This window comes from Nocardioides caeni (assembly GCF_004912195.1).
In the GTDB taxonomy this organism is placed as follows: domain Bacteria; phylum Actinomycetota; class Actinomycetes; order Propionibacteriales; family Nocardioidaceae; genus Nocardioides; species Nocardioides caeni.
This window is the reverse complement of the sequence record NZ_STGW01000001.1, coordinates 241,073-294,907: the sequence shown is the minus strand read 5'-3', so window position 1 is coordinate 294,907 and position 53,835 is coordinate 241,073. Positions and strand designations below refer to the sequence as shown.

The 53,835-nt window shown below is 71.0% G+C and carries 62 protein-coding genes, 1 tRNA gene and 1 pseudogene (1 of these 64 running past the window's edge); 23 read left to right on the top strand and 41 right to left on the bottom strand.

Translation table 11 applies throughout. The features are described from left to right. From E9934_RS01460 to E9934_RS01445, 4 genes are all read right to left on the bottom strand, one after another. On the bottom strand, window positions 1-537 hold the beginning of the coding sequence (locus E9934_RS01460) for a GspE/PulE family protein (protein WP_238694686.1). Its footprint begins 1,173 nt before the window's first position; only the first 537 of its 1,710 coding nucleotides appear in the window; its start codon is at window positions 535-537; the stop codon falls past the left edge of the window. Between the two features lie 51 nt (window positions 538-588). Continuing rightward, window positions 589-1,689 (bottom strand): type IV pilus twitching motility protein PilT, encoded by a 1,101-nt coding sequence (locus E9934_RS01455; RefSeq protein ID WP_238694685.1) that lies wholly within the window; start codon window positions 1,687-1,689, stop codon window positions 589-591. 63 nt (window positions 1,690-1,752) lie between these two features. Then, entirely contained in the window at window positions 1,753-2,118 is a 366-nt protein-coding gene (locus E9934_RS20405; protein WP_136561044.1) for a competence type IV pilus major pilin ComGC, read from the bottom strand. Window positions 2,119-2,455: 337 nt separating this feature from the next. Beyond that, window positions 2,456-2,887: an Lrp/AsnC family transcriptional regulator gene (locus tag E9934_RS01445; protein ID WP_202977148.1), complete on the bottom strand. Its 432-nt coding sequence runs from the start codon at window positions 2,885-2,887 to the stop codon at window positions 2,456-2,458. Window positions 2,888-2,976: 89 nt separating this feature from the next. Between E9934_RS01445 and E9934_RS01440 the strand changes: the two genes are divergently transcribed. Then, the gene (locus E9934_RS01440; RefSeq protein ID WP_136561042.1) at window positions 2,977-3,873 is read left to right on the top strand and encodes a phenylalanine 4-monooxygenase; all 897 of its coding nucleotides are present in this window, start codon (window positions 2,977-2,979) and stop codon (window positions 3,871-3,873) included. Between the two features lie 55 nt (window positions 3,874-3,928). On the opposite strand, the gene E9934_RS01435 is transcribed toward E9934_RS01440, so the two are convergent. Continuing rightward, on the bottom strand, window positions 3,929-4,852 hold the full coding sequence (locus E9934_RS01435; RefSeq protein WP_202977147.1) for a LysR family transcriptional regulator: 924 nt from the start codon (window positions 4,850-4,852) through the stop codon (window positions 3,929-3,931). 76 nt (window positions 4,853-4,928) lie between these two features. Here E9934_RS01435 and E9934_RS01430 point away from each other — a divergent pair, with 76 nt between their 5' ends. Continuing rightward, the gene (locus E9934_RS01430; RefSeq protein WP_136561040.1) at window positions 4,929-6,275 is read left to right on the top strand and encodes an FAD-dependent oxidoreductase; all 1,347 of its coding nucleotides are present in this window, start codon (window positions 4,929-4,931) and stop codon (window positions 6,273-6,275) included. Window positions 6,276-6,285: 10 nt separating this feature from the next. Then, a complete protein-coding gene (locus E9934_RS01425; protein ID WP_193556851.1) occupies window positions 6,286-7,242 on the top strand; it encodes a 2-hydroxyacid dehydrogenase in 957 nt (318 codons plus the stop codon). On the opposite strand, the gene E9934_RS01420 is transcribed toward E9934_RS01425, so the two are convergent. After that, window positions 7,232-7,597, bottom strand: coding sequence for a DsrE family protein (locus tag E9934_RS01420; protein WP_136561038.1), 366 nt, complete (start codon window positions 7,595-7,597; stop codon window positions 7,232-7,234). The genes E9934_RS01425 and E9934_RS01420 overlap by 11 nt on opposite strands. A 148-nt stretch (window positions 7,598-7,745) precedes the next feature. After that, a complete protein-coding gene (locus E9934_RS20110) occupies window positions 7,746-8,792 on the bottom strand; it encodes an alpha/beta fold hydrolase (RefSeq protein ID WP_136561037.1) in 1,047 nt (348 codons plus the stop codon). An 88-nt stretch (window positions 8,793-8,880) separates the two neighbouring features. Between E9934_RS20110 and E9934_RS01410 the strand changes: the two genes are divergently transcribed. Next, window positions 8,881-10,074 carry a glycoside hydrolase family 6 protein gene (locus tag E9934_RS01410; protein ID WP_136561036.1) on the top strand — a complete coding sequence of 398 codons (1,194 nt, stop codon included), beginning with the start codon at window positions 8,881-8,883 and terminating at the stop codon, window positions 10,072-10,074. Between the two features lie 16 nt (window positions 10,075-10,090). Here E9934_RS01410 and pruA read toward each other — a convergent pair whose 3' ends face one another. Both pruA and E9934_RS01400 read right to left on the bottom strand, forming a co-directional pair. Continuing rightward, window positions 10,091-11,728: an L-glutamate gamma-semialdehyde dehydrogenase gene (gene pruA, locus E9934_RS01405; RefSeq protein ID WP_136561035.1), complete on the bottom strand. Its 1,638-nt coding sequence runs from the start codon at window positions 11,726-11,728 to the stop codon at window positions 10,091-10,093. A 4-nt stretch (window positions 11,729-11,732) separates the two neighbouring features. Beyond that, window positions 11,733-12,746 carry an AraC family transcriptional regulator gene (locus tag E9934_RS01400; RefSeq protein ID WP_136561034.1) on the bottom strand — a complete coding sequence of 338 codons (1,014 nt, stop codon included), beginning with the start codon at window positions 12,744-12,746 and terminating at the stop codon, window positions 11,733-11,735. Between the two features lie 106 nt (window positions 12,747-12,852). On the opposite strand from E9934_RS01400, the gene E9934_RS01395 reads away from it, so the two are divergent. The 3 genes and pseudogenes from E9934_RS01395 to E9934_RS01385 all read left to right on the top strand — a co-directional run. Further along, window positions 12,853-13,443: a hypothetical protein gene (locus E9934_RS01395; RefSeq protein ID WP_136561033.1), complete on the top strand. Its 591-nt coding sequence runs from the start codon at window positions 12,853-12,855 to the stop codon at window positions 13,441-13,443. Window positions 13,444-13,507: 64 nt separating this feature from the next. Further along, the gene (locus E9934_RS01390; protein WP_136561032.1) at window positions 13,508-14,200 is read left to right on the top strand and encodes a lysoplasmalogenase family protein; all 693 of its coding nucleotides are present in this window, start codon (window positions 13,508-13,510) and stop codon (window positions 14,198-14,200) included. A gap of 9 nt (window positions 14,201-14,209) precedes the next feature. Beyond that, a pseudogene (locus tag E9934_RS01385) lies at window positions 14,210-14,665 on the top strand (GNAT family N-acetyltransferase); the annotation flags it as partial. On the opposite strand, the gene E9934_RS01380 reads toward E9934_RS01385, so the two are convergent. The 3 genes from E9934_RS01380 to E9934_RS01370 all read right to left on the bottom strand — a co-directional run bounded on the left by E9934_RS01380 (window position 14,659) and on the right by E9934_RS01370 (window position 18,218). Further along, the gene (locus E9934_RS01380) at window positions 14,659-16,296 is read right to left on the bottom strand and encodes a cation:proton antiporter family protein (protein ID WP_238694684.1); all 1,638 of its coding nucleotides are present in this window, start codon (window positions 16,294-16,296) and stop codon (window positions 14,659-14,661) included. The pseudogene E9934_RS01385 and the gene E9934_RS01380 sit on opposite strands and share 7 nt — an antisense overlap. Before the next feature lie 93 nt (window positions 16,297-16,389). Then, window positions 16,390-17,580 (bottom strand): sulfotransferase family protein, encoded by a 1,191-nt coding sequence (locus tag E9934_RS01375; RefSeq protein WP_136561029.1) that lies wholly within the window; start codon window positions 17,578-17,580, stop codon window positions 16,390-16,392. A 17-nt stretch (window positions 17,581-17,597) separates the two neighbouring features. Beyond that, window positions 17,598-18,218, bottom strand: a complete 621-nt coding sequence (locus E9934_RS01370; RefSeq protein WP_158294889.1) for a TetR/AcrR family transcriptional regulator — start codon at window positions 18,216-18,218, stop codon at window positions 17,598-17,600. Window positions 18,219-18,272: 54 nt separating this feature from the next. Between E9934_RS01370 and E9934_RS01365 the strand changes: the two genes are divergently transcribed. Beyond that, window positions 18,273-19,313, top strand: coding sequence for an NADPH:quinone oxidoreductase family protein (locus E9934_RS01365; protein ID WP_136561027.1), 1,041 nt, complete (start codon window positions 18,273-18,275; stop codon window positions 19,311-19,313). 108 nt (window positions 19,314-19,421) lie between these two features. Then, window positions 19,422-20,054 (top strand): flavodoxin family protein, encoded by a 633-nt coding sequence (locus E9934_RS01360; protein ID WP_136561026.1) that lies wholly within the window; start codon window positions 19,422-19,424, stop codon window positions 20,052-20,054. Between the two features lies 1 nt (window position 20,055). On the opposite strand, the gene E9934_RS01355 is transcribed toward E9934_RS01360, so the two are convergent. After that, window positions 20,056-20,577 carry a hypothetical protein gene (locus E9934_RS01355; protein ID WP_136561025.1) on the bottom strand — a complete coding sequence of 174 codons (522 nt, stop codon included), beginning with the start codon at window positions 20,575-20,577 and terminating at the stop codon, window positions 20,056-20,058. A 113-nt stretch (window positions 20,578-20,690) separates the two neighbouring features. After that, a complete protein-coding gene (locus E9934_RS01350; protein WP_136561024.1) occupies window positions 20,691-21,338 on the bottom strand; it encodes a hypothetical protein in 648 nt (215 codons plus the stop codon). A 222-nt stretch (window positions 21,339-21,560) separates the two neighbouring features. On the opposite strand from E9934_RS01350, the gene egtB reads away from it, so the two are divergent. Both egtB and egtD read left to right on the top strand, forming a co-directional pair. After that, entirely contained in the window at window positions 21,561-22,886 is a 1,326-nt protein-coding gene (gene egtB / locus E9934_RS01345; protein WP_238694683.1) for an ergothioneine biosynthesis protein EgtB, read from the top strand. After that, window positions 22,883-23,857 carry an L-histidine N(alpha)-methyltransferase gene (gene egtD, locus E9934_RS01340; RefSeq protein WP_136561023.1) on the top strand — a complete coding sequence of 325 codons (975 nt, stop codon included), beginning with the start codon at window positions 22,883-22,885 and terminating at the stop codon, window positions 23,855-23,857. Before egtB ends, egtD begins: the two co-directional genes overlap by 4 nt. Window positions 23,858-23,890: 33 nt before the next feature. Here the strand turns inward: egtD and E9934_RS01335 are convergent, their stop codons facing one another. Next, window positions 23,891-24,112 carry a CDGSH iron-sulfur domain-containing protein gene (locus E9934_RS01335; protein WP_136561022.1) on the bottom strand — a complete coding sequence of 74 codons (222 nt, stop codon included), beginning with the start codon at window positions 24,110-24,112 and terminating at the stop codon, window positions 23,891-23,893. Beyond that, entirely contained in the window at window positions 24,109-25,098 is a 990-nt protein-coding gene (locus E9934_RS01330; protein ID WP_136561021.1) for an iron-containing redox enzyme family protein, read from the bottom strand. Before E9934_RS01330 ends, E9934_RS01335 begins: the two co-directional genes overlap by 4 nt. 96 nt (window positions 25,099-25,194) lie before the next feature. On the opposite strand from E9934_RS01330, the gene E9934_RS19450 reads away from it, so the two are divergent. Both E9934_RS19450 and E9934_RS19445 read left to right on the top strand, forming a co-directional pair. Further along, complete coding sequence (locus tag E9934_RS19450; RefSeq protein ID WP_158294888.1) at window positions 25,195-25,341, top strand: hypothetical protein; 147 nt, start codon at window positions 25,195-25,197, stop codon at window positions 25,339-25,341. Between the two features lie 60 nt (window positions 25,342-25,401). Next, window positions 25,402-25,542, top strand: coding sequence for a hypothetical protein (locus E9934_RS19445; protein WP_158294887.1), 141 nt, complete (start codon window positions 25,402-25,404; stop codon window positions 25,540-25,542). A 36-nt stretch (window positions 25,543-25,578) separates the two neighbouring features. Here E9934_RS19445 and E9934_RS01325 read toward each other — a convergent pair whose 3' ends face one another. From E9934_RS01325 to E9934_RS01290, 8 genes are all read right to left on the bottom strand, one after another. Next, on the bottom strand, window positions 25,579-26,433 hold the full coding sequence (locus tag E9934_RS01325) for an oxygenase MpaB family protein (RefSeq protein ID WP_275106601.1): 855 nt from the start codon (window positions 26,431-26,433) through the stop codon (window positions 25,579-25,581). Beyond that, window positions 26,430-26,726, bottom strand: coding sequence for a DUF427 domain-containing protein (locus E9934_RS01320; protein ID WP_136561020.1), 297 nt, complete (start codon window positions 26,724-26,726; stop codon window positions 26,430-26,432). Before E9934_RS01320 ends, E9934_RS01325 begins: the two co-directional genes overlap by 4 nt. 112 nt (window positions 26,727-26,838) lie before the next feature. Further along, on the bottom strand, window positions 26,839-27,084 hold the full coding sequence (locus E9934_RS01315; RefSeq protein ID WP_136561019.1) for a hypothetical protein: 246 nt from the start codon (window positions 27,082-27,084) through the stop codon (window positions 26,839-26,841). 392 nt (window positions 27,085-27,476) lie between these two features. Further along, entirely contained in the window at window positions 27,477-27,956 is a 480-nt protein-coding gene (locus E9934_RS01310; protein WP_158294886.1) for a DUF4383 domain-containing protein, read from the bottom strand. 29 nt (window positions 27,957-27,985) lie between these two features. Further along, a complete protein-coding gene (locus E9934_RS01305; protein WP_136561017.1) occupies window positions 27,986-28,543 on the bottom strand; it encodes a carboxymuconolactone decarboxylase family protein in 558 nt (185 codons plus the stop codon). Continuing rightward, the gene (locus E9934_RS01300) at window positions 28,536-28,976 is read right to left on the bottom strand and encodes a tautomerase family protein (protein WP_136561016.1); all 441 of its coding nucleotides are present in this window, start codon (window positions 28,974-28,976) and stop codon (window positions 28,536-28,538) included. The genes E9934_RS01305 and E9934_RS01300 overlap by 8 nt, the downstream gene beginning before the upstream one ends. Before the next feature lie 35 nt (window positions 28,977-29,011). Further along, window positions 29,012-29,476 (bottom strand): hypothetical protein, encoded by a 465-nt coding sequence (locus E9934_RS01295; protein WP_202977145.1) that lies wholly within the window; start codon window positions 29,474-29,476, stop codon window positions 29,012-29,014. 11 nt (window positions 29,477-29,487) lie between these two features. Continuing rightward, window positions 29,488-30,654: a zinc-dependent alcohol dehydrogenase gene (locus E9934_RS01290; protein WP_136561014.1), complete on the bottom strand. Its 1,167-nt coding sequence runs from the start codon at window positions 30,652-30,654 to the stop codon at window positions 29,488-29,490. A 63-nt stretch (window positions 30,655-30,717) separates the two neighbouring features. On the opposite strand from E9934_RS01290, the gene E9934_RS01285 reads away from it, so the two are divergent. Next, window positions 30,718-31,290 carry a TetR/AcrR family transcriptional regulator gene (locus E9934_RS01285; RefSeq protein WP_136561013.1) on the top strand — a complete coding sequence of 191 codons (573 nt, stop codon included), beginning with the start codon at window positions 30,718-30,720 and terminating at the stop codon, window positions 31,288-31,290. After that, the gene (locus tag E9934_RS01280; RefSeq protein ID WP_136561012.1) at window positions 31,287-31,757 is read left to right on the top strand and encodes a hypothetical protein; all 471 of its coding nucleotides are present in this window, start codon (window positions 31,287-31,289) and stop codon (window positions 31,755-31,757) included. The genes E9934_RS01285 and E9934_RS01280 overlap by 4 nt, the downstream gene beginning before the upstream one ends. A gap of 25 nt (window positions 31,758-31,782) precedes the next feature. Here E9934_RS01280 and E9934_RS01275 read toward each other — a convergent pair whose 3' ends face one another. Further along, window positions 31,783-32,775, bottom strand: a complete 993-nt coding sequence (locus E9934_RS01275) for a tyrosine-type recombinase/integrase (RefSeq protein ID WP_136561011.1) — start codon at window positions 32,773-32,775, stop codon at window positions 31,783-31,785. Window positions 32,776-32,924: 149 nt separating this feature from the next. Next, a tRNA-Met gene (locus tag E9934_RS01270) sits at window positions 32,925-32,998 on the bottom strand. A gap of 154 nt (window positions 32,999-33,152) precedes the next feature. Between E9934_RS01270 and E9934_RS01265 the strand changes: the two genes are divergently transcribed. The 4 genes from E9934_RS01265 (at window position 33,153) to E9934_RS01250 (ending at window position 38,437) form a co-directional block, all read left to right on the top strand. Continuing rightward, the gene (locus E9934_RS01265) at window positions 33,153-33,752 is read left to right on the top strand and encodes a DUF4956 domain-containing protein (protein WP_136561010.1); all 600 of its coding nucleotides are present in this window, start codon (window positions 33,153-33,155) and stop codon (window positions 33,750-33,752) included. Continuing rightward, a complete protein-coding gene (locus E9934_RS01260; protein ID WP_136561009.1) occupies window positions 33,749-34,519 on the top strand; it encodes a polyphosphate polymerase domain-containing protein in 771 nt (256 codons plus the stop codon). The genes E9934_RS01265 and E9934_RS01260 overlap by 4 nt, the downstream gene beginning before the upstream one ends. Window positions 34,520-34,565: 46 nt before the next feature. Continuing rightward, window positions 34,566-36,074 (top strand): carbohydrate-binding domain-containing protein, encoded by a 1,509-nt coding sequence (locus tag E9934_RS01255; RefSeq protein WP_136561008.1) that lies wholly within the window; start codon window positions 34,566-34,568, stop codon window positions 36,072-36,074. A gap of 71 nt (window positions 36,075-36,145) precedes the next feature. Beyond that, window positions 36,146-38,437 (top strand): arylsulfatase, encoded by a 2,292-nt coding sequence (locus E9934_RS01250; RefSeq protein ID WP_136561007.1) that lies wholly within the window; start codon window positions 36,146-36,148, stop codon window positions 38,435-38,437. Here E9934_RS01250 and E9934_RS01245 read toward each other — a convergent pair whose 3' ends face one another. Genes E9934_RS01245 through E9934_RS01215 form a run of 7 tightly spaced genes read right to left on the bottom strand, consistent with a single transcriptional unit; the run spans window position 38,438 to window position 45,069 of the window. Then, complete coding sequence (locus tag E9934_RS01245; protein WP_136561006.1) at window positions 38,438-39,052, bottom strand: trimeric intracellular cation channel family protein; 615 nt, start codon at window positions 39,050-39,052, stop codon at window positions 38,438-38,440. It lies immediately after the preceding gene. A gap of 34 nt (window positions 39,053-39,086) precedes the next feature. Next, window positions 39,087-39,515: a limonene-1,2-epoxide hydrolase family protein gene (locus tag E9934_RS01240; RefSeq protein WP_238694681.1), complete on the bottom strand. Its 429-nt coding sequence runs from the start codon at window positions 39,513-39,515 to the stop codon at window positions 39,087-39,089. Next, window positions 39,512-42,502: a UPF0182 family membrane protein gene (locus E9934_RS01235; RefSeq protein WP_136561005.1), complete on the bottom strand. Its 2,991-nt coding sequence runs from the start codon at window positions 42,500-42,502 to the stop codon at window positions 39,512-39,514. Before E9934_RS01235 ends, E9934_RS01240 begins: the two co-directional genes overlap by 4 nt. Continuing rightward, the gene (locus E9934_RS01230; RefSeq protein WP_136561004.1) at window positions 42,499-43,095 is read right to left on the bottom strand and encodes a PPA1309 family protein; all 597 of its coding nucleotides are present in this window, start codon (window positions 43,093-43,095) and stop codon (window positions 42,499-42,501) included. The genes E9934_RS01235 and E9934_RS01230 overlap by 4 nt, the downstream gene beginning before the upstream one ends. A gap of 45 nt (window positions 43,096-43,140) precedes the next feature. Continuing rightward, a complete protein-coding gene (locus tag E9934_RS01225) occupies window positions 43,141-44,178 on the bottom strand; it encodes a YlbL family protein (RefSeq protein WP_136561003.1) in 1,038 nt (345 codons plus the stop codon). A 59-nt stretch (window positions 44,179-44,237) separates the two neighbouring features. Further along, window positions 44,238-44,582: a hypothetical protein gene (locus E9934_RS19885; protein WP_193556850.1), complete on the bottom strand. Its 345-nt coding sequence runs from the start codon at window positions 44,580-44,582 to the stop codon at window positions 44,238-44,240. Between the two features lie 58 nt (window positions 44,583-44,640). Then, the gene (locus tag E9934_RS01215; protein ID WP_136561002.1) at window positions 44,641-45,069 is read right to left on the bottom strand and encodes a molybdenum cofactor biosynthesis protein MoaE; all 429 of its coding nucleotides are present in this window, start codon (window positions 45,067-45,069) and stop codon (window positions 44,641-44,643) included. Window positions 45,070-45,148: 79 nt separating this feature from the next. Here E9934_RS01215 and E9934_RS01210 point away from each other — a divergent pair, with 79 nt between their 5' ends. Beyond that, entirely contained in the window at window positions 45,149-46,528 is a 1,380-nt protein-coding gene (locus E9934_RS01210) for a zinc-dependent metalloprotease (RefSeq protein WP_136561001.1), read from the top strand. Then, window positions 46,525-47,067, top strand: a complete 543-nt coding sequence (locus E9934_RS01205) for an NUDIX hydrolase (protein WP_136561000.1) — start codon at window positions 46,525-46,527, stop codon at window positions 47,065-47,067. Before E9934_RS01210 ends, E9934_RS01205 begins: the two co-directional genes overlap by 4 nt. A gap of 10 nt (window positions 47,068-47,077) precedes the next feature. Here the strand turns inward: E9934_RS01205 and E9934_RS01200 are convergent, their stop codons facing one another. The 3 genes from E9934_RS01200 to E9934_RS01190 form a co-directional block, all read right to left on the bottom strand. After that, complete coding sequence (locus E9934_RS01200) at window positions 47,078-47,638, bottom strand: M48 metallopeptidase family protein (RefSeq protein WP_136560999.1); 561 nt, start codon at window positions 47,636-47,638, stop codon at window positions 47,078-47,080. A 134-nt stretch (window positions 47,639-47,772) separates the two neighbouring features. Continuing rightward, the gene (locus tag E9934_RS01195; protein ID WP_136560998.1) at window positions 47,773-48,822 is read right to left on the bottom strand and encodes a PHP domain-containing protein; all 1,050 of its coding nucleotides are present in this window, start codon (window positions 48,820-48,822) and stop codon (window positions 47,773-47,775) included. 372 nt (window positions 48,823-49,194) lie between these two features. Next, the gene (locus E9934_RS01190; RefSeq protein ID WP_136560997.1) at window positions 49,195-50,016 is read right to left on the bottom strand and encodes an enoyl-CoA hydratase/isomerase family protein; all 822 of its coding nucleotides are present in this window, start codon (window positions 50,014-50,016) and stop codon (window positions 49,195-49,197) included. A 138-nt stretch (window positions 50,017-50,154) separates the two neighbouring features. On the opposite strand from E9934_RS01190, the gene E9934_RS19810 reads away from it, so the two are divergent. Next, a complete protein-coding gene (locus E9934_RS19810; protein WP_162851524.1) occupies window positions 50,155-50,313 on the top strand; it encodes a DUF5679 domain-containing protein in 159 nt (52 codons plus the stop codon). A gap of 128 nt (window positions 50,314-50,441) precedes the next feature. Continuing rightward, entirely contained in the window at window positions 50,442-51,341 is a 900-nt protein-coding gene (locus tag E9934_RS01185) for a hypothetical protein (RefSeq protein WP_136560996.1), read from the top strand. Window positions 51,342-51,362: 21 nt separating this feature from the next. Here the strand turns inward: E9934_RS01185 and E9934_RS19805 are convergent, their stop codons facing one another. The 5 genes from E9934_RS19805 to E9934_RS01170 form a co-directional block, all read right to left on the bottom strand. Then, on the bottom strand, window positions 51,363-51,527 hold the full coding sequence (locus E9934_RS19805; protein WP_162851523.1) for a hypothetical protein: 165 nt from the start codon (window positions 51,525-51,527) through the stop codon (window positions 51,363-51,365). 162 nt (window positions 51,528-51,689) lie between these two features. Then, a complete protein-coding gene (locus tag E9934_RS19800; RefSeq protein WP_162851522.1) occupies window positions 51,690-51,848 on the bottom strand; it encodes a hypothetical protein in 159 nt (52 codons plus the stop codon). A 61-nt stretch (window positions 51,849-51,909) separates the two neighbouring features. After that, window positions 51,910-52,176 (bottom strand): WhiB family transcriptional regulator, encoded by a 267-nt coding sequence (locus E9934_RS01180; RefSeq protein ID WP_136560995.1) that lies wholly within the window; start codon window positions 52,174-52,176, stop codon window positions 51,910-51,912. Window positions 52,177-52,326: 150 nt separating this feature from the next. After that, the gene (locus E9934_RS01175) at window positions 52,327-52,602 is read right to left on the bottom strand and encodes a hypothetical protein (RefSeq protein WP_136560994.1); all 276 of its coding nucleotides are present in this window, start codon (window positions 52,600-52,602) and stop codon (window positions 52,327-52,329) included. A gap of 124 nt (window positions 52,603-52,726) precedes the next feature. After that, a partial coding sequence (locus E9934_RS01170; protein WP_158294884.1) for a 3'-5' exonuclease occupies window positions 52,727-53,835 on the bottom strand: 1,109 nt, incomplete at its 5' end.

The window sequence follows — 53,835 nt, the reverse complement described above, 5'->3', positions numbered from 1 at the left end:
GCTCGCACTGATGACGTCAAGGTCCGCGGCGTCGCGCCGCAAGGCATCTCGGGCCTCGTACGCCCGGACCTGACTGTCGACTTCCTTGGTCGCCCGGTAGGAAGTCGCGATGCCCCGCTCCAAGTCGCGCTGCGTGGCAACGACCGCGATGACAGACCGCTCGAGCACCGCCACCACGGATGACAGCCGCTCTGGGGCGGGGTCGAGCACCGCGACCGTGACGGTCTCCTCCGAGACAACGATCGGAAGCGCCTGCAAGGTCACCGCCTGCTCACGGGTCAGGAGGCCCACCGCTTCGGGGGCCGGAGACGCGCTGCGGAAGTCGGCGAGGCCTACGCCGTAGTGCTCGGCGAGCGTCCGGGCGAGTACATCCTCGGTAATCGCACCGGTGGCGACCAAGCGTTCACCGAGTGAGCCTCCGCCCGCATTGCGGGCGGCGTCGAGGTGGAAGGGCTGGATGCGGCCGGCGCCCACGAGAACGCGCCCGAGCCGGTCGTCGTCGCCCCCGGTCGGTGCGGCGACGACCGGAGCCTCCACCTTCTGGTGCCTGCCACGGAGTCTCATCCTGTGCTCGATCTCCTGTTGGTGTCAGCGCATCGCCGGTGCGGTCATCCGCGGCCGGGTCTCGATGTCCTTGGGGTAGAGGCTGCGCGCCGCTGCCTCTTCTTCGGTGACGACGCCATTGTGGATGAGGTGTGAGAGCGATTGCTCCAGAGTGATCATCCCGTCCCGGGCGCCGGTGACAAGGGAGTTGCGCAGCTGATGTGTCTTGCCCTCCTTGATCAGGTTCCGCACGGCGGGCGTCGCGACGAGAACCTCGTAGGCAGCCGTCATTCCGCCGCCGATCTTCGGCACGAGCCGTTGGTACACCACGCACGACAGCGCAGCGGCAAGCTGGACCCGGATCTGGGCCTGCTGCTCGGCAGGGAACACGTCGATCATTCGGCCGAGGGACTGCGCCGTGTCATTGGTGTGCAGCGTCGCGAAGACGAGGTGGCCGGTCTCGGCGACGGTGAGGGCGAACTGGATGGACTCCAGGTCGCGCATCTCGCCGACCAGCAGCACGTCGGGGTCCTCACGCAGGACGCTGCGCAGCGCATTGTGGAAGGAGCCGGTGTCGGTGCCGACCTCGCGCTGATTGACGGCCGACATCTTGTGGTCGTGGACGTATTCGATCGGGTCCTCGACGGTGATGATGTGGCAACCGCGGTTGGAGTTGATGAGGTCGATGAGCGAGGCCAGGGTCGTCGACTTGCCGGACCCGGTCGGGCCGGTCATCAGGATGAGGCCCTGGTGGCGCATCGCCAGGTCGCGCAGCGCCGGCGGCAGCCCGAGCTGGTCGGGCGTCGGCACGGTGCGCGGGATCATTCGCAGCGCCACCGCCGTCATCCCGCGCTGGGTGAAGGCGTTGCCACGGATCCGGGCGTGCTCGCGCCAGGAGAAGGAGAAGTCGTACTCGTGCTGGTTGCCCCAGACGTCGGTCTGCTCGGGGCTCAGCACCTCCCGCAGAAGCGAGTCCGTGTCGTCGGTCGTGAGGACCGACGCCCCCGGCACCGGCGAGAGGGAGCCGTCCACCCGCAGCATCGGCGGCAGGCCGACGGTCAGCAGCAGGTCGGTGCCGCGGACCTCCCACAGAGCCTGGAGCAGGCGGTCGATCCGGTCGCCGATCTTATGCAGGTGGTGATACACGGGCTCTCCCTCAAGAAACATCGAGGGACCGCCGCCGCGCGGCGGCCCCTCGACGTGGATGGCTCAGTCGCAGGAGGTACCGGGCGTGACAACGCCCGTGGCCGCGGTGTAGCCAACTCGAACCTTGGCGTCCACAGCTCCAGGATCAACGGAGTCGCTGGGGTCTGACTTCAGGTAGTCCGGCACCAATACCGCGAGGCTCGCCGGGTTGGAACCCACCTTGGCGTAGTACGCCTCGACGGCTGTCTCGGCCGTCTTGAGGTTCGCCTTACAGGCCGACTCATCGCCCCGGTCGGTGATACCACGGACAGAGAAGACGACGACCGCGGCAAGCACGCCGAGGATGACGATGACGATCAGGAGCTCGATCAGGGTGAAGCCGGCGTCGTCACGGCGACGAGCCTGGAGTCGGTCGAGAGTGTTGCGCATGCGATTACCCCACATTTGGAAAGAGAGAGTCAGAGAGTCAATGAGCCCCGAGCGGCCACGTCTCAGCCAACGGCACCCGTGACACACCGTCCCGCGATTCGCCATTTCTTTACTTTCTAATGGCGACTTTTGCGGCTATCTTTCCGCCGCAGCATTTTGGTGACCCATCGTTTCCGATGGTTGTCCTGCGCGACGGAATCAGCAACGCCATACTTCGCGGCCAGGGCGTCTCGAGACGGTTGCTGCGCAACCTCCTCGACGACCGGTCGACTTCGCTGCGCAACCTCCTCGACGACCGGGCGACTTCGCTGCGCAACCTCCTCGACGACCGGGCCGGTCACGCAGGGCCGACGTGCTCCTCGAAGACCAGGACGGTCTGCGTCGCCACGACCTCGGGGAGCGACTGGATCCGCTCCAGCACCAACTCCCGCAGATGGGCAGCGTCGCGAGCACGCAGCAGGATCACGCAGTCGAAGTCACCGGCGACCAGGGCCACGTGGGCGGCCTCCTCGAGCTCCCAGACCTTGGTGCGGAAGGACTTCCAAGAGTTCTGCTTGATCCGCACGTGCACATAGGCGGGGAGGCCGAGCCCGAGCGCCGCGTGGTCCACGTCGATGGTGAACGACCGGATCACCCGGTCGTCGACCAACCGCTTCACCCGGGCATAGGCGCTGGCGCGGCTGATGCCGACCCGGCTGGCCACCTCGCTCATCGAGGTGCGGGCATCGCGGCGCAGCTCGTCCAGGATCGCGCGATCGGTCTCGTCCATGGTGGACATTCTGCCGCCAAAGAGTGGCCGCGGGAACGGATCGTCTAACAGATGTCGCCACGAGGTGGACGAAGACCGAGACTGGACGGATGTTCGAGGAAGCGCAGTACTTCGCGCCGGTCACCACCGATGAGGACGGATCCCTCAAGGTGCACCTGGGCGCCGACCACCCCGGCTTCGCCGACGCCGACTACCGTGCGCGTCGCGATGCCCTGGCCACGCTCGCCAGCAACTGGCGGCCGGGCGCACCATGCCCCACCGCGTCGTACACCGATGACGAGCACCGGGTCTGGCAGGTCGTCAGCGAGGCACTGGTCACCAAGCACCGCACCTATGCCTGCCGGGAGTTCCTCGACGGCAAGGAGGACCTCGCCCTCCCCCTCGACCACATCCCCCAGCTCGCCGAGGTCAGCGACTGGCTGGCCCCGCTCACGGGCTACCGCTACCAGCCGGCCGCGGGCCTCGTGCCGCTGCGGGACTTCTACGGCTCGCTGGCCGACAAGGCGTTCTGGTCGACGCAATACGTCCGCCACCACTCGGTCCCGCTCTACACGCCCGAGCCCGACGTCCTGCACGAGGTCGTCGGCCACGGCAACACCCTCGCCAACCCGCGCTTCACCGCCCTCTACGAGCTCGCGGGCAAGGCATCGCGCCGCGTGCGCACCACCGAGGCCCTGGAGTTCGTCAGCAAGGTCTTCTGGTTCACCCTCGAGTTCGGGATCCTCTGGGAGGGCCGCGACATGAAGGCCTACGGCGCCGGCATCCTCTCCTCCCCCGGCGAGATCGAGGCCTTCCGCGGGATGACCATCCGCCCCCTCGACATCACCGAGATGGGCACCCAGCTCTACGACATCACCGACTACCAGAACGTGCTCTATGCCGCCGAGTCGTTCAGCCAGGTCGAGGACGTCGTCGGCACCTTCTGGGCCACCTGCACCGACGACTCCATCGCGGCCGTCCTCGAGCGGCACCCCGCGCACGCCTGACGCCCGACCGGTCGTCGTACCTGACCTTTCTGCTGCCGATCCACGGGCAGATTCGTCAGGTGGGTCGCCGCGCGGCCCAGGCGATCAGCTCGCGCGCCGGCCCCTCGGGTGGCTGCGGCCCGCCCTTCCAGACGGCGTGGAGGCGACGGGTGAGGTCGAGGCCGGAGACGGTGACCCGCACCAGGCGCCCGGTCGCGAGGTCGTCGCGGACCGCGTGGGCGCCGAGGGCTGCGGGGCCGGCGCCGGCGGCGACGGCCGCCCGCACCGCCGCGGTGCTGGAGAGCTCCAGGGCAGGAGCGGGAGCCGGCAGGCCCGCCAGGGCCCGCTCGAGGACGGTCCGGGTCCCCGACCCTGCCTCGCGTACGACGAGGGGGGTGGACGCCAGCGTCGCGGCGCTCAGGCGGCGGCGGGACCGGGCGGCCCACGGGTGTGCGGGACCGACCACCACGACCAGCTCGTCGGTGCCGACCAGCCGGTGCCGCAGCCGTCGGGGGGCGTCCGGGCCCTCGACGAAGCCCAGGGCAACGTCGCCCGCCTCGACGAGCGCGACGACCCGCGCGGTGTTGGTCGCGGTCATCGTGATGTCGGTCGGCTCCAGGCCGCGCTGGACCTGCTGGGCCCGCAGGCCGACGAGCCAACCGGGCAACAGGTGCTCGGCGATGGTGAGGCTGGCGGCGATGTCGAGGTGGCCACGTCGGTCGGCCCGCACGGCGCTGATGCCGGCGTCCAGCTCACGCGCGGCATCGAGGACCCGGGCCGCCCACTGCACGACGAGCTCCCCGGTCGGAGTGAGGTCCGAGCCACGCGCGCTCCGGGCGATCAGCGGCTCCCCCACGAGGGACTCCATCGTCCGCACCCGCGACGACGCGGCCTGCTGGGTGATGCCCAGCTCCGTCGCCGCGGCGCCGATGCTGCCCGTGCGCGCGACGACGACCAACAGCTCGAGGGCTCGCAGCTCCGGCACGTGAGGACCCAACACGCCCACAAGGCTACCTTGTGAGCACCCAACCACAACCTCGTTCTGTGAGAGCCCGACGATCCGCAGACTCGTGGACATGACTCTTCGCGTTGCGATCGTGGGCGGTGGCCCCGCCGGCATCTACGCCGCTGACATCCTCACCAAGGCCCAGGAGACGACGGGCACCCCGGTCTCCGTCGACATCCTCGAGCGCCTGCCCGCGCCCTTCGGCCTGGTGCGCTACGGCGTCGCGCCGGACCACCCGCGGATCAAGGAGATCATCAAGGCGCTCCAGCGCGTGCTCGCCAAGCCGGAGGTCCGCTTCCTCGGCAACGTCGAGTACGGCGTGGACGTGAAGCTCGAGGACCTGCGCGAGTTCTACGACGCCGTCGTCATCTCGACCGGCGCCATGGCCGACCGCGACCTGGGCATCCCCGGTGAGGAGGCGTCGCTCGGCGCCGCCGACTTCGTCTCGTGGTACGACGCCCACCCCGACGTCCCGCAGACCTGGCCCCTCGAGGCCACGAGTGTCGCGGTGCTCGGCGTCGGCAACGTCGCCCTCGACGTGGCCCGCGTGCTGGCCAAGACCGGCGACGAGATGCTCGTCACCGACATCCCTTCGCACGTCCACGCCGGCCTGCTGGCCAAGACGATCACCGACGTGCACGTCTTCGCGCGCCGCGGCCCGGCATACGCCAAGTTCTCCCCGCTCGAGCTGCGCGAGCTCAACCACTCCCCCAACGTCGAGGTGATCGTGCACCCCGAGGGCTTCGACGTGGACGCGCACGGCATGGAGCACATCGCCCAGCACAAGGCGCAGAAGATGGTGCTCAACACCCTGACCAGTTGGGTCGGCGCGGACCCGGTCGGCAAGCCCCACCGGATCCACCTGCACTTCGCCGAGGCGCCGACCGAGATCCTTACCGACGCCGACGGCAACGTGACCACCCTGCGCACCGAGCGCACCCACTCGCCCGACGAGGACGGCTCGGTCGTCGGCACCGGCCAGGTGACCAACTGGGACGTCCAGCAGGTCTATCGCGCGATCGGCTACCGCAGCACCCCGCTGCCCGGCCTGCCCTTCGACGAGCGCGCCGCCGTCATCCCCAACGACGGCGGCCGCGTCCTCGACCTCGACGGCAACCCGATCCCCGGCACGTTCGTGACCGGCTGGATCAAGCGTGGTCCGGTCGGCCTGATCGGCCACACCAAGAGCGACGCCGCCGAGACCGTCGGCCATCTCCTCGAGTCGACGACCGAGACCGCCACCGCGCGCCGGCCGGAGGACGTGGACGCCTACTTCGCCGAGCGCGACGTGCAGGTGATCACCCACGAGGGCTGGGAGCGGATCGACGCGCACGAGATCGCCCTCGGCCAGGCCGAGGACCGGCTCCGCGTGAAGCTCGGCGAGCGCGCGCAGATGATGGCGGCCGCACGCAGCTAGCGTGGACCTCGTGACCGGATCGATCCTGTGCGTCCCGCCGCTCAGTCCGCTGCTGCGCGACGAGGTCGGACGGCGCTACGACGTGCTCGACCTGCCCGTCCCGGACCGCGATGCCTTCCTCGCTGAGAATGTCGAGGCGCTCTCGGAGGTCGTGGGCATCGTCTGCACCAATGCCGGCCCGGTCGATGCCGCTCTCGTCGCCGCGCTGCCGCGCCTCGGCGTCATCGCCAACCACGGCGTGGGCTACGACAACATCGACCTCGACGCCTGCCGCGAGCGGGGCGTCGTCGTCAGCAACACCCCCGACGTGCTCGATGCGGCCGTCGCAGAGACGGCGCTGGGTCTGCTGCTCGCCACCCGGCGCCGGCTCGTCGAGGCGGACCGGTTCGTCCGTGCGGGGCGCTGGGCCGACGGCGAGTTCCCCCTGACGCCGCAGCTCTCGGGCAGCCGCGTCGGGATCCTGGGGCTGGGCCGGATCGGCCGCACGATCGCCGACCTGCTGGCCGCCATGGGGTGCGTGGTCTCCTACCACTCACGCCACGAGGTGCCCGGCACGCCGTACGCCTATGCGCGGAGTGCGACCGAGCTCGCCGCTGGTGTCGACAACCTCGTCGTCGTCGTGCCCGGCGGTCCCGCCACCGAGGCGCTCGTCGACAGGCCGGTCCTCGACGCCCTCGGTCCCGGAGGTGTGCTCGTCAACGTCGCCCGGGGCTCGGTGGTCGACCAGACCGCTCTGGTCGAGGCGCTCGAGCAGGGACGCCTCGGGGCTGCCGGCCTCGACGTCCTCGCCGACGAGCCGCACGTGCCGGCCTCGCTGCGCGAGCTCGAGCAGGTCGTCCTGCTCCCCCATGTCGGCTCAGCCACCGAGGAGACCCGCGCCGCCATGCGCCGCCTCACCCTCGACAACCTCGCGTCGTGGCTCGACTCCGGCCGCCTGCTCACCCCGGTGCCGGAGCTCAGTAGCTGAACGACGTCGCGCCCTCGTCCCCGATCCACTCCCACATCGGCACGGTCCCGCCGATCGTGGCGGCGCCGATGAGGTTCTCCGGGTCGAGGGCCTTGGCGTTGAAGCACAGCGGGCAGACCAGGTAGGTGCCGCCCGCGGCCTCGTAGCGGGCCAGCAGCTCGGGCAGCGAGGGGCATCCGCCGCACGGCGTTCCCACGGCGGTGCCGGGGACGGCGAGCCGCACCGCCTCCTTGGTCAGGAACATCAGCGTGGGGCGGCCGTGCTCGGCTGCGCCCAGCGCGACGAGGAAGGCGACGGCCACCTTCTCGGGGTCCTCCATGCCGGTGCAGAGACTGACGACTGCCTTGTTGCCCATGACTTCTCCTCGGGTCCTGCGGAGGCCGCTCCTCCGATGACCCGACGCTAGGGATCCGCACACCCCTGTCGCGTCCGCGCCGACGCGTAGCCGGGCGCTGTCGTCGGGCAGCCGGTGGCGGCCGACGCGTAGGCGTGGACCCGCTCGGTCAGCCGGCGATGACCCGCGCGACGGCGGCGGCGCGCGCCGTACGACCTGTCAGCCCGAGCTTGAGGTAGACGTTCTGGAAGTGCCGCTCGACCGTCCGCACGCTCAATGTCAGCCGCTCCGCGATCGCTGTATTGTCGAGGCCCTCGCCCGCCAGCGCGACGATCTGCCGTTCGCGCTCCGACAGGTGCGACGCAGGTACGACGGCCCCGTCCTCCGCAACAAAACGCGCCACCTCGTCGCGGAAGACCGCCCACGCCGGCTCGTCGGCGAGCAGCACGTGGTTGGCGGAGTCGAGCTGCACCAGCCGCGCGTCGGGGATCTCGGCGGCCAACCGCGGTCCCCAACCCGGCGCGACCCGGTCGTCGTCGGCGTGCAGCACCAGCGTGGGCGCGGAGATCTGCGGCAGCAGCGCGGTGACGTCGACGGCGTGCCGGGCGATGCGGCTGCAGACGGCGTTGTCGGTGTTGGTCGAGGTGCGCTGCAGCTCGTCCATCCACACCATCTGCTGCTCCGTCGCGCCCGGGATGAAGGCGTGGGTGAACACCCGGCGGAACACGGGGTCGGGGCGCGCCCAGCCGGCGCGGATCATCGCGAGGAAGGCCTGCTCGGCCTCGTCGTCGGACTGGACGATCCCCCCGCCCGCCATGCCGCCATAGAGCACCATCCGGGTGACCCGCTCCGGGTGGGCGTGGGCGTAGGCCAGCGCGACCGGCGCGCCGCCCGACATGCCCATCACCGCGAAGCGGTCCAGCCCGGCAGCGTCGACGAGCGTCTCGAGATCGGCGAGGCGCCGCTCGAGGGAGAAGTCGGCGACGTCCCACTCCGAGAGGCCGAACCCGCGCTCGTCATAGCGCACCACCGTCGCGACGTCTCCGAGGTCGTCGAGGAAGTGCCGCCACACCGGGCTCTGCCAGTCGTGCTGCAGATGACTGAGCCAGCAGGACACGATCAGCAGCGGCGGTCCCGAGCCGTGGCGCGCCCAAGCCAGTCGCACGCCGTCGTCGGCGCGGCAGAACCTGACCTGCTGGCCCCCTGCCTGGCTCACGCGCCCAGCGTACGACGCGGACGACGACGGGGCGGGCCGCCTGCGCGAATCCCCTCAGGGCCGGCGCGCGCTCGCCGATACTGGACGAATGCACCGAGCGGACCGACGTCACCGACGACTCCCCGTGCGTGCCCTGGCGGCGGCGACGGCCCTGCTGGCCGCGCTGACCCTGGCTCCGGCGTACGCGGGCGACCTCAACCCGTCGAACCCGCTCGCCGACAGCGGGCCGTGGCCACACTCGACGATCACGACGGCGGCGAACCCCGAATACAACAACTACCTCGCGGCCCAGCGTCCGCAGCGCAAGGCGGCGATGGCGGAGATCGCGCTGACGCCGCGGATGCGGTGGTTCGCCAACTGCTCGACGTGCAACGTCGAGCGGATCCGCGACACGGTCACGAAGTACGTGGCGGACACGCGGCGAAAGGACCCGGGTGCGCTGGTGCAGCTGGCGATCTTCGGCCTGTGGCCGCGCGGCGAGCACGTCAACGGTCGCCGTCCGGCGATGACCCGCAACGACCTGATCGCCTACAAGCGCTGGATCAAGCAGCTCGCAGCCGGACTCGGCAATGCGCGGACCGCCATCGTTCTCGAGCCCGACCTCGCCATCTCCGCCAACCACGGCGGCCTGTCCGACCCGACGCCCGCCCGCCGGATGGCCGCGACGGCGTGGTCGGCGAACTACCTCGCCACCACCCTGCGCGGCGAGGCGATCTATCTCGACGCCGGCTCCGCCGACTGGCTCACGATCGACAACGCGGTCCGGCTGCTCAGCCGCAGCGGCATCCAGCACGTGCGCGGCTTCGCGCTCGGCGCCACCCACTACGACTCGGTGCCCGACAACGTCGACTACGCGGCTCGGCTCAGCGCCGCTCTCGCGCGGGCCGGCCACCGTGCGAAGCGCGGCGTCATCGACACCGCCGACAACGGCACCCCGTTCACCTGGCCGCAGTGGAATGCGCGGTGGGGCGCGCTCTATCGCCGCACCGGCAACAAGGCCTACGCCTTCGACAACACCCCCACCTGCGGCTCGTCGACCGAGCAGGTGTGCCAGACGATCGGCCACCAGCCGACCTGGGACGTCGTCGGCCCCGAGGCGGGCAAGCTCGGCCTCGGCGAGCAGCAGACGGCGCTGCGCACGCAGGCCGAGCGCTATGTCGACGCCTACCTGTGGTTCGGCCGCGGGTGGCGCTGGATGCAGCAGGGCGGCAACGACAGCCAGACCCCCACCCGCATGGTCCGGATGGCGCTCCACAGCCGCTTCGACCACCCGACCGGCTGACACGCCCCGGGAGCGGTCAGCCCATGTGTGGGTAGCGGTGGTCGGTCGACGGCACCAGCGTCTCCTTGATCGAGCGCGGCGAGGTCCAGCGCAGCAGGTTGAGCGCGCTGCCGGCCTTGTCGTTGGTGCCGGATGCCCGGCCGCCTCCGAACGGCTGCTGCCCCACGACCGCCCCGGTGGGCTTGTCGTTGACATAGAAGTTGCCGGCCGCGAAGCGCAGCGTCTCGCTCGCCCGGGCGATGGCCGCGCGGTCGGTGGCGAGCACCGCGCCGGTCAGGGCGTACGGCGCCGCGGACTCCGCCACGCGGACGATCTCATCGAAAGCACCCGGCCGGCTGTCGTCGTAGACGTGCAGCGCGAGGATCGGGCCGAAGTACTCGGTGGAGAACATCTCGTCGCCGGGATCGTCGGCCAGCACGATCGTGGGGCGGACGAACCAGCCGACACTGTCGTCGACGCTGCCGCCGGCCACCACGGTCAGGCCGTCGGTGGCGTGGGCGCGCTCGATCGCGGCCCGGTGCTTGGCGAGGGCCCGGGCGTCGATGACGGCGCCGGTGAAGTGGGAGAAGTCGGTCGGGTCGCCGATCGACAGGCCTTCGGTGGCGGCGACGAGGTCGTCGCCCATGCGCTCCCACAGCGAGCGGGGCACGTAGGCGCGGGAGGCTGCGGAGCACTTCTGTCCCGCGTACTCGAAGGCGCCGCGGATCAGCGCGGTGCGCAGCACGTCGGGATCGGCCGACGGGTGCGCGATCACGAAGTCCTTGCCGCCGGTCTCCCCGACGAGCCGCGGATAGGTCCGGTAGGTCGGGAGGTGGGCGCCGACGGTCGCCCACAGTCGCTGGAAGGTCGGGGTCGAGCCCGTGAAGTGGATGCCGGCGAGGTGCGGGTCTGCGAGCGCGACCTCGGACACCGCGAGCCCGTCACCGGGCAGCATGTTGATGACCCCGGGCGGCAGGCCCGCCTCGATCAGCAGCTCCATGGTCAGGGTCGCGGCGAGCTGCTGGGTCGGTGACGGCTTCCAGATCACGGTGTTGCCCATCAGCGCGGGAGCCGTCGGCAGGTTGCCGGCGATCGCGGTGAAGTTGAACGGCGTGATCGCATAGACGAAGCCCTCCAGCGGGCGGTGGTCGGTGCGGTTCCACACCCCCGGGGCGTTGCGGATCGGCTGCTCGGTGAGGATCTCCCGGCCGAAGTGGACGTTGAAGCGCCAGAAGTCGATGAGCTCGCAGGCGGCGTCGATCTCGGCCTGGAAGGCGGTCTTGGACTGCCCGAGCACCGTCGCTGCGTTGAGCCGCTGGCGCCACGGGCCGGCCAGCAGCTCGGCCGCCCTCAGGAAGACCGCTGCCCGGTCGTCGTACGACAGGGACCGCCAGGCCGGCGCCGCCTCCCGGGCAGCGGCGATCGCGGCGACGGTGTCGTCGGTCGAGCTGTTGCGCAGCACGCCGAGCACGGACTGGTGCGCGTGCGGCTGCACGACGGGGATGTCGGGTCCCGTGCCCGTGACCCAGTCGTCGCCGATCCGGGCGTCGAGGCTGTGCGTGGTCGAGGCGAGCTCGACGAGGGCGGCCGTCAGCTGCTCGCGCTCGGGATTGCCGGGCGCGTAGGCGAGGTTGGGCTCGTTGACTGGGGCCGGCGGGGTGGTGATGGCGTCCATGATCTCAACGTACGTCGCCCTCGCGGCCGGATCGTCGTACCTCGCGCGGGGACATCCCGAACCAGCGTCGGCAGGCGCGGGAGAGCACGCTCTGCTCGCTGAAGCCGAGGTTGCCCGACAGCTGGCCGAGCGGCAGGTCGCTCTCGCGCAGGTAGCGGGCCGCCTCCTCGCGCCGGACGTCGTCGACGATCTGGGCGAAGGTGGTGCCCGTCGACGCGAGGCGGCGCTGGAGGGTGCGCGGGTGCTGCGCCAGCTGCTCGGCGACCAGCTCCAGGCTCAGCCCTCCGGTGGGCAGCATGCGGCGCACGAGGCGGGCCACGGCGTCGCGGTCGCCGGCGCCCGTGTGCACGGCGATGGTGTCGAGATAGTCGCGGACGACGGCGTGGACCGCGTGGTCGGCACCGAGCCGGCGCTGGAGCACGTCGGCCCGGAAGCGGAAGCCGTAGCGGTCCGCGCCGTGGTCGACGCGACATCCGAAGAAGTGCTCGTAGTCCTCGGGCGGGCCGAGGGGCTGGTGGCGCAGCTGCGCGGTGGTGGGGTGGAAGCCCGTCCCGGCCAGGAGCTGCAGGACGCGCAGCGCGACGCCCAGGGCCAGCTCGGCTGCCTGCCGGTGCGGCGGGGGTCGGTCCACGACGAGCCGCCATTCGAGCTGCACCAGACCGGGGTCCCGGGCAGGACCCACGGTGACGGCGATGGCGGGGCTGTAGACCGCCATGAACTGCTCGATCGCCTGCAGGGCAGCACCGACGGTGGCCGCGGTGCGCGCCGCGACGCCCAGCGGTCCCAGGATCTCCAGGCCCTGGCGCTGGGACAGGCGCCGGCCGAAGTCGGCACAGCTCGTGGCGGTGGCGGTGGTCTCGAGGAGCGTCGCGACGGCCCGGTAGTCGACGAAGGTGTCGTGGTCGCCGACGACGTCGGGCGCGAGCCCGACGACCGCGAGCAGTGCCGCGGGATCGCCGCCCAGCTCGGCGGTCAGTGCGGAGTAACCCTGCAGGGAGGTCCCGCGGATCAGCGTCATGTCGCTCAGCGTCAAGAACGAGTCGCCCGGTGTCAAGGAACGCGGGCCGTCGCTTGCGAGCGTTGGCGGGTCAGATCCCACTCATCCCACTCATCGAGGAGAGCCCATGAGCCGCTTCGACATCACCCGGACCAATATCGCCGTCGAGCGCCTGCTCGAGACGACCGACAACCCGCGCCACCGCTACCTGCTCGAGGCCTACAACCGCCACCGCTACCTGGAGATGGCGGGCCGTTGGAAGGAGATCTTCGCCCCGGAGATGACCGTCGAGCACCCGATCTATCACTTCAACGTCTTCGGCATCAACACCGTCCTGGAGGGCGCTGAGGCGGTGCAGGCCGTCTACGCCGAGTGGTCGGAGACAGCACAGTGCGTCTTCTACACCGACGACGAGGTGCTGGCGGTGGGCGACAACATGATCTGCTCCACCGCGACGATCTATCAGCAGACGCCGGGCGCCGTCCTCGTCGCCGCGGGTGCGCCGGTCGACCCGGAGGCGCACTACCTCGTCGCCAACGTCGAGCACATGATCTGGCCCTACGACGACGAGGGTCGCCTCATCGGCGAGGACGTCTGGGAGATCGACGAGTCCAAGCGCCAGGTCATTCCGCTCGATCCGAGCCAGGTGCTCACCGTCGCACAGTCGGCGGTCCTCCTGGACCCGCTCATCAAGCCGCTGCCCGTGCGCCCCTTCTGACGGCGGCCCTGCCCGACGAGAAGGATCAGCCCGCCGCTCGGGCGGCAGGCCCTACATTCGGCTCGTGACCACGCCCGCCCGCCTCCGTCTCGCCTACGTCGCCCTCGCCGCCGTCGACACGGTGCTGGCCGGGTCGGCGCGACCGGCCGCGCACCGCTGGCGCCGGATCACCAAGCCGATGCTGATGCCGGTGCTCGCCGCGCGCCTCGCGACCGACCAGGAGGCGGCGGGATCCCCGCTGCGACGCAGCACCCTGGCCGCGCAGGGGTGGGGGTGGGGCGGCGACGTGGTGCTGCTCGAGGAGGGGCCCCGGCGATTCGCGGCCGGCGCCGCGTCGTTCGGCGTCGGACATGTCGCCTACCTGACCGGACTCCTCGCCCGGCGCGGTCGCGGTGGCCCGCGGCCGCGATCGGTCGCGACGGTGGTCGCCTGGTCCCTCACCGCTCCCGTGATGGCCCGTGCGGCGGCTCGGACCTGGCGTCCGCTGGGTCCGGCAGTGCTGGCCTACTCCGCGCTGCTCACCTCCGTGGCAGCAGCGACGCACCACCTCGACGACTCGGTCCCCGCCGACGCGCGCCACCTCAGCGCCGCCGGGGCCACCCTGTTCCTGCTGTCCGACAGCGCCTTGGGCACCCGCACCTTCCTGTTGCGCGATCCCTCACCGCGCTGGGAGGCACTGGTGATGGCCACCTACACCGCCGGGCAACTGCTCCTCGCCGAGGGCGCGGCCCGGGCCACGCCGCGGCCCGCGACGTAGCGTGGCGGCATGACCGCCCCCGCCGTACGTCGCTGCGGAGTCGCCGACGCCGAGGTGCTCGGCCGCCTCCTGTTCGACTTCAACACCGAGTTCGAGACCGAGACCGACAGCGCCGCCGTGCTGGCCGAGCGCTTCGGACGCCTGCTGCCCCGCGAGGAAGTGGTGGCCGTGGTGGCCGAGTCGGCGGGATCGGCCCAGGGCTTCGCGTTCCTGACCCTGCGCCCGGCGATCTGGTTCGACGGGCCGGTGGCGCAGCTCGAGGAGCTCTATGTCGTGCCGCCGCTGCGCGACGGCGGCATCGGCACCGCCCTGCTCGACGAGGCCCGACGGCTCGTCCGGCAGGCGGGCGCGCCGGAGATGCACATCAACGTCGACGAGGTCGACACCGACACCCGTCGCTTCTATGAGCGGCACGGCTTCCGCAACATCGAGGACGGCGTCGATTACCGGATGCTCTGCTACATCGGCTCCACGACCTGGCCGACCTCGTCGACCTCGTCGCCCTCGTCGACCTCGTCGACGTCGCCGACCTGAGCCGCGATGACGGCGCGATCCGCCAGCTCGGCTCCCGCGCCGTCATAGAGCTGGAAGCCCGTGTCCGCGCCCTGCGTCATGGCCTGCTCGAGGTCGTCGTCGAACTGGGCGACCACCGCGACGGCACCGGGGTAGCCACTGTCCCGCAACCGCTCGAGCACGTGCAGGTTGCTGCCGTGGAACGGCATGGCGAGCAGCACCAGCGAGGTGTGCTGGAAGGACTCGGCCGTCCACATCTCCGGATCGGTCGCGTCGCCCTCCACGACGTCGTAGCCGTCGGCGCACAGCCGCTCGCAGCGGTCCCGGTCGGCCTCGATGCCGAGGGCACGCAGGTGGTAGGTGTCGCGCAGCCGCTCGTAGGCGGCGCGACCGACGCGTCCCATGCCGAGGACGACGGCGTCGTGGCCGCTGGCGTCGAGCGGCCGGTCCTCCGGGTGCACCTGCTCCAGCTCGCGGTCGGGCAGCACGCGACGCAGGAGCCGCACCAGGCGCTCGCCGCGGTCGATGGGCAGGGCCGAGATCACCATGCTCGCGGCCACGGCCGTGCCGAGGATCGCCGTCCACTCCGCGCCGACCATGCCCTCGGGGGCCGCGACGACGACGATCAGGCCGAACTCCGAGAAGTTCGTCAGCACGGTGGCGGTCAGCACGGCGCTGCGGCGGCGGAAGCGGCACCACCAGAAGAGGAGCGAGAAGCCGAGGGCCTGGACCGGCAGCAGGAGCAGCAGGAGGGCGGCGATCAGCAGCTCCGAGGGCGAGGGCAGGCCACCGAGCCCGATCGAGACGAAGAAGCCGACCAGCAGCAGGTCCTTGATCGTGAAGAGGCTCTTCGCCAGCTCCCCTGCCCGCGGCGAGGACGCGAGGAGCATGCCGACGACCAGCGCCCCGAGGTCGCCCTTGACGTCGAGGCTGTCGAACAGCCAGTAGCCGGGGACGAGCGCGAGCACGACGCCATAGAGCGGCAGCAGCTCGTCGTGGCCGAGGCGGGCGAGCACGAACCGCAGCCCGACTGCCGTCGGCAGCAGGAGCACCAGCGCGGCGGCCCAGGGGCTCGGCGCGTGCCCCTCGGCGACGGCGAGGAAGGTGACGGCGGCCAGGTCCTGGATGACGAGCACGCCGATCGCCGTCCGGCCGCCGAGGGAGCGGGTGGCGTTGCGCTCCTCGAGCACCTTGACGACGAGCACCGTGCTGGAGAACGACAGGGCGAAGCCGATGAGGGCCCACCCGGCCGGGTCGAGCCGGGCCGCGGCACCGAGGCCGGCGACCGCCAGCACCCCGACGAGCGCCGCGCCGAGCACCGCGCTGCCGGCCGTGTGGATCGTGGTGCTCAGCAGGACCTCGCGCCGAGCCAGTGAACGCAGGTCGACCTTCAGCCCGACGCCGAAGAGCAGCACCGTGACGCCGAGGCCCGCGATGGCGTCGACCGTCGGGGTGACCTCGACACCCAGGGGCACCAGCGCGAAGCCGGCTGCGAGGAAGCCCACGAGTGGCGGGAGCCGGATCGCGGTGGCGATCGCGCCGCCGACGAGCGCGGCCAGGAGGATCGCTTCGGTGTCGCCCAAGGCTGGAGTTCCGTTCGGTGGAAGGGGGGTGCCCGTCGCAACGCTGCGATCGGGTCCCATTCTTCCAGCAGACGGAACCGAACCGCGCTGGTGTCAGTCGAGTCGCTCGGACTCCACGTCGAAGTGGTCCTGGTAGTCGCGGACCCGCTCACGCAGCGCCGCCTCGTCGAGGCCGGTCTCGGCGAACCGATAGCGCTTGAGACTGCCGTCCTGGTCGCCGGGATGTGCGGCGAGGAAGGCCCGCATCCGCGCCTCGGTCTCCGCAGTCAGCTCCCAACCGAGTCGGTCATAGATGCGGCCCACCGCGGTGACGAGGTCGTGGCGGATGTCCTGATAGCGGATGTCGATGACCTGGCCGTCGGCGAAGACGCCGTCGCGCCGGGCCTGGAGTGCGCGGTCGAGGCCGACGCAGATGTCCTCGCCGTACTGCGCGGCGAGGCGGGTGACCTCGAAGTGGTCGGTGGTCATCTCGCGCAGGCTCGCACCCAGGGCGCTGATCGAGGCAATCACCTTGAGGGGATCGCGGTGGTTCTGGATCACGATCGCGTCGGGATACTGCGCCATCAGCTGCGGCAGCGACCACAGGTGCGCCGGGGACTTCAGGAGCCAGCGCTCCGCATGGTGCTCGGACTGCAGGTGCTGCAGGAAACGGTGGTGATAGCCGTAGGCCTCCCCCAGGGCCGCCTCGTGCAGGACCCAGCGGTTGTAGTCCGGCACCTCGAACTGCAGGGCGTGCTGCATCGACTTGAAGTCGCCGGTGAAGATCCGCACGTCCTCCTGGGCGAGCTCGGCGCCGAGCTCGTGGAAGGCGGCGAAGCCGGGGATGAAGGAGTCGACGAGGTCGAACTGTGCCTGGCACTGCGCGATCCGCGGATCCGTGCGGTAGGTCGAGGTGCGCGGCGCCGGCACCGGTCGCTCGACCTCCCAGCTCAGCGGGGCGCGGTGGGCAGGGTCCTGGGCGAGGAGGTCGAGCAGGATCGTCGTGCCGGTGCGGGGCTGGCCCACGATGATGACCGGCTGCCGGATCTCCTGCTCCGCGACGGTCGGGTGCTCGATCCGCCACTGCTGCAGCCGCAGACGGGTGGCGAGATCGCCCACGATGCCGTCCTCGGCGACGCCGACGCCGAGCTCGGTCAGCTGCGCGGTCGCGGCCAGCGCGTCCAGGTAGCGCTCCAGGCCCTCCTGCCAGGTGTCGGGACCGAAGTCGTCGCAGCCGGCGGCGTCGATCGCTGCCGCGACCAGCCGGTCGCGGCGTTGGGTGGTGCTCTCCGCAGTGAGGGTCACGGTCGTCGTACTCCTGCTCAGGTGTGGGTGGGCAGGTGCGCAGGCACCTCGATGACCCCGAGATAGCGCTGCATGAGCGCGGGCAGGTCGCCGGTGCAGTCCCCCGCGACCCACTCGTCGACCGCGAGCCGGGCGGCTGCCATCGTCATCGCGCCGATCATGCGCGGGCGCGGGTCGCCGGGCCGGAGACCGGGGAGGCGTGAGGCGACGGCCTCTCCGATGCCGATCTCCCAGTCGACATAGAGGTGCAGCGTCCACGCGACCATCGCCGGCGACCAGCGGCACAGCAGCGCCTGCTCGGCGAACATCGACCGCAGTGCCTCGAAGTCGACCCCGAGCTGGGCGTAGGCCCAGCGGATGGCACCGACCGCGTCGAGTGCGTCGTCGGCCTGGCGGATCAGGTCGACCATGACGAAGGCGCCGGCCCCGGAGAGGCCGGTCGCCACCGCCAGCTCCTTGCTCTCGAAGTGCCGGAAGAAGGTGGCCCGGCCGACGCCCGCGGCGGCGACGATGTCGTCGACGGTGATCCCCACATGCCCACCGTCGACAGCGAGTCGCGCCGCCGCGTCGGCGATCCGCTGCCTCGTCTCCTGCCGGTTGCGCTCACGGCGACCGACCGGAGGGTGGACAGCGATCACGGACAACATGATACTAAGTCTCACTTTTCTGTCCACTGTCGCTCCGGAGGACCGATGCGCGCACTGCAGGTGACCGGCCACGGCGAGCCGGCAGAGGTCCTGGCCGTGCGCGAGGTCGACGTACCGCAGCCCGGGGACGGCGAGGTACAGATCCGGGTCGCCACCGGCGCGTTGAACTTCAACGACATCCTGCGCTGCCGCGGCGGCCTCGTCTCCGTCCCGCAGAACCCGCCGTTCACCCTCGGCATGGAGGTCTGCGGGACCGTGACCGCCGCCGGGTCGGGCGCGGAGGCCTGGGTCGGCCGACGCGTGGTGGCCGTGTCGAAGGACGCGTTCGGAGGGCTGGCCGAGGTCACGACGGCTCCCCTCGCGGGGGTGTTCGAGGCGCCGCCGACCCTCGACGACGTCGCCGCCGCGGCGTTCCTGCTCCCCTTCCACACCACCTGGCTCGCGCTGGCCACCCGCGCCCGGCTCACATCCGGTGAGACCCTGCTCGTCCACGCAGGTGCGAGCGGCCTGGGCACGGCCGCCATCCAGCTCGGCGTCGCCCTCGGCGCCCGGGTCATCGCGACCGTCAGCTCCCCGGAGAAGGCCGAGGTCGCCCGCGCGCTGGGTGCCGAGCTCGTCGTCGACCACACCCGGGAGGACTTCGTCGAGGCGGTCCTCGGCGCCACCGACGACGTCGGGGCCCAGGTCGTCTGCGACCTCGCCGGCGGGGAGTTCGTCGGGAAGTCGTGGCAGTGCGTGGCCCGCGAGGGCCGCTACGTCCCCGTCGGCTTCACCGACGACGACCAGAACGGCATGACCGGCCGGCCCCTGCGTCTGGCCTCGATCGGCAACTTCTCGATCGTCGGGGTCCTCGGCGCGTTCGTCGACGTCGTCGACCCCGGCCTGCGTCGCTTCGGCTTCAACCCCTTCACCCGCGCCGAGGGCGACCAGGTGCACGCAGGCCTCCTCGACCTGCTCTCCTCCGGCCGGATCACGCCGTACGTCGGATCGGTGGTGGACCTCGACGGTGCCGCCGAGGCACTGGTGGCCCACCAGGAGCGACGGGCGATCGGTCGCACCGTCGTGCGGGTCGGTGCCGGCACCTGAGCCTCCCAGCTGCCTGGCTGTCTCGGTGACGACCGGGTAACGCAGGGGCATGGCCTCTGCGACGACCTGTCCTGCCCCGGCTGTCCACGACAGCACGGAGGTGGCGCGATGACGCGCCTGCGTGCCCTCGTCCTGAGCTGCAGCCTGCGGCCCTCGCCGTCACCGTCCAGCTCGGAGCAGCTGGGCCGGGAGTTCCTCGACGCACTCGGGGAGCACGACGTCGACGGCACCGTGGTGCGAGTCGTCGACCACGACGTGGCCTTCGGGGTCTCGGTCGACGAGGGCGACGGTGACGCCTGGCCCGCGATCCGGCGCGAGATGCTCGAGTCCGAGATCCTCGTCATCGCGACGCCGATCTGGATGGGCCAGCCGAGCTCGGTCTGCAAGATGGTGCTCGAGCGGCTCGACGCCGAGCTGGCCGAGACCGACGACCGCGGCCGGATGCTGACCTGGGGCAAGGTCGCCGCCATCGCCGTCGTCGGCAACGAGGACGGTGCCCACCACGTGGTCGCCGAGTGCGCCCAGGCCCTGTCGGACGTCGGCTTCACGATCGCGGCCAACGGATCGACGTACTGGGTCGGCGAGGCGATGCAGGGCGTCGACTACCAAGACCTCGACGGGGGCGCGGAGAAGACCCACGACGCCACGAGAACCGCCGCCCGCACGACCGCGCACCTCGCCCGTCTGCTGCGGGCCCACCCCTATCCGAGCGGCGACGTCGGGCAGGCCGACGCGGACTGAGTCAGCTCGTCTGCCGTCCGGCGGGACTGCCGGTCAGCCTCGTGTGACCGACGATCAGCCGCAGTCGCGCCAGCTCGGTCCGGTGTCGCTCGGTGCGGGCGATGAGGCGATCCAGCAGGCCCACGTCCAGACGGTGGTCGGTGTCCGCGACCGAGCGCAGCAGCTCGAAGCCGGCCAGCTTGCCGGTGACCGCGAGAAACAAGGCCTCGAGCTCGATGACGTCGGTGAGTGGCGGGCGGGTCAGGATCCGTCCGTTGGGCTTCAGCCGCCCCAGCTCGGCGCCGACCCTCGCGGCGACCGTGCCGATCCGGCTGGGTCGCGCGCCGACCGCCTTCATGATGCTCGCCAGCGACTCGCGGTCCTCGCTGACCTCATCGGCAAGACGGGCCAGGGTGGCGGCGGTCTCGGGGTCGCGATGGCTCCCTGCCACACGGCGGAAGAGGGACGTGCCGGCCCCGGCGCCCGCCCAGTGGTGCTGGAGATACCCGTGCAGTGCCTCGTCGTCCATCGTGTCCTCGCTCATCCCACCCCGGTACCCGTCGGCGCCGCGACGATCCGCGCCGGGCACGCAAAGAGGACCCCGGTCCGTCGCGTCCCCACTGACGCGACGGACCGGGGTCCGGGGGTGTCCGGCGATCAGCGCCGGACCAGTCGCCGCCGGGCGGCGAAGGCGCCCGCGGCGGTGACGATGCCGCCACCGGCCAGCAGCCAGGCCAGCTCCATGGAGCCGTCCTCGGCACCGGCGCCGGCGTCGATGCGGTTCGGGACCTCGTAGGAGACGGCCTCGACCTCACCGGAGCCGCCTGCCTCGTCGGTCGGCTCGAGGCCGCCGCCGTTGGCGACCTGCTCGTCGGCCGGCGTGTCCTCGGGGGTCTCCTCCGGCGTCTCCTCGGGCTGGCCGCCGTCACCGTCGGTGAAGTCGTCGGGGCGGGGCTCCTCGCCGCCGTCACCGTCGGTGATCTCGTCGGGGCCGTCGGGCTGCGGGTTGGGGTGCGGCTCGGGGTCGACCGGGTCGTGGTCCTTGATGTCGCCGGGGCCCTCGGGCTGGGGGTTCGGGTTCGGGTGCGGCTCGGGGTCGACGGGACCGTTGTCCTTGATCTCGCCCGGGCCCTGCGGCAGCGGGTTCGGCTGCGGCTCCGGGTCCGGCGTCGGGTTCACGATGACCAGACCGGGGCCGGGGGTGATCGACTCGGCCTGGGCGACGCCGGCGCCGACGCCGATCGCGCCGATGGCGAGGGGGGTGGCGATGATCATGCGGACGGCGGTGCGGGTGATGGCGTTCATTGCTTTCTCCTTGGTGTGGTGGTCCTGGCCCCGGCTCCCTGACTGGGTGTTTCCGTGGGCTTGTGCAGGTAGGAGCGGCCCGCCTCCCGGACCTTGCAGATTTCTCGAGACGATTTCCCCGATCTTTTTCCTGGCCCGCTCCGTATGCCTTGTCGGTGGGGGTACCTACGATCGAGATCGCCCGCCGACGTACGACCGTCCGACCTCGACGAAAGGTCCGTGATGAGCGACCGCAGCACCATGACCAGCCCGACCCGCGAGTGGACCGCGGAGTCGCTCGCCGCCCACTACGTCGAGGTCCGGGATCACACCGAGCGGCTGGCCGCGCCGCTGTCCCCGGAGGACCAGACCGTCCAGTCGATGCCGGACGTCTCCCCCACCAAGTGGCATCGCGCCCACGTGACGTGGTTCTTCGAGACCTTCCTGCTCCAGCCCCACGAGGCCGGCTTCGCCCCTTTCCAGGACACCTACTGGTTCCTCTTCAACAGCTACTACGAGGGCGTCGGGCCGCGTTACGCCCGCGCGGAGCGGGGCCTGGTCTCGCGGCCGGGAGCCCACGAGGTCGGCGCCTACCGCGCCAACGTGGACGAACGCATGCGAGCGCTGCTGGACCGCCTCGACGACGGCACGGTCGACAAGCTCGCCCCGACCATCGAGCTGGGCTTCCACCACGAGCAGCAGCACCAGGAGCTGCTCCTGATGGACATCAAGCACGTGCTCTCGCGCAATCCGCTGCAACCGGTCTATGGCGGGCGCCCCGCCGCCAGCACCGCGCCCGGTGCGATCGGGTGGGTCGACGTGGAGGGCGGGCTCGTCGAGATCGGTCACGACGGCGCCGGCTTCGCGTTCGACAACGAGCTGCCGCGCCACCGTGCGTTCCTGGAGCCCTACCGCCTGGCCGACCGGTTGGTCACCAACGGCGAGTGGCTGGAGTTCATGGCCGACGGCGGCTACGAGCGCCACGACCTGTGGCTCTCCGACGGCTGGGCCAGGGTCCAGTCCGAGGGCTGGCGGGCGCCGTTCTACTGGACCGAGGTCGACGGGGTGTGGTTCGAGCACACCCTCCACGGCACCTGGCCGGTCGATCCCGCGCTCCCCGCCTGCCACGTCAGCCACTACGAGGCCGACGCCTTCGCCACGTGGGCAGGCAAGCGACTGCCGACCGAGGCCGAGTGGGAGCACGCCGTGGCGCTCCACGCGGCCGACGACCCTGCCGGCTCCCTGGATCGCTCCGCGTCCTGGCACCCGAGCGCCGACCTCGGCGCGGAGGCGGACGCACCCCGGGTGCGCCAGGCCTTCGGCGACTGCTGGCAGTGGACCTCGTCGGCCTACCTGGGCTATCCGGGCTTCCACCCGCCCGAGGGTGCGATCGGCGAATACAACGGCAAGTTCATGTCCGGGCAGATGGTGCTGCGCGGCGGGTGCGCGCTCACCTCGCCGGGCCACGCCCGGCTGACCTACCGCAACTTCTTCCCGCCCGGCGCCCGGTGGGCGCTCTCCGGGGTCCGTCTCGCCGACGGTGGCGCCCCGTCGGAGGTCGGCCGATGAGCGTGCGCATCTCCGTCGTCCACGATGCCGAGCGAGCGGCCAGCACGCTGGCCGACGACGTCCGCCGCGGCCTGGGCGCCGTGCCGCGCTCGCTGCCGCCCAAGTGGTTGTACGACGACCGCGGGTCGGCCCTGTTCGAGCAGATCACGCGCCTGGCCGAGTACTACCCGTTCGCACGCGAGCACGAGATCCTCCGTGACCACGCCGCCGAGATCGCCGCGGTCAGCGGGGCCTCGACCCTCATCGAGCTCGGCAGCGGCACCAGCGAGAAGACCCGGATGCTGCTCGATGCCTTCGACGCGACCGGCCAGCTGGAGCGCTTCAGCCCGGTCGACGTCTCCGAGTCGACCCTGCGCGAGGCGGCGGCCGCCATCGCCGGGCGCCATCCGGGCGTCGCGGTCGAGGCGATCGTCGGTGACTTCACCCTGCACCTGGCCCACCTCCCCCGCGGCGGTCGGCGGATGGTGGCGTTCCTCGGCGGCACCATCGGCAACCTCTACGTCGAGGAGCGCTCCGCCTTCCTCGGCGCCCTGGCCGACCAGCTGGAGCCCGGCGACTCCCTGCTGCTCGGCACCGACCTCGTCAAGAGCGCCGACCGCCTGATCGCGGCCTACAACGACCCGGGAGGCGTCACCGCCGACTTCGTCCGCAACAGCCTGCGGGTGCTCAACCGCGAGCTCGACGCCGACTTCGACCTCGACTCCTTCGCCTACGTCCCCTTCTGGGACGCCACCCTCGAGCGCATGGACCTCCGCCTGCGTGCCGAGGTGCCCCAACGGGTCGCGATCCCCGGCGCCGGCCTGGCGATCGATCTCGCGATGGGCGAGGAGATCCGGGTGGAGATCTCGACGAAGTTCCGGCCTGAGCTGCTCGACCGCGAGCTCGCGCACGCGGGGCTCACCGTCGCCTCGCGCTGGACCGACGAGGCAGGTGACTTCGCGCTCACGCTGGCCACGAAGGCGGAGGCCTGAGGCAGGGCCGCTCCAGAGCCGAGAAGTCTGGCGTCAGGTCTTGGACGGCCGGCCCCCGGCGACCTTGTGGGTCGCGTCGCACCACGGCAGCCGCTGGGACAGGCCGCACAGACACACTGCCACGACCGGCCGCTCGGCCTCGTGCGCGACGCCCTGGTCGTCGTACACGACGTCCGCGCCGCGCACGAGCGCCGGACCGTCGGGGACGACGGTGATCTGACAGCCCGTCCTCGACCCGCTCGCAGGGGCGCTCATGCGACCTCACTCGTGTCGCCGCCGAGGAGGACGGAGCCTCCTGCGGTCCAGGCGTCGATGGCGTGGCGGGCCACGACCTCGTCGAGGTGCACGCAGGCGGCGGCGCCGAAGAGGATGTCGTCGACGAGCTCGGGCTCGGTCTCTGCGAGGGAGCCGCAGATGGTCCGGGCGGCGATCTCCTCGTGGACGGCGTCGGCCTCGATGTGCTCGTCGAAGTAGTGCTCCACGGCCGCACCCATCTCGAGCCGCTGCGCCCCCTGCAGATAGCGCCGGCAGGCCAGCGGGCTGGTCATCTCGAAGGCGGCCAGATGGCCCATCGCTGAGCCCCGGAACCGTCGGTGGAGGCCGAAGAGCGACATGGCGTTGTTGACGGCCAGCGTGTGCCACGACACCCGGTCGACGTAGGCGCCGTAGCTGGCATCCAGCCCGGCCTCCTCCAGCGCACGCGCGAAGAGGGCGCTGTGGAGTCGGTCCGGGCGACCGCCGCCGAATTCGTCGTACTGCAGCTCGGCGAGCGCCACCTTCGCCGCACCGTCGAGGCGCGGGACCGCCCACGCGTGGGGGTCGCTCTCCTTGAGGTGATAGAGGCTGCGCTCGATGAGGAACTCGCGATACTGCGCCGCCGTGGCCCGTCGGTGGAGGAACTGCGAGACGGACGCCTCTCCCTCGTGGGAGGCGATGGCGGCGAGCTGGCTCACGAGATCCTCTGCCTCGTCGGCCGCGGCGAGGACCTCGCCCACGTCCTCCCGCAGCCCGTCCTCGAAGCTCGTCTCCAGCTCGGCGCGCACGGCGAGGAGACGCGGGTCCCACTCCCGGCGGTCGTCGACGTCCTCGAAGCCTCGATAGTGCAGCTCATAGAGCATCCAGAGGCTCAGGTGCAGGTCGTCGGGCCCGTCCGGGTCGCCGGCGTGGTCCAGTGCTCGCCCACCCGTCAGATCGGCAACGAGGGCCTCGCTCAGCTTTCCTCGTGGTCGTGGCAGTTTCATCCGACCTCCTCTCGTGGCGGCGCAGTACCCCCGCTGCGCCGAACCATGAGCCGTCTGACCCGACTCGGGACCGGCAGACGCGGGTATCGAGAAGTCATGGACGCCCACGACGTACCGCGCTGGATCGGCGAGGACCACCTGGCCGTCGACGACCTGCCGGCCGAGCTTCTTCCGCTCGTGGACGAGGCCCTCGCCCGGGGCCTGATCTTCCAGGACTGCCGCGACCAGCTGGCGTGCCTGTGAGCGGATGGTGTCGACCGGAGCGGGTATCGACTCGATGACCGACCCCGGAAGGAGATCTCGATGACCAAGGACGCGAAGCGGATGCCCGGAGGCAGCCGCGAGCCACAGTTCTCCTCGCGGGCCCTGCTCGTCGGCGGCTTCATCGCTCTGCTGGTGGTGGTCCTGCTCGTCTTCGTCCTGATCGGCTCGTCGATCCTCTGACGACTGGGGGGGACGGCCAGGTCCGCCCGGCCCGGGTCAGCGCGACATCGCCCACCTGATCGTGCCCACGGCCGCGCCGCCAGCTGCACGAACCACTGTGCGCTCCGCCACCGGGAACCACGGCAGCCGGAGGTGCGGGCGGGTCCACGCCGGCAGCAGGCCGATCCCCGCAGCAGCGAGCACTCCGTAGGGCGCACGGGCCGCCAGCGGCAGCGGCGGCTTCAGCAGGACGTAGCGGGCTGCCTCACGTGCCTCGGGAGTCCCCCGCAGCTCGTGGCGGTAGGACCCCAGGACGTCGCGCAGCTCCGCTTCGGTGGTCGGCACGTCGGTGGCTCCGAGCCGGCGAGTGACCTCGGCCGTCTGGGCGACGTACTCGTCACGGCCGGCCGCGTCGAGCGGACGGGCGCTGTAGGTCTGGTGCGCGAGCAGGAAGCTGTCGATCTCGGCGACGTGGACCCAACGGAGCAGGTGGGGGTCGGCGGCGCTGTAGGTCGTCCCGTCGGGCATCGTGCCGGTGACGCGGTCGTGGATGGCGCGCACCACGTCGACGGCGACCTGGGCATCCTCGGCGGTGCCGAAGGTCGTGACGGCGAGGAAGCGGGAGGTGCGGGCGAGCCGACCCCACAGGTCACCGCGGTAGCCGGAGTGCTCGGACACCGCGCGCATCGCGGCGGGGTGGAGCGTCTGCAGCAGGAGAGCCCTGATCCCGCCGACGAACATGGAGGCATCGCCATGGACGCGTCCGATCGGGCTGTCGGGCTCGAACCAGCGTGGTCCCGGTGTGTCGTGGATCCGGGCACGGTGCTCAGGACCGTCAGGACCTGCGACCCGCAAGAAGATCGCCTCGCCGAGGCGGTCCCGCAGTGGAGCCAGTCGCGCGGCCGGGTTCACGAGCCAACGGCGCGGACCTCGACACCGCGCCAGAAGGCGACCCGGCCGGTGATCTCCTGCGCTGCGTCCTTCGGCGTCGGGTAGTACCAGGCAGCGTTCGCAGCCGTCTGCCCGTCGATCTCGACCGTGTAGTACGACGCCGTGCCCTTCCACGGGCACACGGTCGTCGTGCTCGTCGCGGTGAAGTGCTCGCGGCGCAGCGACTCCTCGGGGAAGTAGTGATTGCCCTCCACCACGACCGTGTCGTCGCTCTCCGCGACCACCACGCCGTTGAAGACCGCCTGCATCGTCATGTCCGCTCCTGCTTGTCCGGGTCGCTGCTCCCTCGAGTCTCCCCCCGGAGACCAAGGACCCACCTGAACTCCCCGAGCCGGCCACGCCGCGTCCTCTCCGCAACGGGCCTGCTCACAGACCGTTGCAGATCGCGTACGTCGCACGCACGTCGTCCTCGTTGTAGGCGAGGATGCGCCGTCGTCCAGCATCTCTGACGGCGGCGTCGTCGGCCGTCCGCGCCTCGATGAGCCAGAGCTGGGGCTGGAGACCGCCGGGATCCTCGTCATGCAAGCGGTCGAGCAGATCTGCTACCTCCGCCTGGCCGAGGAGGCGCTTGAGGTGGGCCGGCTCGGGATGGGCGTAGTGATTGACCAGCAAGGACTATCAACGCCCTCACTGGATCGGGAACGTCAGCACATGACGTGATCGCGACGGACTCGGTCGACCCGCACACCACATACGCCGCGGCCACCACAGCCCCGCGGGCCACCCGTCTTCGCCGTCATACCGGGGAGCAAGGATTGAACAGACGGAAATAGCGACAGGGCCCGCCTGCGTTTCCGCAGGCGGGCCCTGTTCTTTGTAGCGGGGGCAGGATTTGAACCTGCGACCTCTGGGCAATCTCAAAAGCTTGCCTGTTGCTACCGAACGTTGCGGGAAACAGCCGAATCGCTTGTATTGGAGCGGTGTTCGTTGTCTCGAACACTTCCGACTGTAACCGATCGTTGCTCGCTGACGCCGAGTGATTCCGGAGGGTAACCGGAGGGCGATCAAGTCTGCGGGAGCATAACTCCAGAGCCCGTTGGGGCGACCCTGCGGTGGATGATCCAGACGCCGAGGAGAAGCAGGCCCTCGACGACGTGGACCCAACTGCCGAACGCATCCACGCCCAGGTGGTGCCTGAGTTGCTCGCCGCCGTAGAGGCCGACGAACCCCCAGGTCACGTAGTACACGAAGCCCAGGGAGGCATAGGCCGCCGCCCAGGTGGGGCGGAGAACGGCGACGAGACCGATGAGCCCGGTGACGAAGTGACACAGCGTGTGGCACAGGTTGACGGTGACGGGGATGAACCCAGCGACCTCGGTGGTGCAGGCGTTCATGGGGTCGAACGCCATCGACGTGCAGGTCAAGTAAGCCGCCGGACCGTTGCTGGTGAACCAGAGGGCGAGAACGAAAACTCCGAACTGCACCGGAGAGTCCGTCAGAGCCCAGACGTAGCTGGTCATTCGGCTACGGATGCGTTCGAGCACGGGCTTGTCCTTCCTGGTCGAGACGCCTCTCATGCCAGCGGCAAGGTCGGCGCGCCAGGTTCGGCGGGGATCTCGAGGACCTGGCACAGTGCGGCGATGCCGAGGTAGGCCGAGGAGAGTGCGAGGAACTCGATTCGTTCGGCATCGGTCAGCGTGGAGTCGATCAACCTCGCTTCGTGATCGTCGAGCGGGCGGCGGTCGACAATCGTGTCGGCGATGGCGATGATCGCGCGCTGCCGATCGGTCCAGGTGGGCGCCGGCTCGGCGTCGGTGACGGTGGCGTCGACCTGGCTCTTGGTGAGCCCCGAGGTTTTGCCGAAGTACGCGACGTGCTCGCCCCACTCGTGCTCGGCGCGACAGCGGCCGGTGACCCGAAGGATGGCGAGCTCGCGGTCCATGGGTTCGAGCTGGCCGGTGTGCATGAGGCCGTGCAGGCTGAGCAGCGGTCCTTCGGCGTAGGAGCGGAGCACGGCCGGGTTGGCGGCCATGGCGAGGTAGAGCAGCGGCGGACGGTACGGCGGCGGGACGACCTGCTCCAGAATTTCGCGCGATTCGGCTGGCAGCTCCGGCAACGTGAAGTCACTCATGCTTGTCTCCCGCGGGGGCTGCTGTTGCAAGGGCGACCAGGTCGGCGTAGCGGAAGATCTGTCCGCCCGCGCCCCACGTGCCGTCGGCCTGCTCGTGGATCAGGACCCAGACCCGCAGCGCCTGGTCGGCGGTCAGTCCCGCGGCTGCCAGGACCTGAGCGGTCACCTCGCGGACGAGGCCGGCACGGCGTTCGTCGTTCAGGGCCCCGGCGGGGACGGTCACGTCGACACGAAAGCGCGGCTCGTCATCCTCCGCGGTGATCTGGGCACCGGTGGGGAGCTCGTGGAGGAAGGCCCAGGCTTGCGCGCGGAAGAAGGCCGTGTCCGGGGCGCCCTCCCACTTCAACAATGTTCCGGCCAACTGCGCCTGGATCGTGGATGCGCCCTCCTCGGTGAGGGCGCCGGTGGGGACGGTGAGCTGGATCTGAGGCATGACGGGTCTTCCTTTCGTGGGGAGCGGGTGGGCGGTCAGCCGACGGTGAGGGCGTGTCGGATGGCGTCGGCACGTTCGGGTGTGAACACGCCGCTGTCGAGGAGGCTGAGGACCGACAGGACTCCGCCACCGGCACCCCAGCTGCCTTCATCGATGACTCGGAAGGTGACCCACCAGGCCGGCTGCGGGTCGGGCAGGTCGCACGCGTCGGCCATGGCGCGCAGGAGGCGGGTGATCACGACCTCGCGGACCTCTTGGCCCCAGTCGGCGTCCATCACGGCCAGGTCGATCACCACCACGTCCGGCGCCTCTGGGAAGTCAGTGACGAGCAGGCCACCGAGGGCGATCTGGTCCGGCTCGTAGTCGCGGAAATGGACCTGGAAGCCGACCCTCGCGGCCGGCTCGAACCGGCCGACTTCCGGCACGAGGACGGCGTCGGTGAGGGTCTGAGCGAGCGTACGACGCTGATCGGTGGTGAGCCGGCCTACGGGGGCGTTCACGGTGATGACGGTCATGAGTCTCTCTCTGGTTGCGGGATGGTGCCGAGGGGCGGGCGATGGAGGACGAGCTTGGTGGTGTGGGCCTGGTAGGCCTCGGGGGCGTCGTCCCAGTCCGCGACCAGGCTGGTGACCCGCTCTGCTTCGAACCCGGTGGTGGCGATGAAGTCGAGCAGCTCAGGGAGGACCGGGCGCACGTGTGAGACACCGACCTGAAGGGTCGCGCTGGTGGCATACATGTCCATCACCGGCAGCTTGGTTCCCGGGCTGAGGTAGTAGCCGGTCCCCGTGCAGATCCCCCCAGGCCGCAGGGACCGCAGAGCGTCCCGCAGACCCTGAGGATGCGAGGAGGCCTCGACGGCGACGTCATATCGACCAGGCAGTGCGGGAAGCACGGACTTACGTCGGGCCTTGTCGACGCGGTGCACGCGCGCGCCGAAGGACTCCGCGACCTCGAGCCTGGAATCTCTGTCGTCGAGGTAGTCGACGACAGACGCGCCATGCGCGACCGCGAGGCCGGCGGCGTACAGGCCGATGCTCTGCCCTCCCCCACCGATCACCAGGACCCGGCCGCCGGGGCGCTGACGCAGCGGCGGTACGACGGAGCGCCAGGCGTCGGCGAGATTGTCGCTGGCAGCCGCGACACGCAGCGGGTCGACCCCCTCGGGGACCTTGACGAGCATGTGGTCGGCGAACGGGATGCGCAACGCGTCGGCGACCATGCCGCCCCACGCACCCGATGCGGGACCGAACCCGAAGGCGGCCAGCTCCCGGCCGGGGCTGTCGGCGCTCATTGTGGAGCACTTCGCGGTCAAGCCGAGCTGGCACGCCTCACAGGTGCCGCAGGAGACTGCCCACGGCACGACGACGACATCGCCGACCGCGAGCCCCGTGACTCCGGAGCCGACCGCGGTCACCTGTGCCACGCATTCGTGGCCGATCGCGAACGGTCCCTGGAAGGGCACGTGGCCGACGATCGAGGCGACCACGGGGTCGATGAGGCCGAGCTTCAACCCCGCTTGCATCGGGCGCGACACCGACCGGTGCAACGGCAGGCAGTCACCGTCACAGCGGCTGGCGACGAACGGACGGACCAACGCGTCAGTCGGTTCGCTGATCGCGGGGTCGGGCCGCTCGCGCCACTCGAGGTGGCCCGTGCGAACGAAGGTCAGTTCACGCATTTCACATGCTCCCTTGCTATGCTATGTCACAGAGCATATGTCGAGGTTGAGGAGGCTGGTCAAGTGGGTGTGAAGACCGACACACGGCAGCGCATGATCACCAGCGCCGCCCTGCTGCTGCGAGAGAAGGGCGTCGCAGGCACCTCGATCGCTGAGGTCCTACGCCACAGCAGGGGTCCGCGTGGCTCGGTTGGCTTCCACTTCCCCGGCGGACGGGCCGAGCTGCTCACCGACGCGCTGGGTTGGGCGGGCAACCTCGTCACCACGATCCTGCGCGAAGCAGCGAGCCAGGGCACCCGTCCCGATGAGGTGTTCGCGGGGATCTGCGACTACTACAGGCACCAGCTCGCCACGACGGAGTTCGCGGCCGGTTGTCCCGTCGGCGCCGCCGCCCAGGAGGCCTACGGCGATCCCGTGCTCGGTCCAGTGATCAGCTCGATCGTCGAGGACTGGCACACCGGCTTGACCGCAGTTCTCACGCGAGCGGGGCACGAACCCGACTCCGCCGCCGACCTCGCGATGCTCTGCATCAGCGCCCTCGAAGGAGCGATCACCATGTCCCGAGTCAAGCGATCGACCGACCCGATCGACACTGTGCGCGCCCGGATCGTTCCGATGCTGACGCCCCCCGCATGAGCACCTCGCCCCGCTCCCGCCTGGCCACCCTTCGCGGGCAGGATCTTCGCGCCCTCCACGCAGGAGGATCCGTCCCCAGCCTGGATGAACTGAGCGGCAGCATCGATGGCGCCGTCCTCAATGGCGGCCTCGGCCGGCCGCTCGTCCGCGACCTCCGCCCGTGGCGCGGCAAGCTCTTCGAGCCGGACGACCACGGCACCGTCACGGGCTTCAACCGGCTGGGTGTCGGGCCGCTGGAGGTCAAGCGATTCCGGTTCACCGCCCGCGTCGCGAAGTCGTTGTTCAGCGACCGGGACGTGGTGTTCCTCGACCACGACAACGCGAACAACCCTGGCTACATCCGCCGGTTCCACGACGAGCTCGTCGCGATCGACGAAGGCCTCTACCTGGCCACCTCTCATTACCGAGACGGCGAACGGCTGCGCTACCTGTGCCACTTCGCGCTCGCCAAGGCCGCTGCGAAGTAACGCCGGATCGCCGGCTGGTGTGCCGTCAGAGTCCGAGGTCGCGGCTGGTGGTGGTCGCCATCGCCTCGGCGGGCCGGATGTAGTGGTTGAGCAGTGTGCCGAGGTCGCGGTGTCGCGTCTGTGCGGCGATCCTGTCGATCGGGGCGCCGTTCACGGCCGCGGTGGTGGCGTGTCCGGCGCGGAGCGAATGCCCTGAGACCGGCACGCCGTCGAAGCCGGCCGCGTTGGCTCGTTCCTGCACAGTTCTGCTGATCGCCCGCGGGCCGATCCGCTCACTGGTGGGGTGCCTTCGGTACAGAACGCGCGTGAAGAGTGCACCCGGGCCTGACGGGCGGACCTTGAGCCACGCATCCAGGGCGCGGATCGGGTCGGTGAGCCGGTTGTCCCCGCGGGCGACCCCGACCAGTTGGCCCTGGGCATCTGGGTCGGTCTTGGAGCGGCGAATGGTGATCAGGATGCCGGTCGGCAAGTGCTGGAGGTCCTCGACGTTGAGCGCCGAGATCTCACCGGGCCTCATCGCGGAGGCGTACCCGAGGAGAAGGATGGCCCGGTCGCGGACGTCCTTGGCGTCATCGGTGTCAATGGACGCGACGATCTGGCCAAGCTCGGCGACCGTCAGCGGATGAGCCTGGCGGATCGGCGCGACCCCGAGGATCCGGCGCAGCCCTCGCCGGACCCGTCGGACGAGGAAGTCGGCGGTGGGGTCGGACAGGCCCTCCTGTCGGTGGCGGTGGGCGATGCCGGAGCAGTAGCAGTCGAGCGTGCTGAAGTGGACGCCTGCCTCGGCGCGCTCGGCTAGGAACGCGGCGACCCCTTCGGGTGGTGCCGGCAGCGGCTGGATGCCCCTCCCGGAGCACCAGCGTTCCCATTGCCGCCACCCGCAGGCGTAGGTCTCGCGGGTCGATGCGGCCAGTTCCGCGTCGACGGCGGTGGCGATGCGTTCAGCATCGGTGGCAGTAAGCCCTGTGCGGGCGAGGGGCAGCGACGGTTCAGCGGGGGCAGGGAGTGGAGATGTCATGCGCCAATCTCGGCGACGGCTCCCCCAGACTCGGGCGAACGGAGGCCGGGGTCGCGACGTACCTCCCGAAAGGAGGGTTTGTGGTGGAGGGATCAATTCTCAAATGCTTTCAGGCCCGGGATTCTCACTGAATCCCGGGCCTGATCTTGTAGCGGGGGCAGGATTTGAACCTGCGACCTCTGGGTTATGAGCCCAGCGAGCTACCGAGCTGCTCCACCCCGCGTCGGTGAGAAGAACATTACGGGATCGCATGACAGCAGCCAAATCGGCAAGCTCACCTGCGTTCACAAGAGGCTCACAGGATCATCCGAGGCCCGGGACAACCTGATCGGGCGTACTGGATCTCGTTCACCCAACGAGTCCAGGAGTCCTGCCCCATGTCGCCCTACGCCCTCTATGCCGTCGACCTCGTCGCCATCGCGATCCTCGTCCTCGGCCTGTTCCTCCCCCGCCACCGTCGACCCGAGCTGGTCGTCGCGTTCCTGACGGTCAACGTCGGGGTGATGGCGGTGGCGGCGGCCCTGGCGACGTCGACGATCGGCGCGGGGCTGGGTCTCGGGCTGTTCGGCATCCTGTCGCTCATCCGGCTGCGGTCGGAGGAGCTGGCCCAGAGCGAGATCGCCTACTACTTCGCCGCTCTGGCGCTCGGACTCCTGGCGGGCATCGACCAGTCACCCACGCTGGTCGACGTCGGGCTGATGGCGGCGATCCTCGCTGCCGTCGCGATCGGCGACACGGTCATGGGCGGGCAACGCACGCAGACGCAGCAGCTGCTGCTCGACCGAGCGATCACCGACCAGGAGGAGCTGCGCGAGGAGCTCACCGTCCGCCTCGGTACGACGATCCACTCCTTCCGCGTGGACCGCACCGACCTCGTCAACGACACCACCCTGGTCAGCGTGCGGCACCACCCGCGCTCGCCCACCCGCCGAGAGCAGCGAGCGGCCGGCATGCCGGCCCAGGAGATGCTCCGATGACCACGATCGCCAGCGAGCAGCTGCACACCCTCGCGCCCATCGGCCTGGAGGAGCTCGTCGAACGAGCGGCGCTCCTGGCGCGGGTCGACCGCAAGTACGTGCTGCCGGTCGCCACCGCGCGGCAGGTCATCGCCCTCGCGCCGGCCACGACCCGAGTCCTCGAGATCGACGGGCGACGCAGCTTCGGCTACCGGTCGACGTACCTCGACACCCCGAGCCTCGACAGCTTCCTCACCGCCGGTCGCGGCCAGCGGCGCCGCTGGAAGGTCCGCACCCGCAGCTACCTCGACACCGGCGGCTCCTGGCTGGAGGTCAAGACCCGCGCGCCGCGCGACCACAACCTCAAGCAGCGCATCGAGCATCCCGATGCCGAGCTCGTCGGCGGTCTGACCGCCGCCGGCGAGGAATACGTCGGCTCGATCATCGGCGCCGGGCTCGCGGCCCAGCTGCGGCCGGTGCTCGCCACCGGCTATCTGCGCAGCACCCTCCTGCTCCCCGAGTCCGACAGTCGCGTCACGATCGACGTCGACCTCGGCTGGACCGCCCTCCCCCACGGGCGCGACCTGGACCGGCCGGGCCTCGCGATCGTCGAGACCAAGACGGGATCCACCCCCTCAGCGGTCGACCGGCTGCTCTGGCGACTGGGTCACCGGCCCAGCCGGATCTCGAAGTACGGCGTCGGCATGGCCGCGCTCCACCCGTCCCTGCCGCGCCTGAAGTGGCACCACACCCTCGACCGCCAGCTGAGTGTCCCGCGTGCGGCCTGACCGCAGCGGCACCACCGACCACCCCACACACCAGAACGGACCCACCATGCCCCGCACGCCCCTGCGCCGCCGGATCACCGCGGCCCTCGTCGCCGCCACCACCCTGGCCGCCCTCAGCGCCTGCAACGCCACCGGCGACGACACGAGCATCACGACCATCAGCGCCGGCACCGTCGCCTCCATCGACGACACGCACGCCGACCCCGACGACGGGGAGTACGACGCCGCGGACGCCACGACCATCTCCCTGGCCGACGGCGCCAGCACGGCCAGTGGCTCCAGCAGCGATGCCGTCACCGTCGAGGGCGACACGGTGACCATCACCGCCCCCGGCACCTACGTGCTGTCCGGAGAGCTCTCCGACGGCCAGGTCGTCGTCGACAGCAGCGCCGAGGGCAAGGTGCTGATCGTCCTCGACGGCGTCGACCTCACCTCGAGCACCACGTCGCCGCTGGTCATCACGGCGGCCGACGAGGCGGTCGTGATCCTGGCTGACGGGTCGACCAACACGCTGGCCGACAGCGCCGCAGCCGCGGCCGACGACGAGGAGGACGATGCCCCGACCGCGACGCTCTTCTCCATGGCCGACCTCACCATCGCCGGCAGCGGGCAGCTGACCGTGACCGGAGCGAGCAACGACGGCATCGCCAGCAAGGACGGCCTGGTGATCCTCGGCGGGACCCTCGGCGTCACCGCGGTCGACGACGGCATCCGTGGCAAGGACTACCTGGTCGTCGAGGACGGCACGATCACCGTCGACGCCGGTGGGGACGGCCTCAAGGCCGACAACGAGAGCACCGCGACCTCGAGCGGCAACGCGAAGGCGCTCGGCTGGTTCCAGCTCGACGACGGCAGCGTCGCCATCGACGCGGGCGACGACGGGATCGACGCGGTCGGCGCCCTCAACGTGGCCGACGGCTCCTTGACCGTCGCCTCCTCCGTCGAGGGCCTCGAGGCCGCGCAGATCACCCTCGTCGGCGGCGACGTCGACGTCACTGCCTCCGAGGACGGCCTCAACGCGACAGCCGGAGACGGCGGCGAAGAGGCCCAGGACGGCGTCCTCCTCACGATCAGCGGGGGCGACGTCCTCGTCACCTCGGGCATGGATGGCCTGGACTCCAACGGGGACGCGACGATCACGGGCGGCAGCACCGTCATCGACAGCGGCGCCCGCGGGGGCGGCGACGGATCGATCGACGTCAACGGCGTGCTCACCATCTCCGGCGGCTCCTTCGCCGCCACCGGCGGCCTCTCCAGCGCCCCGAGCACCGACTCGACGCAGGCCTGGGTCGCAGTCGAGCTCGGCACCACGGTCAGCGCCGGCCAGGAGATCGCCCTCGTCGCCGGCGGCACGACGCTCGCGACCCAGACCGCCACCAGGGACACCACCGCGCTCGTCCTCTCGGTCGCGGGCCTGACCAACGGCACGACGTACGACGTGCAGGTCGACGGCGTCTCCACGACCACCGTGACGGCCGGCGAGTTCGCTGGCGGCCGCGGAGGCATGGGCGGCACGGGCGGCGGTCCGCAGGGCGGCGGCGCTCCGCCGCAGTGACGGCGCGGCCCTCCTGACAGGTCGTAGACCTCGGTCTACGATCTGTCCCGCGCAGCAGAAGGAGTCGTCGCATGAGCGCAGCCGAGCCCACCGGGCCCGTCATCGGGCGGACCATGGCCGACTCCGTCGCCTGGCACCCGCCCCGCCCTCGGCCCGCGGGCGCGCCCAACGTCCTGGTGGTGCTCCTCGACGACGTCGGCTTCGCTCAGCTCGGCTGCTTCGGCTCCGACATCGCCACCCCCACGATGGACCGCCTTGCCGCGGACGGGGTGCGCTTCAACCGGTTTCACGTCACGGCGCTGTGCTCGCCCAGCCGCGCCGCGCTCCTGACCGGTCGCAACCACCACGCCGTCGGCATGGGCATGCTGACCGACCTGCCGACCGGCTTCCCCGGCTACTCCGCCCGGATCCCCCGCTCGGCCGCCACGGTGGCCCGAGTCCTTCGCGACGAGGGCTGGAGCACGATGTGCGTCGGCAAGTGGCACCTCACGCCCCGCGACGAACGCTCGGCCGCCGGCCCCTTCGACACCTGGCCGCTGGCGCAGGGCTTCGAGCGCTACTACGGCTTCATCCACGGCGACGCGAACCAATGGACGCCCACGCTCTTCCGCGACAACTCCCCCGTCGCACCGCCACGCTCGCCGGAGGAGGGCTACCACCTCACCGAGGACCTCGTCGACGAGTCGCTGCGCATGCTGGTCGACCAGCACAACGCCGCCCCCGAGAAGCCGTTCTTCCTCTACTTCGCGCCGGGCACCGCCCACGCACCCCACCAGGTGCCGCCCGAGTGGTCGGACGCCTACGCCGGCCGCTTCGACCAGGGCTGGGAGAGGTGGCGCGAGGAGGTCTTCGCCCGCCAGCTCGCCGCCGGCATCGTCCCCGAGGGCACCGTGCTGTCCGAGCGGCCGGAGTGGATCCCCGACTGGGAGGCGCTGAGCGACGAGGAGCGGCGGCTCTTCGCGCGCTTCCAGGAGGTGTACGCCGGCTTCCTCACCCATTTCGACCACCACCTCGGCCGCCTGCTGGACGGCCTGGAGGCCCTCGGCGTCCTCGACAACACGATGGTGGTGCTGTCCTCCGACAACGGTGCCAGCGCGGAGGGCGGCCCGACCGGGTCGATCAACGAGCACCGGTTCGGCTTCGGCGTACCGGACAGCCTGGAGGACAACCTCGCCGGGATCGACGAGATCGGCGGCTTCCGCTCCTACAACCACTACCCCTGGGGCTGGGCGTGGGCGGGGAACACGCCCTTCCGGCTGTGGAAGCGCTACACGTGGCTCGGCGGCACGCGCACCCCGCTGATCGTGAAGCCGCCCGCGACGGCGCCCGGGCACGACGGCGGTGTCCGGCCGCAGCTCGCGCACATCATCGACCTCTTCCCGACCATCCTCGAGACCTGCGGCGTCACGATGCCGGAAGCGGTCGACGGGGTCGTCCAGCAGCCCGTGCACGGGCACTCGATGGCCGAGGCCATCGCCGACGCCGGCGCACCCGACGTCCGCACGACGCAGTACTTCGAGATGCTCGGCTCACGCTCGATCATCCACGACGGCTGGAAGGCGACCACCGACCACGTCTCCGGCGGCGTGCTGGCCGAGGAGGTGCTGCCGGGGAGCCGCGACCTCGCCGCCGACCGCTGGAGCCTCTTCCGCCTGGCCGACGACTTCGCCGAGGCCGACGACCTCGCCGACGCGCACCCCGACGTGGTCCGCGAGCTCGAGGAGGCCTGGTGGGCGGAGGCCGAGCGCCACCAGGTGCTGCCGATCCAGGACTCACTGCAGGGCCGCGTCCTGGCGATGGAGCCGCCACTGTGGCCGCAACCCGTCCCGCTGGTCCTGCATCCCGGCGGTACGGCGCTGGCCGACGAGGCGGTGCCGTCGCTCGCGCTCGGGGCGCTGGTGGAGGCGGACGTGACGGTGCCCGACGACGGCGGCTCCGGCGTGCTCGCGGCGATCGGCGACTGGAGCAACGGCTGGGCCCTGGTCGTCCTCGACGGCCGGCCGACCATGCTCCTCAACACGACCAGCACCGCACATGCCGTCCGCTCCGACGTCCGGCTGACGGCCGGGCGCCACCGTGTCGGTTTCCGCTACCTCGCCGCGGAGGCGTGCGGCGTACTCCTCGTCGACGGCGCCGTGGTGGCCCGCGGCCCCTTGCCCGACGGCATGGGCGCGAGCGGCCTCCAGATCGGCGGGGGTGGCCTGCGGCTGGGCCACGACGACGGCTTCCCCGTCAGCGACGACTACGCGCCGCCGTTCCCGTGGACCGGGACGCTGCACACGCTCACCTTCCACCAGTGGCCGAAGCCGCTCACGGCCGACGACGTGGCCGCTCAGCTGGCCGCGCTGCTGCGGACGGAGTGACTACTCCGGAGGACTCAGCCGGGCGACGGGGGCCGACCAGCCGCGCTGCATGGCCAACAGGCGCCACACGATCGTGACCGCGGCAGCAGGTGCGGCGATGATCACCGGCTCGACACCGAGCTCGACGCCGGTGGCCGCGACGGCGGCTCCCGCGAGGGCCGGGATCGCATAGAGCTCGCCGTTGCGCAGCACTGTGGGGATCCGGCCCGCCAGGAGATCGCGGATGATGCCGCCGCCGACCCCGGTGACCAGCCCGAGCGCGGCCGAGGGCACCGGTCCCAATCCGAACTCCTCGGCCTTGAGGGCGCCGGCGACGCAGAACAGTCCGAGCCCGAAGGCGTCGAAGACGTTGACGAGCCGCTCGAAACGGCCGACCGCGGGATGCCAGAAGAAGACGACGAGGCCGGCGACGACCGGCGCGAGCAGGTAGCGCCAGTCGGCGATCGCCGGAGGCGGCACGCTGCCGATGATCACGTCGCGGATCACTCCACCGCCGAGGCCGGTGGCCATCGCTAGGACGATGACGCCGACGATGTCGAGCTGGTTGCGGACCGCGAGCAGACCGCCGGACACGGCGAAGACGAGGATGCCGATGAGGTCGAGGGTCAGCAGCACGGCGTCACCCCGCAGCTGTCGTGGCTGGGGTGCGTCAGCGACCCAGCCGGCGCGTCACGGCGCCGACCGCGGCCCGCCCGGCGCCCTTGACGCCGGCGGCGAGGAAGGTCGGCCAGTCGAAGTAGTCGCGCCACAACACGATCTTCCCGTCCCGCACCTCGAACGTGCCACACACCCAGAACTCCATCGCGAACGAGCCACGCCGCAGGATGTCCACCCGCTCGGTCAGCACGACCGGCCCGTTGGCGGCGATGTTGCGCATCTCCACCTCGAAACCGGTGCCGACCTTCATCATGGTGCGCAGCTGCTTGGCGACGGCGGACCGGCCGCGCGCGGGCGGCAGGGGGACGTTCTGGTAGACGACGTCGTCGCCGCACAGCGCCACCGCGCCGTCGACGTCGAGCTCCTCCAGGGCGGCCAGGAACGCCTCGACGACCACCTGCTCGTCGCTGCGCACGCTCACTCGGCCGCCTCCCCGTCGGCGGCGGCCTCGTCGTCGGCGGCCGGCGTCTCCGCACCGTCGCGCTGGTCGGCCAGCCGGATCGCCTTCTCGACGGCGGCCTGCGCCTTCTCCAGCTCCTCCGCCCACGTCACGGTGTCGTTGGCGGCCTGCGCCGTCTCCGCCGCCGCGAAAGCCGCCTCGGCGTCCCGCAGCGCCTCCGCGATCTGCTCGTCGAGCGTCAGCTCCTCGCCCGGCTGGGGCTCGCCGCCCGGGTCGGGCTCGCCGCCCGGCTCCGGGTCGGTGCCCTGTCCTGTGTCGAGATCGACACCGAGCGCGTTTCCGAGCGCCTCGGGGAGGCTGCCGGCGATGCCGACCTCCTCGCCGTACTTGACGATCACGAACTGCAGGATCGGGAAGTTGGACGAGCCGCTGCTTCGAATGGCATAGACGGGCTGGACGTAGATCAGGCCATCTCCGGCCGGCAGTGTGAGCAGGTTCCCGAACTGCGGCGGGGTCGAGTTGTTCACCCGGAACGCGGTCAGGGCCGATCGCACCACATCATCGTTCTGCATCTGGTTGGCGACCTGCCCCGGGCCCTGGGCGTTCTGGTCGGTCATCTCGAGGACCTGGAGCTTGCCGAACTCGGGCGAGAGCGCGTCGGAATTGACCTGCAGGTAGCCCGCGAGGGTTCCCTTGCGATAGGGGACGAAGACCGACGTCAGCGACCAGTCGTTGGTGCCGTCTGCTGCCGTCGAGAAGAGACGGTACGGCGGCTGGAACACCTGGCGGGAGACCGTCGGGTCCTCCGGCACCTCCCACCGGTCCTGTCCGGAGTAGAAGTCACCGGCATCGGTGACGTGGTAGCGCGCGAGCTGGTAGCGCTGCACCTTGAACATGTCCTCGGGATAGCGCAGGTGCTCCATCAGCTCGTCGCCGATCTCCGAGCGGTCCTTGACCGTGCCCGGGAAGGCCTTCATCCACGTCTGGAGGATCGGGTCCTCCTCGTCCCACTCATAGAGATCGACGGTGCCGTCGTAGGCATCCACGGTGGCCTTCACCGCGGAGCGGACGTAGTTCACCTCGTCGGTCGGGATCGTCTGCAGACCGGTGTCCTGCTGCAGCGAGTCCTCGACCATCGTCTCGAACGACTCGCGCTGGGCGTTCGGGTAGCGGTCCGTCGTGGTGTAGCCGTCGACGATCCACTGGATCCGCCCGTCGACCACCGCGGGGTAGGGGTCGCCGTCGACCGTGAGCCACGGGGCGACCTTCTCGACCCGCTCGGCCGGCTTGCGGTTGTAGATGACCTTCGAGCTGTCGTTGACCCGACCCGAGAGCAGGAAGTTGGGCTCGCCGAACTTGATCGCATACATCAGCTGGTTGAAGGCGCTGCCGACCGGCACGCCGCCTGCGCCGTCGTACGTCGTGCGCTGCTCGGCCGGCGTCGCCTCTGGGTCGGCGATATTGGCCAGGCCGAGCTCGACGTCATTTCCGCCGCTGGCCTTCCCCACCACCGAGTAGGACGGGCTCATCTCGCCGAAGTAGACGCGGGTCTCGAACTCCTCGGCGTCAGTCAGGTCGCTGGCTCCGTCGGTGCCGTCCGAGCTGATGCCCTCGGCCCAGACGATCCGGCCGTTGGCGACGTCGGAGGACACTCGCTCGGCGTACGCCGCGATGAGGCCCTCGCCGTGGGTGTAGACGGTGTGCAGGTTCGACCAGTTCTGGTCGGAGGCGTTGAGGCCGGACTGATCGAGCTCACGGACGCCGAGGACGAGCGGGACCTCCTTGCCGTCGATGGTGTAGCGGTCGACGTCGAGGACGCCGGCGACCGAGTAGTAGGCGCGGAACTGCTGACGCTGCTGGAAGATCTCGCGAACCTGCTTGGGGTCGACGACCGGCGTGTTCGTCAACTGGGCGAGGACGTTGGCACCGTCCTTGGGCGTCTGGTTCTCCGTGGGTGTGCCCTGATAGGGCGTCGTCTCGATGTCACTCAACCCATAGGCCTCGCGGGTGGAGTCGATGTTCTCCTGGATGTAGGAGCTCTCCTTGTCCGCCTCGGACGGGCGCACCTGGAAGTTCTGGACGATCGCCGGCCAGATCATGCCCAGCAGCACGGCCGACAGCGCGAGGAGCGCCAAACCGACCGAGGGCAGCTGCCAGGTGCGGCGCCAGATGTTGAGGAAGAACAGCACGGCACAGATCAGCGCGACGCCGACGAGGATGTTGCGCGCGGGCAGCAGGGCGTTCTCGCCCGTGTAGTTCATGCCGGTGAAGAGCTTGTGGTCGTCGGTGACCAGGTCGAACCGGTCGAACCAGTAGTCGACCGACTTCGCCAGCACGAAGCAGCCCAGCAGTACCGACAGCTGCACCTGGGCCGCGCCGGAGAGCCGGTCGTGCGTCTGCTGCAGCCGGATGCCGCCGAAGAGGTAGTGCACGACCGCCGTGGCGAGCAACGAGACGACCGCGACCGCGAGCGCGAAGTCGACGACGAAGTTCCACCACGGCAGGTCGAAGACGTAGAAGCCGATGTCCTTCTTGAAGTAGGCATCCTTCTGGTCGAAGTCCGTCCCGTTGCGCCACAGCAGGTAGGTGCGCCACTGGCCGATCGCCGACGTGCCGGCGAAGGCCCCGACGACGAGGGCCACCGCCGCGAGCAGCCAGCCACGGATCGGGGTGACGGCGTCGCGGTAGCGCTCCACGCTGGCGTCGCCGCCCGACATCCTGAACAGCGGGCGGAAGCGGTAGGCCAGGTGCATGCTCGTCGCCACCGCGGCGGCCATGAACCCGCCGAAGACGAGGAAGAGACCGACCTTGGTCCACAGCATCGTGCTGAAGACGCTCGTGTAGCCGACCTCCTTGTACCAGAGCCGGTCGGTGTAGATCGACGCGAAGGCCGTCAGCAGGAAGAAGCCGACCAGCAGCACCACACCGGTGATGACGGCGGCGCGGGCGCGACGCCCAGGACGTTCGGGCGCGGGGCGGTCCGGGTCCTCGTCGAAAAGGTCACTCATGAGTTGCCACCCCTCGGCTCTGCCGGGTCGCCCGGCTCATCCTGCACATCTGGTTGATCCCCCCTGAGGGTCTCCCGCAACAGGTCCAGCAGCGCCGGGACCAGGTCGGGACCGCCCATCACGGCCATGTCGTCGTCCTCGCTGCGCAGCCGCAGCGCGCAGTACGCCGCCCCATGTCGCGTCACACCGGCGACGATCCGCACGTCCTCGGCGTCGGGGTGCTCGCGGGCGAACTCCAGCGCCGCCGCGCGGTCCGCCGGCACCTGGCCGTCGGCCGCCGGGGGCAGCACGAGACGCTCCACCACGGCCGCGCAGCCGGCGACCACCTCCGGCCACACGATGCCGGGCAGCACGTGCTCGAGCTCCTGGCCGTCCGGGAGCTCCTCCTGCTCGACCGGCGTCAGCGAGCCCCGCTCGGTCGAGGCGTCCAGCCCCAGCGACGCGGCGAGCGCCGGCTCGTGCTCGACGAGCTCGGCGGTGTCGACCAGCGCATAGAGCCGCGCCGGCTGGTCCCAGCCGGCGCGGGCGTAGTGGGCCTCGATCTCCAGCACGGCAGCGGCCAGGGCCGGGTCGACGTCGAGCTCGAGGTCCATCTGCGCTTCGTCTCCTTGGGCCTGGTGCGGGGTGGTCGGCGGTCGTCAGCAGGCGGGCAGGTCGGCGTCCGGGTCGGCGACCCACGCCTCGATCGCGACGCGGGCGTCATGCATGGTCTCGACCCGGACCAGACGCAGGTCGGGGTCGAGGCCGGCCACGTCCGCGCAGTTGTCCGGCGGGACGAGGAACAGCTCGGCTCCCGCCTGCTCGGCGCCGGCGATCTTCTGCTGGATGCCGCCGATGGGACCGACGGAGCCGTCGGCGCGCAGCTCGCCGGTGCCGGCGATGGTGGCGCCGTCGGTGAGTGAGCCCGGGGTGAGCGTGTCATAGATGGCGAGCGAGAACATCAGACCCGCGCTGGGGCCACCCACGGTCGGGTCGACCCGCAGCGTGATGTCGAACGGGAACTCGAAGCCGGTGCTCACCGAGATCCCGACGCGCGGTGTGCCCTTGACCTCCTCGGGCAGGAGGCGGACGGTCAGCTCCTTGTCGCCGCGCTTGACGAGGAGCTCGACCAGGGAGCCGTCGTCGTGCGTCTGCACGGCCGCGACCAGCTCCTCGGTCGAGTTGGCGGCGTTGCCGTCGACCTTGCTGATCAGGTCACCGACCAGCAGCTTGCCTTCGGCAGGTCCCTCGGGGTCGACCGCGGCGACCTTCACGGCCGTCTTGAGGTCGTAGCCGAGCTCGATCAGGGCAATGGCCTTCGCCACGTCCTGGGAGTTGGTCATCTGGACGGCGCCCTCGGCCTTCTCGGCCTCCGCGCTGGAGTCCGGCGGGTGGACGACGTCATAGGGCACGACCGCCTTGTCACGGTCGAGCCAGCGCGAGATCGCGTCGCCGAGCGCCAGCCGGTCGTCGTACGACGACGCGATGACCGTGGTGAAGCGGATCTGACCCTCGTCGTAGTAGGCCTCGTGCCCGTCGACCTGGATCACCTCGGCCTCGTCGGAGTCCTGTCCGAGGATGTCGAAGGTGGGGCCGGGGCTGTAGGAGGCATAGGGCAACGGGACCGCCAGTGCCAGGCCGCCGAGGATCAGCACCAGGGGCGCGGCGATGCACGCGGCGATCAGGCGCTGATTCATGGCGCCTACCCTCTCAGACGTCACCAACGTCACGGTGGACGAGGGGGTCCGCGGAAAGGTCAGGAGGCCCGGCGGTCCTGCGCGTGATCGCGGTCGCCGTCCTCGCCCACCGGCTCGACGACCGTCACCGACTCGGCGTCGGCGGGCTCCAGGGGCTCTCCCGGCAGCACCACCGGGCGACTCCGGGACGCGCGGATCGCGATGCCCGAGGAGCGCTCACGCTCCCGCGACGGCACGGCATAGCCGGGTCGCTTGCCGCGGTCACGCTCCAGCGCCTCGCCGAGGCGGCGGGCTGCCGTCTCGCGATCGACCTCGCCGCGTCCGTCCCGGCCCCACCAGCCCACGACGACCATCGCGACCATCGTCACCACGGCAGCGGGCAGCAGCCAGAACAGGACCTCCATCACTCGAGGGTAGGTCGGACCACGGGGCGGATCGGTCAGGACACGCGGTGCGCAGGGTTCACGGGCTGCCCACCCACTCCTCGGTCCCGTCGGAGAACAGCTGGTGCTTCCAGATCGGCACCTCGTCCTTGAGTGTGTCGATCAGCGCACGGCTGGCCTCGAAGGACGATCCGCGATGTCCGGCGGTCGTCGCGACCACGACGGCGAGGTCGCCGATCGCCAGGTCACCGATCCGATGGACGGCGGCGACCCCGCTGACGTCGAACTCACCCGCGATGCGGTCGCAGACCTCCTGCAACCGCTCGAGGGCGCTGGGGTGCGCGGAATAGGACAGCCCGGTCACGCCGCGTCCGTGGTCGTGGTCGCGGACCCGGCCGACGAAGAGCACCAGACCGCCCGATGCGGGATCGTCCAGCGCGGCCAGCACCTCGGCGACATCGAGGGGCTGCTCGGAGATCGCGACGAGACGGACCGCAGCGTGGCTCATGGTCCCACCTTATGAGTGCCCGCGCCCCGGACCCGAGCGGCCGGCGCGGCGGTTGGCGGGACGGCGTAAATTCAGGGGCATGAGCAGCAACCCGGGAGACACCGGCGGTCCGGACGACGAGCAGCCCAACCCCTTCAAGGGCACGCCCTTCGAGCAGATCTTCGGCGCCCTCGGCGGCGCGTTCCCGGGCGGCGCCCTTCCCGGCCTCGGTGGCGCCGGCGGGATGGCGTTCTTCCAGCAGCTGCAGTCGCTGATGCAGCCGCACGACGGCCCGCTCAACTGGCCGGCCGCGACCGACATGGCGCGCAAGCAGATCGCCCAGGAGCCCGACCCGTCGCCCTCCTCGCGCGACGCCGACCGGGTCGCCGATGCGCTCCGGCTGGCCGACCACTGGCTCGACGCGGCGACGGAGTTCCCCTCCGGCGTCGGTACGACGGCGGCGTGGTCGCGCGCCGAGTGGCTGGTCGAGACCCAGCCGGTGTGGGCGGTGCTCGTCGAGCCCGTCGCCGCCCGCTCGGTCACCAGCCTCGCCAGCGGCCTGCCCGAGGAGATGCGCGCCGCTGCCGGACCCCTCGTCGGCATCATCGGCCAGGCGATCGGCGGCATGCTCGCGATGCAGATCGGCCAGGGCCTGGGGGCGCTGGCCGGGGAGGTGCTGACCGCCTCCGACGTCGGCCTCCCCCTGGGCGCGCCAGGCAAGGCCGCGCTCGTGATGAGCAACGTGCGCGCGTTCGCCGACGGGCTCGACGTCACCGAGGACGACGTCGTCCTCTACCTCGCCTTGCGCGAGGCGGCCCACCAGCGACTGTTCGCCCACGTGCCGTGGCTGCGCGAGCACCTCATCGGCGCTGTCACCGACTACGCGCGCGGGCTGGAGATCAACGTCCAGCAGATGCAGGACAAGGTGCAGGACCAGTTGCGCAACATCGACCCCAGCGACCTGTCGTCGGTCCAGGGCCTGATCGAAGGGGGCCTGTTCGACCCGCCGCAGACCGACGCGCAGACGGCCGCGCTCTCCCGGCTCGAGATCGCCCTCGCGCTCGTCGAGGGCTGGGTCGACGAGGTCGTCGGCCAGGCGACCGAGGAGCGGATGCCCGCCGCCGCCAAGCTGCGTGAGGCGGTCCGTCGCCGCCGGGCGGCCGGCGGCCCCGCGGAGCAGACGTTCGCGGCTCTCGTCGGGCTCGAGCTGCGCCCGCGCCGGCTGCGCGACGCGTCGACGCTGTGGGGTGGACTGCGCACGCGCACCGGCCCCGAGGCGCGCGACGGCGTGTGGATGCACCCCGACCTGCTGCCGACCGCCGCCGACCTCGACGACCCGCTGTCGTTCCGGGCCGACGCCACGCCGCCCGAGGAGCTGAGTGAGGACGAGTTCGACGCCGAGCTGCGCAAGCTCCTCGGGGACAACGGGGACACCGGCGAGCCCGGGGACGCCGGCGAGACCGACTCCCCCGCCGAGTGACGCTCCACGCCGACGCCCTGCGGGTGCTGCGCGCCTGGCAGGCGCCCGACGACGTCGAGGAAGGGCTGCGCCGCCGCTACGTCGACCACCTGGAGTCGACTCCGGACGGCATGTGGCGCTCGTCGTACCCGGACCACGTGACGGGCGGCGCCCTCGTGATCGACGCCTCCGGCGAGCAGGTGCTGCTCAACCTGCACCGCAAGGCGGGTCGCTGGTTCCACTTCGGCGGTCACGCGGAGGACCAGGACCCCACGCTGTTCGCCGTGGCGCAGCGTGAGGCCCGTGAGGAGAGTGGGCTGGACGGCCTGCACTTCCATCCCGACCCGGTCCAGCTCGACCTGCACACCGTGCCGTTCTGTGGGGACCGCGGCGAGGTCGACCACCTCGACGTGCGCTATGTCGCGCGGACCGATGCGACGGCGCGCGCGGTCGTGAGCGAGGAGTCGCTCGCGGTCCGCTGGTGGCCGGTCGACGCCCTGCCCGACCTCGAGCCGGCCATGCATGCGCTGATCGCGCGGGCCCGGGCGATCCTCTGCTGATGCTGAGCCGCTACTCCAGCTCGCCCTCGGCGAGCTCGACCTGCTCCGACGGCGGGCGGGCAATGCCCTCCGCGTCCGACCAGCCCGCCAGGTAGCCCTTGGCCTTCTCCGCCGCCGGGTAGTGCGCCACCCAGCCCCAGAACCGCTCGTCGTGGTGCGGCTCGATGAGGTGCGCCAGCTCGTGGACGATCACGTAGTCGATGACCCAGTCGGGCATCCGCTGCAGGCGCTCGGAGAGCCGGATGGTGCGGTCCTTGGGCGTGCACGACCCCCACCGCGCCCGCTGGTTCCCGACCCAACGCACCGTCTCCGGCTCGGCCAGCCCGCCCAGGAAGTCGTCGCTCAGGCGTCGCGCGCGCGCCATCAGGTCGTCGTCGGTCCACTTCCGCGGCGCCGACGCCTTGCGCTCCTTGCGCTCGATCCGCCCCACCATGCGCGTCACCCACGCCCGCTCCTCGGTGACCGAGAGGTTGTCGGGCATGAGCACGACGATCGTCTCGCCGTCCCGGTAGGCCGACACGGTCCGTCGTCGCCGACCCGACCGTCGCACCTCCACCCTCGCCTTGGGCATGGCCCGACCCTACGACTCCCCCGCCCCCCGACGTGGGAGGCGTGTCCCGCCGAAGTACGCCGGTTTCTCACCCGAAGTACGCCGGTTTCTCGCACGAGGTGGGCCGGTTTCTCGCAGGAGTACGCCGGACGCGGCTAGGGCCTCGCCCACTCCAGCAGCCGCTCCACGGGCCAGGTGTTGACGATCCGGTCCGTCTCGATGCCCGCGGCCTCGGCACGCTCGCAGCCGAGGAGCGGGTAGTCGAGCTGGCCCGGGGCATGGGCGTCGCTGTCGATGGAGAACAGGCAGCCGATGTCCCGGGCGAGCTCCAGGAGGCGCGTCGGCGGGTCCCGCCTCTCTGGTCGCGAGTTGATCTCCACCGCCACCCCCGCCTCGGCGCAGGCCTCGAAGACCACCCGCGCGTCGAAGCGGGACTCCGGCCGGGTCCCGCGGTTGCCCGTGACCAGGCGACCGGTGCAGTGGCCGAGCACGTTGGTGAACGGGTTGCGCACGGCCGCGACCATCCGCCTCGTCAGCGCGTCCGACTCCATCGCGAGCTTGGAGTGCACGCTCGCCACGCGGACGTCGAGCCGGGCCAGCATCTCGTCGGTCTGGTCCAGCCCGCCGTCGTCGAGGATGTCGACCTCGATGCCGCGCAGCAGCCGGAAGCCGGCGGCGCCAAGGTGCCCGTTGACCGCCTCGACGACCTCCAGCTGGCGCGAGAGTCGCTCCGCCGACAGGCCGCGCGCCACCTTGAGTCGCGGCGAGTGGTCGGTCAGGACGAGGTAGTCGTGGCCGAGCTCCATCGCGGTCATTGCCATCTCCTCGATGGGCGAGCCGCCGTCGGACCAGTCCGAGTGCGAGTGCAGGTCGCCCCGGAGCGCTGCGCGCAGGGTGGAGCCTGCTCCGTCAGCGGTCAGCGGGGCGCCGTACTCCGCCTCGACCTCGGCCAGCTTGTCCGGGAGTACGCCGGCCACCGCCTGGCCGATCACCCGCGCGGTGCTCGCGCCGACCCCGGGCAGGTCGGTGAGCGTGCCGGAGGCGGCCCGCTGCTCGATCTCGTCGGCGGGCAGCGGGAGGATCGCCGAGGCTGCCCCGCGATAGGCCTTGACCTTGTAGCTGTCGGCCCGACCGCGCTCGAGCAGGAACGCGATCCGGCGCAACGCCGCGACGGGCGAGCCGTCGTACGTGGACCGTTCGCTCATGTGACCCGCCTCACGCGACTTCTCCGTTCGCGATTTTCTTTTGTCCACAGGCAGTGGAAGAACCTGTGGGATGTGTCCTCGCAGGTCAGCAGGGGCGAATGCGCCTCCTGAGTCGGCGATTCCACCACGTCGTCCCACATCGGACTCACCGATCCTCCCCGTCCGTCCACCGATCCCCGCCGTCGTCCACAGATCTGTCCACAGCCTCATCCACAGGGTGCCGCATCACTGGATTGACCCGACCCCACCGGGCTGCCTAGCGTCGTACCCAACGAGGCCCCCGTGGCCGCAGCACCTCGCTCGCAAGGGGAAGGCAAGCGAGGAGCACCGCGGCTCCGGGGGCTTCGCTGCGTCTCCGGTCGACAGCACGACTCAGCGACCGCCGAACAGCGGCGCCCGACGCTCCTGAGCCGCCCTGATGCCTTCGAGCAGGTCCTCGGTGGCGAGGGTCGTCGGCTGTGCGAGGCCCTCCCAGTCCAGGGCCGCCTCCAGACTCGCATGCGGCCGCTGCAGCGCCACCTTGGTCAGGCGGGTGGCGATCGGGGCCGCGCCGGCGATGCCCGCCGCCGTCTCCACGACGTCCGCGAGGAAGGTGTCCGGCTCCGTCACCCGGGACACCAGGCCGAGTCCGAGAGCCTCGTCTGCTTCGACCAGTCGCCCGGTGAGGAAGAGATCACGGGCCGCAGCGGAGCCCACGACGTCGGGCAGCAGGTAGGTGCCCGCCATGCCCGGATGGAGCCCCAGGCGCGTGAACGGCACCCCCAGCTTCGCCCCGCGCGCGGCGTGGCGGATGTCGCAGGCCAGGGCGAGGCACAGTCCCGCCCCGATCGCTGCGCCGTTGATCGCGGCGATCGTCGGCACCTCGAGGCGGCGGATCGAGAGCCATGCGCGATAGAACGGCAGCATCCGGGCGCGCAGTCCGTCGACGGTGGCATCCGGCTCCGAGGCCAGCCAGGAGAGGTTGCCGCCGGAGCAGAAGGCGCGCCCCTCACCGGTGACCACGACGGCCCGGACGGTCGGGTCGGCGGCGAGGTGATCGACCGCCCGGACCCACGACTCGGTCATCTCGTCACTCATCGCGTTGCGGAGCTCGGGCTGGTCGAGCACCAGCATCGCGACCCCTTCGGAGGGCCGCTCCAGGCGCAGATGGGTCAGCGCCAGGTGGCTGGACGTTTTCAGAGCCGATTCAGACATACCGGGCACGCTACTGCGCGTCTGAACGTGCGTGCCGTAGGGTCGTGGAGGTTCGGAGCCAGACTCCGGACCCCGGCGGGCTTCCCCGATGTCCCCCGTCGCGACGACCGAAGAAGAAATACAAGCAAGGAGGCCGTCATGGCGGAGACCTGGAGCGGCGAGTTCTACTGCGTGAAGTGCAAGGCCAAGCGTGAGGCGGAGGGCGAGGTCAAGGTCAACGACAAGGGCACCCGGATGGCCAAGGCCGTCTGCCCCGAGTGCGGCACGAACCTCAACCGGATCCTGGGCAAGGCCTGAGCAACCGGCTACCAGTCCGACGATCGCGGGCGGCGTCACCTCCGGGTGGCGACCGCCCGCGATTCGTTTCCAGAGCGCCTGTGGATGACGTCAGCGGACGACGGCCCAGCGCTGCCACGCTGGCGGCCATGGGCACCAGCACGCAGCGCCTGACCCTCCGACCCGGCACGCCGGTCCTGCTCCGCGAGCCCGGTCTCCTGCAGGTCGGCCTCCACCACCCGGCCGGCGCGTCCACCGAAGTGCGGATCCTCGACACCCCCGACGTACGACGCCTCCTGGATCTCCTGCGTCAGCCCGGCGGCGCCTCCCTCGACATCGACGAGACACCGGTCGAGCTCGCCCGCGTCGTCGACCGGCTGGATGCCGCCGAGCTGGTCGTCGAGGTCCGTGCGACGGCTGACGCCGAGTCCGGAGTCCGCCCGACGGTGCGCGCACAGTTCGGCCGGGACGCGGAGCGAAGACTCGCCGCGCGCGCCGCGGCGAGCGTCGCGGTCGAGATCGATCCGACCGTGGAGCGGATGCTGGAGCCGCTGATCGATGACCTGATCCGCCGGGCGGGGCTCAGGCGCGTGCCAGCCAGACCGATGGAGGCCGCCGCCCACCTGGTGGTGGCCAGCGGCGTGCTCGATCGCGAGCGCGTCGACCCGCTCGTGCAGGGTGCGATGCCCCACCTGGTCGTGAGTGGCGCCGGCGCCGGGATGCGGGTCGGCCCGTTCGTCGATCCCGGCCGGACGGCCTGCCTGCGCTGCGTCGACGCCCATGAGGCCCTCCCCGACCCCCGCCGACCGCTGCTGCTGTGCCAGGCGGCCCGCCAGGACGCCGAGCAGTGGCCCCCGCGCGACGACGTACTCGATCTCATGGCCCTGGCGTGGGCCACCCGCGACCTTGCGCGCTTCGTCGAGGGCGACCGGCCCTCGACGTGGTCGGCCACGGCCGACTTCGGTCCCCGGAGTGGACCGCTGGTCACCGAGTGGGGCCGGCACCCCGAGTGCGGGTGCGCCTGGGACGCCTGGATCGAGCTGCCCTGATCCTGGAGGCTGCCGAGCCGGTCACCACCACTCGCTGTCGAGCTTGGCCTCCATCGAGCGCAGGTGCTCGCGGGAGCACCGGTCGCAGAAGAGCCGCTGCCGACCGCGCTCGACGGCGCTGGTCCAGGTGATCGGTGGCTCGTCGCCGTCCCTCGTCGTGCCGCAGAAGTCGCAGGTGACGGGCATGAGCGCCAGCCTACGACCGCCCCACGACCTGGAGCTGCTCCGAAATGCCGAGAAGGCCGGCCCGGGGATCTCCCGGACCGGCCTCCGTGCTCACCCGCGATCAGGTGCTGCTCCCGAAGAGGTCGGAAGCGAATTCTGGTCTCGCTGCGGCCCGCGAGGGCCTCAGAGAGCGCGAGCGAGGGCGAGACGTGCCTGCTGCGCTGCCCGCTCGGCCTTGCGGCTCAAGCGGCGGGCGCGGGCCATCTGGGTGGCCTCGCGCGGCAGTGGCGCCTCTCCCAGGCGCGCGGACATCTCCGCGCGCACGAGTGCTTCTGTGTGCATGTGGTACATGGTTGGTATCCGTTCGTGAGGGTTGGTGCGGTGATGGATGGTTGGTGTGGGCTCAGGCGGCCGCGTCCTTGCGGGGCCGGCCCCGGGGCCGCTTGCGCGGGATCACCACGCCGGACAGGAACAGCTCGCCTCCCCAGACGCCCCACGGCTCGCGCCGCTCGAGGGCGCCGCTGAGGCACAGCTGCTGGACCGGGCAGTCCAGGCACAGTGCCTTCGCGGACTCGACGTCCGACGGGGACTCGGCGAACCACAGCTCCGCGTCGTTCAGCCGGCACGGCAGCAGCTCGTCCAGCGTCGGCTCGAGAACACTGGTCGTCATCTGCTTTCACCTCCTCTTCGTTGACCTGATCGCGTGGTCGGTTTCATCGAGGGACCTGCGACCCAGGTGTCTCTCAGGTCCTGAGAAACACGAAGGCCGCGGATCCCGGTGTCGGGTTCCGCGGCCTGGAGGCTGCCGAGCTGAGGGGTGTCAGTTCGGTGGGCTCCAGGCGGCGATGCCCGGGACTGCGACGGCGGCGTTGATCGTGCCGTCGTGGTCCGTGCCGGTGGCGGCGCGCTCGCGCTTGACGTCCGTGGCGGCCACAGCGTCGAAGGCGAACGTCGCGCGAGCGACGTCCGTCATCGGACGCACGGCAATGCCCTGGACCTCGAGGGTCGCGAGGGCGAAGGTGGCCTGGTCGCAGGCGGACAGCGCGAGCTGCCAGCAGGACGGGATCGTCATCGGGTTCATCGTGATGTTCTCCATGGGTGCCACCTCCTTCGGTGCCGTGTGGGCGCCGGCCGTGCCAAGGCCGTGATGCGCAGACTGAATCTGGTTCGTTGAAGGTAGTGCGCGCCAACGAGGGCGCGCAAATCATTTACTGGATATTTCAGGAATTTTCTGAGATCAGTTCCAAGACGGCGCTTCCGTAGCGCTCGATCTTGTTGTCGCCGACGCCGTTGATCCGCTTGAGCGCGGCCAGCGAGGCCGGCTTCTGCTCGGCGATCAGCTCGAGCGTGGCGTCGGTGAAGACGACGTACGCCGGCAGCGACTTCCCGTCCTCGCCGGCCGTCCGGGCGGTCTCGAGCCGCCAGGCCCGCAGGCGCTCGAAGAGCCCCTCGTCATAGCGGACGGGATGGTGGGCGCAGCGGCCGCGCTTCTTCTCGGCGGCCGTGGTCAGCGGCTGGAGGCACTCACGGCAGCGGGCGATCTTGGAGCTGCGGGTCTTCGCCTGCGGCTGCTGGCTCGCCGGCAGCAGCGGGAGCAGGAAGCGTGAAGGAGTGCGGCGAGGCGCCTGGCCAGGGTTGCGGGCGGCGGACCACGACACGGTGAGCTCGCGTCGCGCGCGGGTCATGCCCACATAGAGCAGCCGCCGCTCCTCCTCGACGGCGTCGGGACCGGCCTCGGAGGCGTAGGTGATCGGCAACGTGCCGTCCTGGGCGCCGCAGCAGAACACGGCGTCCCACTCCAGCCCCTTGGCTGCGTGGAAGGTCGCCAAGGTGACGCCGTCGGCCGTCGGGGCGTGTTGCTCGGTGGCGCGCCGGTCGAGCTCGGCGACGAAGCCCGCCAGCGACCCCTCGACGCCCTCGTGGCTGGCGAACTCCTCCGCCTGGTCGAGGATCGCCTGGAAGGACTCCCAGCGGTCTCGCTGCTGACCACGGGCGCTCGGCGGCTCCGCAGCCCAGCCCATGCCGGCCAGCACGGCGCGCACCGCGGTGACCCATCCGCCGTCGGCGCCGGCGCCGTCCTCGCCGGACCGTGCCGCACCACGCAGCCGGGTCACCGCCTCACGGACCTCTCGCCGATCGAAGAAGCGAGCGGCGCCCCGCACGACATAGGGGATGCCGCGGTCGGTCAGCGCGTCCTCGAAGCCCTCGGACTGGGCGTTGATCCGGAAGAGCACGGCCATCTCCCGATAGGGCGTGCCGGCGCGGTGCAAGCGCACGATCCGGTCGGCCACCGCCGCCGCCTCCGCGACCTCGTCCGCCTGACCCGCGA

What these genes read in the sequence shown, in the direction of transcription:
- E9934_RS01445 (WP_202977148.1), bottom strand. Translation starts at nt 2,887, where the DNA reads ATGGACGAGACCGATCGCGCGATCCTGGACGAGCTGCGCCGCGATGCC.
- egtD (WP_136561023.1), top strand. Translation starts at nt 22,883, where the DNA reads ATGAGCGTGCGCATCTCCGTCGTCCACGATGCCGAGCGAGCGGCCAGC.
- E9934_RS19445 (WP_158294887.1), top strand. Translation starts at nt 25,402, where the DNA reads ATGACCAAGGACGCGAAGCGGATGCCCGGAGGCAGCCGCGAGCCACAG.
- E9934_RS01410 (WP_136561036.1), top strand. Translation starts at nt 8,881, where the DNA reads ATGCACCGAGCGGACCGACGTCACCGACGACTCCCCGTGCGTGCCCTG.
- E9934_RS01335 (WP_136561022.1), bottom strand. Translation starts at nt 24,112, where the DNA reads ATGAGCGCCCCTGCGAGCGGGTCGAGGACGGGCTGTCAGATCACCGTC.
- E9934_RS01210 (WP_136561001.1), top strand. Translation starts at nt 45,149, where the DNA reads ATGAGCAGCAACCCGGGAGACACCGGCGGTCCGGACGACGAGCAGCCC.
- E9934_RS01280 (WP_136561012.1), top strand. Translation starts at nt 31,287, where the DNA reads ATGAGCACCTCGCCCCGCTCCCGCCTGGCCACCCTTCGCGGGCAGGAT.
- E9934_RS01175 (WP_136560994.1), bottom strand. Translation starts at nt 52,602, where the DNA reads ATGGAGAACATCACGATGAACCCGATGACGATCCCGTCCTGCTGGCAG.
- E9934_RS01305 (WP_136561017.1), bottom strand. Translation starts at nt 28,543, where the DNA reads ATGAGTGACTTCACGTTGCCGGAGCTGCCAGCCGAATCGCGCGAAATT.
- pruA (WP_136561035.1), bottom strand. Translation starts at nt 11,728, where the DNA reads ATGGACGCCATCACCACCCCGCCGGCCCCAGTCAACGAGCCCAACCTC.
- E9934_RS01440 (WP_136561042.1), top strand. Translation starts at nt 2,977, where the DNA reads ATGTTCGAGGAAGCGCAGTACTTCGCGCCGGTCACCACCGATGAGGAC.
- E9934_RS01235 (WP_136561005.1), bottom strand. Translation starts at nt 42,502, where the DNA reads ATGAGTGACCTTTTCGACGAGGACCCGGACCGCCCCGCGCCCGAACGT.
- E9934_RS19450 (WP_158294888.1), top strand. Translation starts at nt 25,195, where the DNA reads ATGGACGCCCACGACGTACCGCGCTGGATCGGCGAGGACCACCTGGCC.
- E9934_RS01275 (WP_136561011.1), bottom strand. Translation starts at nt 32,775, where the DNA reads ATGACATCTCCACTCCCTGCCCCCGCTGAACCGTCGCTGCCCCTCGCC.
- E9934_RS01360 (WP_136561026.1), top strand. Translation starts at nt 19,422, where the DNA reads ATGACGCGCCTGCGTGCCCTCGTCCTGAGCTGCAGCCTGCGGCCCTCG.
- E9934_RS01185 (WP_136560996.1), top strand. Translation starts at nt 50,442, where the DNA reads ATGGGCACCAGCACGCAGCGCCTGACCCTCCGACCCGGCACGCCGGTC.
- E9934_RS01330 (WP_136561021.1), bottom strand. Translation starts at nt 25,098, where the DNA reads ATGAAACTGCCACGACCACGAGGAAAGCTGAGCGAGGCCCTCGTTGCC.
- E9934_RS01420 (WP_136561038.1), bottom strand. Translation starts at nt 7,597, where the DNA reads ATGGGCAACAAGGCAGTCGTCAGTCTCTGCACCGGCATGGAGGACCCC.
- E9934_RS01395 (WP_136561033.1), top strand. Translation starts at nt 12,853, where the DNA reads ATGAGCCGCTTCGACATCACCCGGACCAATATCGCCGTCGAGCGCCTG.
- E9934_RS01180 (WP_136560995.1), bottom strand. Translation starts at nt 52,176, where the DNA reads ATGACGACCAGTGTTCTCGAGCCGACGCTGGACGAGCTGCTGCCGTGC.
- E9934_RS01355 (WP_136561025.1), bottom strand. Translation starts at nt 20,577, where the DNA reads ATGAGCGAGGACACGATGGACGACGAGGCACTGCACGGGTATCTCCAG.
- E9934_RS01215 (WP_136561002.1), bottom strand. Translation starts at nt 45,069, where the DNA reads ATGAGCCACGCTGCGGTCCGTCTCGTCGCGATCTCCGAGCAGCCCCTC.
- E9934_RS01290 (WP_136561014.1), bottom strand. Translation starts at nt 30,654, where the DNA reads ATGCGTGAACTGACCTTCGTTCGCACGGGCCACCTCGAGTGGCGCGAG.
- E9934_RS19805 (WP_162851523.1), bottom strand. Translation starts at nt 51,527, where the DNA reads ATGCCCGTCACCTGCGACTTCTGCGGCACGACGAGGGACGGCGACGAG.
- egtB (WP_238694683.1), top strand. Translation starts at nt 21,561, where the DNA reads ATGAGCGACCGCAGCACCATGACCAGCCCGACCCGCGAGTGGACCGCG.
- E9934_RS19810 (WP_162851524.1), top strand. Translation starts at nt 50,155, where the DNA reads ATGGCGGAGACCTGGAGCGGCGAGTTCTACTGCGTGAAGTGCAAGGCC.
- E9934_RS01230 (WP_136561004.1), bottom strand. Translation starts at nt 43,095, where the DNA reads ATGGACCTCGAGCTCGACGTCGACCCGGCCCTGGCCGCTGCCGTGCTG.
- E9934_RS19885 (WP_193556850.1), bottom strand. Translation starts at nt 44,582, where the DNA reads ATGGAGGTCCTGTTCTGGCTGCTGCCCGCTGCCGTGGTGACGATGGTC.
- E9934_RS01225 (WP_136561003.1), bottom strand. Translation starts at nt 44,178, where the DNA reads ATGAATCAGCGCCTGATCGCCGCGTGCATCGCCGCGCCCCTGGTGCTG.
- E9934_RS01300 (WP_136561016.1), bottom strand. Translation starts at nt 28,976, where the DNA reads ATGCCTCAGATCCAGCTCACCGTCCCCACCGGCGCCCTCACCGAGGAG.
- E9934_RS01430 (WP_136561040.1), top strand. Translation starts at nt 4,929, where the DNA reads ATGACTCTTCGCGTTGCGATCGTGGGCGGTGGCCCCGCCGGCATCTAC.
- E9934_RS20405 (WP_136561044.1), bottom strand. Translation starts at nt 2,118, where the DNA reads ATGCGCAACACTCTCGACCGACTCCAGGCTCGTCGCCGTGACGACGCC.
- E9934_RS01250 (WP_136561007.1), top strand. Translation starts at nt 36,146, where the DNA reads ATGAGCGCAGCCGAGCCCACCGGGCCCGTCATCGGGCGGACCATGGCC.
- E9934_RS01265 (WP_136561010.1), top strand. Translation starts at nt 33,153, where the DNA reads ATGTCGCCCTACGCCCTCTATGCCGTCGACCTCGTCGCCATCGCGATC.
- E9934_RS19800 (WP_162851522.1), bottom strand. Translation starts at nt 51,848, where the DNA reads ATGCACACAGAAGCACTCGTGCGCGCGGAGATGTCCGCGCGCCTGGGA.
- E9934_RS01400 (WP_136561034.1), bottom strand. Translation starts at nt 12,746, where the DNA reads ATGACGCTGATCCGCGGGACCTCCCTGCAGGGTTACTCCGCACTGACC.
- E9934_RS01200 (WP_136560999.1), bottom strand. Translation starts at nt 47,638, where the DNA reads ATGCCCAAGGCGAGGGTGGAGGTGCGACGGTCGGGTCGGCGACGACGG.
- E9934_RS01255 (WP_136561008.1), top strand. Translation starts at nt 34,566, where the DNA reads ATGCCCCGCACGCCCCTGCGCCGCCGGATCACCGCGGCCCTCGTCGCC.
- E9934_RS01350 (WP_136561024.1), bottom strand. Translation starts at nt 21,338, where the DNA reads ATGAACGCCATCACCCGCACCGCCGTCCGCATGATCATCGCCACCCCC.
- E9934_RS01190 (WP_136560997.1), bottom strand. Translation starts at nt 50,016, where the DNA reads ATGTCTGAATCGGCTCTGAAAACGTCCAGCCACCTGGCGCTGACCCAT.
- E9934_RS01365 (WP_136561027.1), top strand. Translation starts at nt 18,273, where the DNA reads ATGCGCGCACTGCAGGTGACCGGCCACGGCGAGCCGGCAGAGGTCCTG.
- E9934_RS01195 (WP_136560998.1), bottom strand. Translation starts at nt 48,822, where the DNA reads ATGAGCGAACGGTCCACGTACGACGGCTCGCCCGTCGCGGCGTTGCGC.
- E9934_RS01320 (WP_136561020.1), bottom strand. Translation starts at nt 26,726, where the DNA reads ATGACGATGCAGGCGGTCTTCAACGGCGTGGTGGTCGCGGAGAGCGAC.
- E9934_RS01260 (WP_136561009.1), top strand. Translation starts at nt 33,749, where the DNA reads ATGACCACGATCGCCAGCGAGCAGCTGCACACCCTCGCGCCCATCGGC.